Genomic DNA, 57,671 nt, shown 5'->3' with positions numbered 1-57,671 from the left:
TGATCATCCAGCAGTTGCAGCCGATCATCGCGCAATTGCCGTCCGGTTACCGGATTGAACAGGCGGGTGCAATCGAAGAGTCCGGCAAGGCCGGCAAGGCGATCCTGCCGTTGCTGCCGATCATGATCGCCATGACCTTGCTGATCATCATCGTCCAGGTGCGTTCGATCTCGGGGATGATCATGGTCTTCCTCACCTCGCCGTTAGGCTTGATCGGTGTGGTGCCGACGCTGCTGATCTTCAACCAGCCATTCGGCATCAATGCGCTGGTCGGGCTGATTGCGCTGTCAGGGATTCTGATGCGCAACACGCTGATCCTGATCGGGCAGATTCATCACAACGAGCAGGAAGGCCTCGCGCCGTTTCATGCCGTGGTCGAAGCGACAGTGCAACGGGCGCGGCCGGTATTGTTGACCGCGCTGGCGGCGATTCTGGCGTTTATTCCGCTGACCCATTCGGTGTTCTGGGGGACGCTGGCGTACACGCTGATTGGCGGCACGTTTGTCGGCACGATTATCACACTGGTATTTCTGCCGGCAATGTATGCGATCTGGTTCAGGATTCGGCCTGAGAACAAGGGGCATTCGGACACTGTAAAAACTGCCTGAGCAGATGATTCGAGGTCTCTGGGCTGGCCTCTTCGCGGGCAAGCCTGCTGCCGCATAAACCGTTTGGTTACGCAGAAAGGGCGGCCGTCTGAGACAGTGCGGCCGCTTCTCGTCTCACTCGGCCAATTCGATCAGTTCGCCACCGTCCTTTGTCAGCCGCTGCAAAAACGCCTGTGCATCCAGCAACTGATACGGAAAATACAGCCCCGGCTCGACCGGTGGCTGCCCGTCCAGCCCAAGCAGTCGCTCCAGCAGCATGGCCACGCTGAGCCCGGTCAACGCCGCCGCACCTGAGCGATGAACCAGGGCGTGCCGTGTGCGCAAGGGTTGCTCTTCGTGGTCCGTTCCCGCGAGTTCGATGAGTATCTCGGTCGACATCGGCTGGCCCTGGCGCCGGGTCGAGCTGACGCCGCTGGCGAGGTTGAACTCAACGTTCGCAGCGTCCGTGGCAGCGGCGAGGCCGGTGACGTCGATGGAGGAAAAGCCGCTGCCGTGCAGGGTCGTGCCGTCGACGGCGCGGAAACTGACCTTGGCATCGTCGCCTTCACGCCAGATGAACTCGCCGTCGCGACGAGTCAGTGCGGCGGGCAGCATTTTGTTCAGGTGTTCGAAATCGACGGCCACAGTCGGGCCACCGCCGTCCTGTTCGTCAACCAGCGCATGGATGCAGATGTCGTGCACGTGGGCGAACACCTTGGCGATGTGCAGCGTTGCCACGGTGGTCGCACCGACCATCCATTCGTAGCCGAGCACAATCGGCGACGCGTCGGGTGTGTGCATGAAACGGGCGATTTGCGGTGCGATTTCGAACACACCGGAAGAAATGCTCAAGTGTGGCACCTTGCGGTTTTGTGCAAAGCGCAGCCCGGCGAGGGCATGGTCCATGTAGAAGAGGGCGATGGCGCTGACGGGACGATCACCCAGCCCAAGGTCTTTTGCGCGAGGATCGATGACCACACCTTGGGCATTGCCGATTTGCTCGGCGGCTTGCTCTGCCTTGGCGAGGTCGCGTCCGCCGATCAGCAACGGAACGTTCGGGTGCGCCGCGCGCAATGCGCGGGCCGTCTGGTGGCCGATGGCGCCGGAACCGCCCATGAACAGAATGGGATGAAGTGGCATGAATCCTCCTCATTTTTTTCTGGATTGAAGCGTGCGTGGGTCAGATAGCCTAGCACGCACTTTGCTCATCGCCCGTTTCGTCGCTCGCCGTTCCGACGAACGCCGGCAGGCAAATCCGCTCGCTCCACTTCGCTCAGTAGCGCCAGAAAACCGGAGTGATCAGCACCAGAACAGTCAGTATTTCAAGCCGTCCCAACAGCATGCCTACTGTCAGCAGCCACTTTGCGGCGTCGGGTAGCGATGAGAAGTTGCCGGCGGGGCCGATGATCGTGCCCAGGCCGGGCCCGACATTACATACCGCAGTGGCGGCGCCGCTCAATGCGGTGGTCCAGTCCAGCCCGATCAGCGCAAGCCCCAGTGCGATCAAGGCGATGGTGATGGTAAAGAAAAAGGAGAACGTCAGGAGCGAGCGCAGAATGTCTTCGTCGATCGGGTGGCCGTTGTATTTTTTCTGAATGACGGCGCGGGGGTGGATCAGTTGCTTCAAGCTACTGACCAAGAGGGCCGCAGCGACCTGGAAACGGAAAATTTTCAGGCCGCCAGCCGTCGAACCTGAGCATCCGCCAACAAACGTCAGGTAAAAGAACAGCAGAACGGCAAAGCTGCCCCATAGCGTGTAATCGCCCACGGCAACACCCGTCGTCGTGACCACCGAGGTGACATTGACCGCGACAATCCGAAACGCATCCAGCCATGAGTGTTCGCTGTGTACGTATAGCCATGTCCCCACGGCCAGCCAGGTCGCGACCAGAAATCCAATGAAACCCCGCACCTGCTTATCCTTGATCAAGGCAAACCGGTGTCCACGCAAGGTCGCAACGTAAAGAGTAAACGGCAGGCTGCCCAGAATCATGATGACAACGGCCACCCAGTGAATCGCTGGCTGCGTCCAATGCCCGAGTGAGGCATCGGAGGTCGAGAAGCCGCCCGTGGAGATTAGCGACATGGCGTGATTGAGCGCTTCAAACGGCGTCATCCCGGCAGCCCAGAGGGCGATTGCACCGATGCCAGTCAGGCTCAGGTACAGGATGAGAATGTATTTGGCGGCGACGTGGGAGCGTGGCGTGACTTTTTCTGACCAATCCGAGGATTCGGTCTGGAACAGCCGCATGCCCCCCACGCGCAACAGGGGAAGGATGGCCACTGCCATGCCGATGAAGCCGATGCCTCCAAGCCAATGCAACATCGAACGCCAGATCAGCAAACCCGGTGAGGCCGTATCCAGTCCGGACAGGACGGTAGAGCCGGTTGTCGTGATGCCGGACATCGTTTCGAAGAAGGCGTCGGTGTAGCTGATATGGCTGATCAGCACCATGGGCAATGCCGCGAAAGTGCACACAACTACCCAGCTGCCGGTCGTCAGCAGATACATGTCTCTGGGCCGTAACTGAGCGGTCTCGGGTCGGCCCCGAACGACCAGCAGAATGCCGCAGGTGAATGTGACAAGACTGGCCCAAAGGAACGCCGACAGATCGTCACTGCGATCGAAAACGAGCAGCGTGACCATCGGAATGGCCATGCTTACCGCCAGCGTGATCAGGAAAATACCCAGGATAAAGGCGATGAGCCGCAGTGCTGCGAGTGACATGAAAGGTAGCCCGAAAAATCAACGCCGCGCAGTATCGGCCGGCTCGCGGTTATGCCCCGTAAAATTTGCGTAAAAATTACGGGGCATGTAAAGGCGCGGCGGCAGGTTGATTCACAGGTCTGGGCGCCTGGCCCCTGCTGCCACCGCCTGGTTCAGCCCACCAGATGAAGGAACTGCATGTGCCGCTCGTATTGATCGAGGATATCTCCGATCACCTCTTCGCGTGACCAGCCCATGATGTCCTTGTCTTGCCCACCTTCTCGCAAATGCACTTCGGCCCTGAAGTATTTGCGATCCTCATCCTGAGTGTCACCCATGACGAAACTCGGCATTGCGTAGGGGTGTGGGCGCACTTCATAAATGAACTGGGGGTTGTCGGCACTGCCGACGCTGAGTCGGACGCTGCTGTCTTCCAGGTCTTCGACATTGCACACGTAGCCCTGCTTTCGCCATTCCTCAGCCACCGACAGACACGCCGGTTTCGCCGTCTCGGTAATGAAGCGAAGCACATGTGAACGCCGCGGGAACATGGCCATGGTCCGCAGCCTGCGTTGCCAGCTTCCCGGGCTGCGGCTTACCCCGGGCGACATCGACTGATAACGCAGTCCGCGTTTGGTCGCGTCAAGTTTCAAGGCTTTGAGAAGACCTCGCATGCTGAAAAGCAGGGTAATGGTGAACGGCAGGGCGCTGGCGATGGTCGCGGTCTGCAAAGCCTTCAGACCATCTGCCAGGAGCAGAGCAATGGCAACCAGGCCCATGCTCGAAGCCCAGAACACGCGCTGCCATACCGGCGTGTTTGCCGATCCGCCCGAAGCCAGCATGTCGACAACCATCGCGCCGGAGTCTGCCGAGGTGACGAAGAACACCACGACCATCACGACGGCGACGAGCGAGATCACTCCTGAAAACGGGAAATGCTGAAGGAAGGCGAAGAGCGCGAGGGAGGTGTCCTTATCAATGGCTGCGCCCAGGTCGGTGATGCCTTCGGTGAGAATCATGTGAATGGCGGTATTACCGAACACGGTCATCCACAACAGCGTGAAGGCTGCGGGAACAAGCAACACACCCATGACGAATTCGCGGATGGTGCGGCCTCGGGAAATGCGTGCGATGAAGAGCCCGACAAAGGGCGACCAGGCCAGCCACCAACCCCAGTAGAACAATGTCCAACCGCCGATCCAGTCGGTGGGTTGGTAGGCATAAAGGTTCAACGTTCTGCTGACGATTTCGGTGAGATAGCCACCGGTGTTCTGCACGAAGGTTTGCAGGATGAGCACCGTAGGGCCGAGTACGATCACCATCAACAACAGCAGCACAGCCAATCCGAGATTGAGTTCCGAGAGGCGGCGCACTCCTTTGTCCAGACCGGTGACAACCGAAACAGTGGCGAGCCCGGTTGTGACGACGATCAAGATGATCTGCACGGTGGTGTTGATCGGGACGCCGAACAGCGCGTTCAGACCTGTGTTGATTTGCGCAACACCGAAACCCAGGGACGTCGCGACCCCGAGCACCGTGCCGATGATGGCGAAGATGTCGACGGCATGACCTATCGGCCCGTAGATACGATCTCCGATCAATGGATAAAGGGCTGATCTGAGCGTGAGCGGCAGGCCGTGACGATAACTGAAATAGGCCAGAATCATTGCCACGATGGCGTAGATTGCCCAGGCATGCAGGCCCCAATGGAAGAAGGTGATCTTCATTGCTTCGCGTGCAGCCTCGACGGTGTTGCCGTCGCCGACTGGCGGGTTGAGAAAATGCATGACCGGTTCGGCCACGCCAAAGAACATCAGGCCGATCCCCATACCGGCCGAGAACAGCATGGCGAACCAGGTTGTGCTGCTGTAATCGGGGCTGCTGTGGTCGGGGCCGAGTTTTATATCGCCGTATCGGCTGATACCGAGAAACACCACGGTCCCAAGGATGATCGCTACAGCGAGAATGTAGAACCAGCTGACATTGGTGATGATCCAGCTTTGAACTTCGGCAAACACCAACTGAGCGTTGGCCTGGAAAACACTGGCATAGATAACCAGCAATAGCAGGATGATCCCCGATGTATAAAAAACCGGTGGGTTGAGCGTAGGCGTGGTTTTTGGGTCGGCCTTGTCTGTCATATGAATCTCCTCAGGACGATCTCAGCGAATCGTGTTCCTCTGTACGCTTATGCAGGGCGTTGCAGATGACTCTGCACATCAGTGGTCGTTCCGTTCAGAGGTGATATCAAAATAGACGCTCGCAACGCTTTCGTTTCGGATCCTGGATCCAATGATTGACTCACTATATCGCTCGCCGACAAACGGTAGGCTCAGGCTATTGCTAGAAGTGATGGCGCAATGACATATTGCAGCACCTTTCCTCACTTCAAGATGTACCGAAAATGCGCCCCCTCAAGTCACTTGTTGCAGCGTCGATGCTGCTCAGCGGGTGCAATGGAATGCCAGTCGCTTTTGTTCAGGATCCTGTTTTAGACCAAGCCTTTGTCGTTCACTCCGGCGCGCCTTTGCCTTACCTGCTGATGGGTTCGGCTGTGCAATGGAATGAAGATTTCGCGGTGACGGTGAAGCACATTCCTTACTTGTCGGGCACGGTGTTCCAGGGCCAGGCAGACGTGCAGTTCTTCCGCCACAAGGCCAATAGCGTGCCGGCGTGGCGCGGTTACAAGCCGGGCGAAGAGCTGACCTCGGTGGGGTTCAATTCGCTGTACATGTCGGTCAAGGGCACCGGCCAGGCCTTGCCGGCCATGGTTCGCCTCGACGTCAAAGAGGGCAACGTGCTTTACGGCACCCACAATGGCGCGCTGGCCAAAGGCATGTCCGGCGGGCCGGTATTTTCCGCCGATGGCAAAGTGGTTGGCATCAACGTGGCATTCCTCACCCGTGATGACGTCAGTCGGCTCAAACGCCCGGACCTGATCGATCAACCGCGCGTAAGCATTTTCCTGCCGTACGCGGAAATCAATCGCGAATGGTCGCGCTATCAGGCCAGCATCACCCCGGCAGCGCCACCAGCGACCAAGCTGGCCAGCCGTTGATCAGCGTTCGCGCAACGCTTCGCGGGCGCGATTGAGCGGTTTGATCAGGTAGTCGAGCACGGTTTTTTCGCCGGTACGGATGTCCACCGTGGCGATCATCCCGGGCACGATGGCGAAGCGTTTGCCGGCCTTGTTGCGCAGTTCATCCGAAGCGGTGCGGATGAATACGCGGTAATAGAAGATCTCCGGTTTGGCTTCGTCCTGAATCGTGTCCGGCGAGATTGTCACCACTTCGCCGTCGAGGCTGCCGTAGATCGAGTAGTCGTAAGCGGTGATTTTCACTTTCGCTGCCTGGCCAGGATGAATGAAGGCAATGTCGCGCGGCGAGATGCGTGTCTCGATCAGCAGTTGCTCATCCAGCGGCACGATCTGCATGACCTGGCCGTTGGGCGCAATCACGCCGCCAATGGTGCTGACTTCGATGTCCTTGACGATGCCGCGCACCGGCGAGCGCAGGGTCAGGCGTGACAGCGAGTCGGTGCGACCACGGATCACCGCTTCGAGCATCTGCGCCTCGGCGTTGGCTTTGGCCAGATCTTCGCGGGCGCGGACCATGTAATCGGAACGCGCTTCGGTGGCCTTCAATTCAAGCTCCGAGCGCTGGCGGGTCAGACGCAAGACTTCGACCCGGCTGGAGGCGCCGATCTTCGCCAGATTTTCGGTGATCGCCAGTTCGCTGCGCACCAGTTTCAGCGAACTCTGAATGCCGTCGAGGGTTTGCGCCAGACCTTTGCGCCGGGTCTGGTAGAGCTCGGTTTCGGCACGGATCAAATCGGGGAAGTCCTGCAACGAGGGATCAAACGTCAGCGGTTTTTCGCTGACTTCAGCCTGCAAGCGATTGACGCTGGCCAGCGCTGCACGGTACTTGGCCGCGCTTTCGCCGACGTTGGACTGGTTTTTCACCGGGTCCAGTTGGGCCAGAATCTGCCCGCGCTCGACCAACGCACCTTCGCTCACATTGAGCTGCTCGAGGATGCCGCCCTCCATCGACTGGATCACTTGTTCGCGAGAGCTCGGCACGACCTTGCCGGTGCCGGTCGATACCTCGACGATTTCAAACCACGCCGCCCACGCGATGAAACAGGCGAGCATCAACGCGCACCCCCAGATCACTTTCGCGCCGCCGGCGAGCGCGCGCTCATCGTGGCCGTCGAGATAGGACATCGGGTCTGGCACATCGGTCAGCATCGGTTTCATACCGCCACTCCTTTGCCGGGAGCGCGCAACCGCGCGAGCGCTGCGTCGCGGTGGTCGTCAATGACGATGCGGCCGTAGTCGAGGACGATGATCCGCTCGACCAGTTGCAACACACTGACCCGGTGCGTGGCGACCACCAGCGTTCGGCCCTGGGTCCAGGTCGCGAGTTTTTCCAGCAGCAGACGTTCGGTGACGTCGTCGAGTGCAGCCGTCGGTTCGTCAAGCAACAGCACTTGTGGCTGACGCAACAACAAGCGCGACAGCAACAAGCTCTGGCGCTGACCGCCGGACAGGCCGAGGCCGCCTTCAAGCACCAGATGATCCATGCCTTTGGGCAACTGACGAACGAAATCCAGTGCGCCGGTAACGTTCAACGCCGCGATGATTTCCTGGTCACTGGCCTGACCGGCGCCGAGGGTGATGTTGTCGCGCAGGGTGCCGTGAAACAGCCGTGCCTGTTGCGACAGCAGGCCGACGTCGCGGCGCAGGTCGGCCGGATCCAGATGCGCCAGGGCGATGCCGTCCAGCGTGGTTTCGCCGCTGCTCAGATCCATTGCACCGCCCAAGGCCTGGAGCAACGTTGATTTGCCGGCGCCGTTGCGGCCGAGCAGGGCGATGCGCTCGCCGGGGCGGATGGTCAGATCGATGCTGTTGAGCGCCGGGGCCGATTCTTCGCTGTAGCGGAAACTCGCCTGGCGCATCCGGTAGTCGCCGCGAATCGCCGGCAGGTGCACGCGCTGGCTGCCTTCGGGATGATCCACCGGCATCTGCATGATCCGGTTCAAGCCTTCGAGCGCGACTTTGGCCTGCTGCCAACGGGTGAGCACGTGGGTCAGTTGTGCCATCGGCCCCATCATCCGTGACGACAGAATCGACGCCGCGACGAGGCTGCCGGTGGTCAGGTCGCCGGCAATCACCATCGGCGCGCCGAACACGATCACCACCGCAAACACGCCGCCCTGCACATTCTGCGTCCAGGCCACGAGGCTGTTGGTCAGGGAGCGCAAACGCAAGCTGCTGTCCGCCGAGGCGGCGTTGTACTGATTCCACTGTTGCTGGAAACGCTGCTCGGCCTGCAATGCCTTGATGTCGTCGAGGCCCTGAATACTTTCCACCAGCATGGCGTTGCGCAGCGCCGCTTCACGCATCGACGCATTGGCCAGTTTGGCCAGACGCGGTTGCGCGATGATTCCGGGCAACAGCATGAACACCAGCGCCACCAATGGAATCAGCACCAGCGGACCGCCGATCAAATAGAACACCAGCAGGAACAGCAAAAAAAACGGCATGTCCGCCAGCGCCGTGGCGGTGCTTGAAGTGATCAGATCGCGGATCTGCTCCAGCTCGCGCAGTTGCGAAATGAACGAGCCGGTGGACTTGGGCCGGGCGGAATTACGCAAGCGCAGCGCATGACCGAAGACCAGATCGGACACCCGCAAGTCAGCGCGCTTACCCAGCACATCGGTAATGCGCAGACGCAGAATGCGCATGACGAAATCGAACAGCAGCGCCAGCATCACCCCGCCGAACAGCACGTACAGGGTCGGCAGCGATTCGGCCGGAATCACCCGGTCATACACCTGCATGGAAAACAGCACCCCGGCCATGCCCAGCAGGTTGGCCACCAGTGAGGCGATCATCACTTGGCTGTAAGGGCGCAGATCGGTGAGGACGATGCGCCGGAACCAGTGTTCGTCGTAGGGCTTGATGTAGTCGTTGGTGCGCACGTCGGCCACCGGTTGCGTCGGGCGCAGAATCACCGTGCGCAGCGCCTGCTCGGCGAGCGCGCCAGCCTCCATGCGACTCTGCAAACCTTGATCGCCACTGAAGCCGATGCCCAGTTCGCCGTTTTCGCCGATGCTTTCCAGCACGCCGACCTGACCGTCGCGCAGTTGCACCACCAGCGGCGTGCGCCAGCGGCTCAGGCTCTTGTTGTCGAATACCGCGAATTTCACGCTCAAACCGGCCTGACGCGCCATGTGCCGAACCACTTCTTCGACGCGGCCTTCGCTGTGCACCGAGGCCAGACGCACGCTTTCCGGCGAGACGTCGAGGCGATAGTGACGGGCGACCTTGAGCACCGCTTCCAGCCACGGTGAATAATCCTCGCGAGCTTCGGCAGCGGCGGGTTCGGGAACAGTGATGCTGGCATCGGTCATGGCAGGATCTCGACATTCTGGATGGCGCTGTGGTCGATGCCGAAGACCCGGCGAATCGCACCGCTGTTGTAGAAGCAGTCGATCTGCAGGCGTTGCAGATCGGCTTGGGTGTTGACCAGATCGAAGCGCGACTGATGGATTTCCTGCTCGGCGTTGAGCAGGTCGAGCAGCGGCCGCGTGCCCAGCTCCAGGTACTGGCGGCCATACAACATGCGCGCCTCGGTGATGCTGGTCTGGCGAAATTCCAGCGAGCGCAGCCGACGGTTCAAGCCCGAGGTTTGCGCCTGGGCTTCAGCCAGACCCTGGCGCGCTTGCAGGCGGGCGAAGTCTTCGGCCGAATCCGCTGCGGTCAGCGCATGCCCAGCGGCGCGGCTGCGCGCACTGATCGCACCGCCCTGATAGATCGGCACTTCGAGATTGAGGAAGATCCCGACCTGGGTGCGATCGGCGCGCGAGTTTTGCTCGTCGTAGTTGTTATCAAGGTATTGGTTGACCGAGGGTTGCAGCGACAGCGTCGGGTAGGCCTCGGCTTTGGCCTGGGCCAGCTCGGCTTGGGCCTGGGTGCGCTGCGCGGCAGCTTGCAGGACGGCGGGCAGGGTGTCGGAGATTTGCGAGGCGTCACAGGCCTGAGTCAGCGTCGGCGCGGCGGCGTCGCTGACTGCTGGCGGCGTGCGTCGTCCGAGCAGACTGGTCAGGGTCGCTTGCCAGCGTGCATATTGCGCCTTGAATTCCTGCAACGTGGCCGTCGCGCCTTCGGCCCGCGACTGCGCCTGAACCATATCGGAGCGGGTGCTGGCGCCCATGTCGCTGCGTTGCTTGGCCAGGTCGACGATGCCGCCGATGCCCTGAATCTGTTCGCGCGCAACCTTAAGCAGACGCTGATAACGCTGCACTTCGATGTAGGCCCTGGCGGTGTCGCGGGCGATGTCGTCGATCGCCAGCAGAATTCCGGCCTGACTGCGCGCCACCCGCGCCCGGGCGGCGTCGACTGAACTGGAAACCTTGCCAAAGTCATACAGCATCTGCTTGAGGGAAATGTTCACCGACTGGCTGCCAGCATCGCTGCCGTAACCGCTGGTGTAACCACCCTTGATGCCGCCGGTGACCTGCGGGTAATAGCCGGATTCGGCGACATTGACCCCTTCGCCTTGCTGGAACAGGGTGCCGATGGCTTCGCCGATGCGTGGGTGCCAGTCCACGGCCAGCCTGACCGCTTGTTCCAGCCCCAACGCATCGGCAGACGCTTTGGAAGCAAGGGCAGGGCGCTGACGATAGTCCTTGCCTGCCGGTTGTTGCAGTTGCGACGGGCTGATGCTCCGCAAGCTGCTGTCGAGATTGTCGTCGGCGCGAACGCCGACGGTGAAAGCGGGGTAGAGGCCGATGGTCAACAGGACCACCGGCCATTTCTGGCGAAAAACTGACTCCACAGACTTCCCTTACTGTTGAGAGACTGACGTTTGATGTCTTGTTTCAAACCACTTGAATGCCGTTCTGCACCCACAAGTGGTGGCTCGGATCCTCCTGCGCCGTGTATTGAACATAATCGATGCCGTCGGCCTGCTGCGTGCCATCGGCTGACCAGCCATCGGTCATGTGCACGCTGTCCTTCTCGTCACCCTTGATCAGCAGGGTGTTGTTGTCAGACGAAGTGATCGCCAGCAAATCGTTGAGGTTCAGGGTTAGCGCAACCGCACTGGAATGGTTGAGGTCGAGGATTTCGACGTTGTGAATCCTGCTCTGCAGATCGCCAAGGTTGATCGATACGTCGCCACCGGCCCAGAGCAGGGTGTCGGTGCCGCTACCGCCATCTACCGACGTGAATTGCTGATCGGCGATGATCAGCGTGTCGTCGCCACCGCCACCTTGCAGCGTGACAGCGCCACCGTGCGAGCCGTCCAGCGTGTCGTTGCCCTCAGTGCCCTGAATCAACTCACCGCCAGTGGCATGGGCGAGACCGAGGTCATCGCTGGCCAGCGCCGAGAACGCGGTGCTGGCGAATGCGCCGGCGTTGTTCAGGTCGATGGTCAGCGTCGCGGTATCGACCGTGCCGTTCGGGTGGGTGAGTTGATAGGTGAAGGTGTCTTCCTGGCCGATCACCGCATCGGTCAGCCCGGCCTTGAGCGTGTAGGTGTAATTGCCGTTGGCCTGGACCAAAAGCGTGCCGTAGTTGCCGACCAGCGAGACGCCGTTGTAACCCGGCGCCACGTAACTGCCGGCGACCAGCACGCTGAGCAGGGTGTAGACCGAGCCGAGCACATCGGCGCCGCCGCCCGCGGTGTCGGTGAGCAGGTTGCCGGAGACGGGCGTGTAGCTGCCGACCACGAACTGGTTGGTGTAGGTCGCCGCGTTGATCAGGCTGGTGTTGACGCTGGTGAGCAGACCGAGGCCGCCCACCGCCACCCGCACCTGATAGCTACCGGCGGTCTGGTCGTCGAACTTGATCCCGTAATTGCCGCCGCCGAGATTGAGCAGGGCATTGCCACCGTAGCTCTTGACCAGTACGTACTGGTTGGTGGCGGTGTTGAGTTTGTACAGGCCCACCGTCATCGAGCCGAGCAGCGCCAGCAGGTTGCTGGAGTTGACCACCACGGTCAGGTCACTGACGGTATCGGCCGCGACCACCGTGTTGTAGTTACCGCTGCCGCCGCCCAGTAGCACGTTGAACGTGCCGAGGGCGGAGTTGGTGGTGACTTCGCGGTTGATCAGGGTGACGTCGGTCGAGGCAATGTCCGGCGTGGCATCGACCACCAGCGCCGGGCTGCCGAGATTGGCGTCGTTCCACACTTCGGTGGCTTGCGGACTGTCAATGCGCACGTAGAGATTGGCGGTGTCGCTCAAGCCGTTCGGGTGCACCAATTGATAGTTGAAGACATCAACCTTGCCAACGCTGCCCACACTGCCGTTGGGCTTGTAACTGTAGGTGCCGTTGGCGTCGATGGTCAGCGTGCCGTACAGCCCTTGCACCGTGGTGCCGGCCCCGGCGCTGACCCAGGCGCCGTTCTTGAAGATCTGCAATTGCGCGCCGTTGTCCGGACCGGTCTGATCGACCGTGCCATCGACGCCGACATTGGTGATGACGTTGCCGGTCACCGCGGGTCCGGCAATGCCGTTGAACTGCGTCAGGCTGCTGACGTCCAGTTGCAGTTGCGTGTTGACCGTGGTCAGCACGCCGATGCCGGTGCTCGATACCGTCAGGCGATAATCGCCTGAAAGCAGATTACCGATGTCGACCCGCACGCCCTGGCCGGTCAAGGCAATCAGATCGAGCAGGCCGCCACTGCCGTTGACATCCAGAGTCACCCAGGTGCCGCTCGCATTTTTTACCTGCAGGGTATAGACCACGCCATCGAGCAGGGAAATCAGGCTGTTGGTGGTCAACGTCAGGGTCGGATCAAGCTGCGTGCCGCCGGCCACGGTGAAGGTGAAGGTTTTCGAGAATCCGGCCAGCAGTGTGGTGAACGAGTCGTTGAACGTCTGAGACGCGGTGACCGGGGCCAGGGTGACGGTGCCTACGACGAGGTTATCGCTGGCGATCACCGGCGCATTGACGTCGACATCCGGCGCGGTGACGTTGGCGGCGATCGATACGTTGCCGCGTGCGTCGCTGAGGTTGATGGTGAGCTTTTCGCCGTTGATCTGTGCGCTGCTCAGAGCGACGGTGAACACACCGAGGTTGTTTACCGTGCCAGTGCCCAGAACGGCGCCGGTGGCCGACTTGATGGTCACCGTTGCGCCAGCCTCACCGGTACCGGTGACGGTCAGACCATCGGCGCCGACCAGTAGCGCCGTGGCGGCCGCGGGTGGCGTGAGGTCTGGCGCCGTCGCGCTCGCCGCAGCAGATACGTTGCCGCTCGGATCGGCCTGGGTGACGCTGAGCACTTGGCTGTTGATCTGCGCCGAGGCCAGCACCACGGAGAAACTGCCATTGGCGGCGACGGTGGCGGTGCCGAGCACGACACCGCCGACGCCACGCACGCTGATGGTCGAACCGGGCACACCAACGCCGGTGAGCAAGGTGCCGCTGCCATTGACGCTGACACCAGTCGGCGCACCGGGTGCGGTGATATCCGGCGCCGTCACGCTGGCATTGGGCGACAGGTTGCCGGCCGGGTCGACCAGGCGCACGGTCAACAACTGGCCGTCCAGTTGCGCGGTGTTCAAATTGAAGCTGAAGGTGCCGCCGCTGCCCACCGTGGTGCTGCCGAGCAGCCCGCCGCCCGGGCCGTAGACGTTGACCGTTGCACCGGCTTCACCCGTACCGCTCAAGGTCAGACCATTGGCTGCAAGCGTCAGACCGCTGGCCGCGATCGGCGCCTGCACGTCGGCTGCCGTCAGATTGAAGACCTGCGACAGATTGCCCGTCGGGTCGGCCTGTTGGACGTTGAGCTGTTGGCCGTTCAGTTGCGCGCTGGACAGTTGCACGGTGAAGGTGCCGCCAGCATTGACCACAGCAGTGCCGAGCACGGTGCCCGCCACGTTGGTCACGCTGACCGTGGCGCCGGCTTCACCCGTGCCGCTGACCGCCAGGCCGGTGCCGTTCAGGCTGACATTGCTCAGCGGCGCCGGCGCTGTGGTATCTGCAACGCTGAGGTTGGTAACCGGCGAAACGTTGCCCGTCGCATCACTCTGCGTGACGTTCAGTTGCTGGCCGTTGAGTTGCGCCGATGACAAGGTCACCGAGAAGGTTCCATTGCCCGCCACCGTCGCGGTGCCCAACACCGCGCCGCCAACACCGCGCACGGTAACAAGGGCGCCGGCTTCACCGAGCCCACCGAGCACCAGCCCGGCGCCGCTGAGCACCAGCGCCGTCGGAGCCGCCGGAGGGGTGATGTCTGGCGCGGTTACGTTAAGCCCGGAAGAGGTGTTATTGGACGCATCGGTCTGTGTCGCATTGAGCACCTGACCATTGACCTGCGGCGTATTGAGCTGCGCGCTGAAGGCGCCATTGGCGCCGACCGTCGCATTGCCCAACACCACGCCGCCCGCGCCGGTGATGGTCACCGACGCGCCGACTTCGCCGCGCCCGGTGACCAGTGTGCCGCTGGCATTGACTGCCAGATCGCTGAGTGGCGCGGGCGCCGAGGTGTCACCGGCTGTGATTTCAGTCGGCAGCGAAGCGCCGCCCAACGCAGTGTTGGCAGTGACTTCCAGGCTTTGGCCGTTGGTTTGCGCAGGCGTCAGCACCACGCTGAACGTGCCATCCGGGCCGGTGACGCCGGTGCCGATCAGGCTGTTGTCCGCAGCGAAGACATTGATGGTGGTGCCGATGGCAGCCGTGCCGGTCAGCGTCACACCGTCGCTGGACAGAACCAGATCGTCCGGTGCGTCCGGGGCTGGAACTGCCGGAACAGTCAGGCTGGCGTCTGCGGACACATTGGTGGCGAGGTCCTTCTGCGTCACGGTCAGCACCTGGCCGGCAGTGATGCCCGGCGCCAGATTGACCAGGAACGTACCGTTGGCCGCGACCGTACCAGTGCCGACCACATTGTTCAGCGCATCGGTCACCTCGACACTTGCACCGGCCTCGCCACGACCGGCGAGTTGAGTCAGATCGCCGTTGATGGTCAGACCAGTGACCGCATCGGGAGCGGTGGTATCAGGTGCCGGGAAGACAAATGTCGGCGATGAGTTTTGCGCTTCGTCTGTCGCGATCACTGACAACAATTGGCCATTGGCCTGAGGTGGATCAAGCTCGACGGTGTAGGTGCCATTGCCCAGCGTCACCGCTGTGCCCAGCACGGTCCCGTCAGCCGACAATACCGTGACGGTGCTGCCCGCTTCGGCGGTACCGGCGAGAACGGTGCCGGCGCCGGTCAACGATGTAACCGTCGGCGCGAGCGGTGCAGTGCTGTCCGGCGCGTCGACCAGGGCGGGCTCGGAAGGATTGTTTTTCGCGTCGGCCTGAACCACTGAGAGCGTACGGCCATCGAGTTGCGCAGCGGACAACGTGACGCTGAAGGTGCCATCGACGGCCACCGTCGCCGTGCCGAGTACCGCCGCACCGTCGCGCACGGTGACGATCGCGCCGGACTCGCCGGTGCCGGTCACGATCAGTCCGTCCTGGCTGACGTTGAGATCGGCGACTGCCAGCGGATCGGTGGTGTCGCCTGCAAGCACGGGCGCTGTCGGCGATGTGTTTGACGCCAGATCCGTCTGGTTGACGCTCAACGATTCACCGTTCACTTGCGGCGGATCGAGGGTCACGCTGAATGATCCATTGGCGGCCACGATTGCCGAGCCCAGTACCGTGCCAGTCGCGCTGAGCACACGTACGGTGGCGCCGGCTTCACCGGTACCGGTCAGCGTCACGCCATCGGGCGTGAGAGCAAGGCCGGCAGGCGGGGCAGGCACGGTGGTGTCCGGTGCAGTAACGGGCACGATAGGCGACGGATTGCCCGCCGCATCACGCTGGATCGCTGACAAGGCTTCGCCATTGAGCAGCGGCTGATCCAGAGTGACAGTGAAACTGCCATCGGCCTGCACGGTGCCGGTGCCGACGATGGTGCCCACCGCGTTGGTGACGACCACTTGCGAGCCAGCCGCACCGGAACCGGTGATCAGGCTGCCGCTGGCATCGATGTCGACATCGGTCAGCGCGGCGGGAGGCGTGCTGTCAGGCGCCGTCAGGGTGCCGGCAGGCGAGGCATTGCCGACCGCATCCGCCAACACCACGAAAAGCGCTTGGCCATCGGTCTGCGCCGGGCTCACGGTAACCTGGAAGCGACCGTCGCTGCCCACTGTGCCGGTGCCCAGCTCGGTGCCGTCCGCCGACGTCACGCGGACAATGGCACCGACTTCGCCGGTGCCGGTGAGCTCGTCGCCATTGGCATTCAACTGCAAATCGGCCGGTGTCGCCGGCGGGGTGAGATCCGGTGCGACGACCGTCACCGGCGCGCTGACGTTACCCGGTGGGTCGGCCTGCTGGACGCTGAGGATCTGTTCATTGATCTGCGGCGGATTGAGGGTAACGCTGAAGGTGCCGTCGCCGAGTACCACGCTGGTGCCGAGCAGGGTGCCGTTGGCATCGCGCACGGTCACGGTTGCGCCAGGTTCGCCGGTGCCGATGACGAGGGCCCCCGAAGGGTTGATGTCGACATTGTCCAGCGGGTCGGGCGGGGTGAAGTCCGGTGTGGTCAGGTTCACTGCCGGCGAGTCGTTGCCCGCCGCGTCGGCCTGGACCACGGTGATCACTTCAGCGTTGGTCAACGCTGGCGACAGCGTCAGGGTGAAGGTGCCGGTCGGGCTGACCACAGCAATGCCGAGCACATTGCCGTCGCTGTCGATGACCCGGACCTGCGCGCCCGGTTCGCCGCGCCCGGTCAAGCTTGCGCCGTCGCCATCAATGTTCAGTTGCGAGACAGCTGTAGGCGGTGTGCTGTCGACTGAAGTGAACGGAGTGGCGGCTGAGGTGTTGCCCGCCGCATCCGTCAGCGACACGGTGAGCGCCTGGCCGTTGGCTTGCGGCGTGGTCAGAGTGATCGCAAACGTGCCATCGATGCTTACGGTGCCGGTGCCGACCAGCGTACCGGCGGCGTTGTAAACGTTGACCGTGGTGCCAGCCTCACCGGTACCCGACAGCACAGTGCCGTCCGAACTTGCCGCCAGCGCCGCCGGCGCATTGGGCGCGAGCAGGTCCGGGGCGGTCAGATTGACGCTGTTGGATTCGTTGCCGGCAGCGTCGGCCTGGCTCAGGCTCAGGGTCTGGCCCGAGGTCTGTGCCGGGCTGAGGGTGACGCTGAACGTGCCGTTGGCCGCCACCACGGCGCTGCCGAGGACGGCTCCGCCGGTGCCGAGCACGGTGACGGTGGCACCGGCTTCACCACGCCCTGTCAGGGCCGTGCCGTTCGGTGCCAGGCTCAGTTCGCTGAGCGGCGTTGGCGCAGCGATATCGGCGGCGGTGTAGTCAGTTGGGGACGAATTGATGCCGGTGCTCGACGTCGCCACGGCAGTCAGCTGTTCGCCGTTGAGTTGCGCGGCATTGAGCGTGACGCTGAAGCTGCCATTGGCCGCCACCAGCGCGCTGCCGAGCAACACGCCGGACGCATTGCGAATGCTCACGATGCTGCCGGCGGTGGCCGACCCGGTCAGGGTCAGACCGTCAGCGCTGAGGGCCAGACTGGTCGGTGCGCTTTCCGCCAGATCGCCCGGCGCGGTCACCGGGCTGGCCGGCCCGGTATTGCCGGCAGCATCGATCTGCACAACGGAAAGATTCGCTCCCGCCACCGCAGCCGGGGACAGCGTGACGCTGAAGTTGCCGTTGCTGCCAACGGTCGCGGTACCCAGCAAGACACCGCCGGCATCGCGAACTTCCACGCTGGCGCCAGCCTCACCGATACCGGTGAGCGTTGCGCCATTGGCGCTGACCGCCAGATCGCTGGTTGCCAGCGGCGCCGTGGAGTCGGCGGCATTGACGAGCGCAGGAGCGGACGGATTGCCGGCCGCGTCGGTGGCTATCACGTTCAGCGCCTGGCCATTGCTTTGCGGGCTGTTCAGCGTCACCTGGAATGTGCCGTTTGCCGCTGCCGTGGTGGTGCCAAGAAGATTGCCCTGGCTGTCGCGCACGGTCACCGTGCTGCCGGCCTCGGCGTTACCGGCCAGTTGCACGCCTGCCGCGTTGAGGGTCAATGCGCTCGGGATCGCCGGCGCAGTCAAATCCACCGAAATGACTTCAACCGCCGTGGACACGTTGCCCGGCGGATCTTCCTGAGTAACGGTCAACACTTCGGCATTCAGCTGTGCTGCATTCAGGGTGACCGTGAATGCGCCGCCAGTGCCGACCTGCGCGCTGCCGAGCAAAGTGCCGTCGGCGCTGCGCACCGAAACGGTGGCGCCCGGTTCGCCGTGGCCGGTGAGGGTGACGCCGTCGGCATTCACCGCCACTTGGGTGAGTGCGGCGGGTGGGCTGATGTCGGGTGCATTGACGCTGGTCGACGGTGAAGCATTGCCGGCCGCATCGATTTGACTGATCGCCAACGCCTCGCCATTGGTCGGCGCGGGCGCCAGGGTCACGCTGAACGAGCCATCCGCGCCGACCACGACGCTGCCCAGCACAGTGCCGTTGGCGGTGGTGACATTCACTGTTGCGCCAGCCTCGCCCGTGCCGCTGAGGGTGCTGCCATCGGCGCTGATCAGTGGATTCTGCACAGCGGCCGGCGCGGTGCCGTCGAGGGTGACCACGCCGGTAGAAGTCGAGGTATTGCCATTGGCGTCGGTCAGGCTGACCTGCAGGGTTTCGCCGGTGTTTTGCGCGTTGGGCAGAGTGACCTGGAAGTTGCCGCTCTGATCGACCACACCGGTCGCCAGAACATTACCGGCGGCGTCGCGAACCGTCACGGTACTGCCGACTTCGCCCTGGCCTTTGACCACGGTGCCGACGTCATTGATGCTGACGCCCGTTGCGGCGGCGGGCGGTTGCAAATCGGTGGCGATGATGCCGGCGGGTTGCGACAGGTTGCCGGCGGCGTCGCCTTGGATCGCGGTAAGCGCCTGGCCATTGAGCTGCGCCGGCGTCAGCGTCAGGCTGAACGTGCCGTTGCTGGCGACCAGCGCCGTGCCGAGCACGGTGCCTGCGTTGTCGGTGACGGTCACGGTCGCACCGGCCTCGCCTCGACCGGTCAGCGCCGTGCCGTTGGCATTCAGCGCCAAATTGGTCACGGCGTCCGGCGCCGTGCCATCGATCGCCGTCACGGTGCCCGGTATTGATACGTCGCCGTCGGGACTGGTGGCCGTCACCTGCAGCACTTGCGCATTGATCTGCTTGGCACTGAGCAGCAGGGTGAACCGGCCGAAGCTGTTGATCAGTCCCGAACCCAGTACAGCGCCGCTGCTGCTGGTTACCGTCACGGTGCAACCGGGCGTTCCGGCGCCGGTGAGGGTGAAACCGTCGGCACTCAAGGCCAGATCGGTCGGGGTCGCGACTTCGGTACCGTCCAGACCTGCCAGCGGAACAACGGGCGAATCATTGCCACCACCGTCAGTGCTGAACACTTCCAGATCACCGCCAGGTTCGGCCGGTGGACTCAGGGTCACGACGAAGCGGCCATCCGCACCCGCCTTTACGGTGCCTAGCACAAGACCACCGCCGGCGATGCTGACGGTAACGGTCGCGCCCGGTTCGGCAAGGCCGGATACCTGCGTGCCGGCCGGATTGAGCGCGAGATCGCTGACCGGACCCGGCGGGGTACTGTCCGGCGCGGTGACGCTGCCGGGAAGCGAACTGTTGGTGCCGTCCGACACCACGACTTGCAAGGCTTCGCCATTGGTCTGAGCAGTATCGAGACTGACCGTGAATGCGCCCGTGCCGTCAGCGGTAGCGGTGCCGATGACGTTGCCGTCGGCATCCAGCACCTCAACGCTGTTATTGGGCTGCGTGGTGCCGGTGACCGTGGCACCCGCCGGATCGATGAGCAGACCGGCCGGGGCTGGCGGGGCGGTGATGTCCGGTGCGGTGACTGGAGTGGCCGGCGAGGGCAGGGCGCTCGCATCGGTCTGAATCACGCTCAATACCTGGCCGTCGAGCTGAGCCGGACTCAGGTTGACGCTGAAACTGCCGTCGCTGGCGACCACCGTAGTGCCGAGCACCGTGCCGTCGGGCGCGCTGACGGTTACGGTGCTGCCCGCTTGCCCGGTGCCGGTCAAGGTCACGCCGTTACTGGCGAGCACGACATTGTCCGGCGCCAGCGGCGCGGTGGTGTCCGTCGCCGTCAATGGTGTGCTGGGGGAAACGTTCACGCCATCCGATTGGCTGACTTGCAGTTGCTGGCCTTCGATCTGCGGGCTGTTCAGCGGCACTGTAAAGGCGCCTGTGGCGTCGACGATCGCGGTGCCCAACACATTGCCGGCCGAATCCTTGACTGACACCGTGGCACCGGGTTCGCCGGTGCCACTCAGTTCAGTGCCACCTGCATTCAGCGTCAGATCCGAAGGGGCAGTGGGAGCCTGGATATCCGGCGCTTCAACTGGAACTGCCGGCGAGCCTGAAGGCGAGCCATCGCTCTGCACGACGCTGAGGTTCTGGTCATTGGTTTGTGGCGAGGACAAGGTGACTTCGAACCGGCCGTTGCTGCCGACGACAGCTGTTCCCAGCACGGTCCCATTGGTGTCAGTGACAGTAACGGTGGCACCGATCTGACCCGCGCCGGAGACCACGGCGCCATTGGCGGAAATGCTTACATCGGTCACGGCAACCGGTGTAGTCAGATCGGGTGCGATCACGTTGACCGGCGCCGAAGGATTGCCGTCCGCGTCGGTCTGGATCACTTGCAGTTGTTGCGCATCGGTCTGTGGTGTGGAAAGTGGAACGGTAAAACTCCCGTCGGCGCCCACCGTGCCGGTGCCGATGATATTGCCGGCCGGATCGCGCACGGTGACTGACGCACCCAACTCACCCTTACCGGTGAGCGTCTGCCCCTGAGCGTCGAGCGCGAGATCGGAGACGGCCGTCGGCCCTTGGGTGTCAGGTGTGACGTAGCTCAGCGGCGCGGAGGTGTTGCCAGCGGCGTCGCTGGCACTGATCTGCAGCGTTTCGCCATTGTTCTGTGGACTGCTCAGTTGCAGGCTGAACGTGCCATCCGCTGCTACGACGGCCGAACCGAGCACATTGCCGTTGGCGTCGCGCACCGTCACGGTCGAACCGACCTGGCCGCGCCCACTCAACTGGGTGCCATCGACGCTCACCGCGATGTCGCTCGGTTGAGTCACGCCATCGAGGTCGACGGCGATAACGGTGGCTGCTGGCGAAGGGTTGCCGGCGGCGTCGGTGACCTGCACGCTGAGCGCTTGACCATCGATTTGCGCGGCGTTGAGTTGCACGGTGAACGAGCCATCGGCAGCGACTAACGCCGTGCCGAGCAACGTGCCTTGGGCATTGGTGATGCTGACTGTGCCGCCGGGCTCGCCACGGCCGGTGACCGAAAGGCCATCGCTGCTCACGGCCAGATCCGTTGCAGCGCCGGGACCGGTAATGTCAGGTGCATTGAAGGTCACGGTCGGCGATTGCGCACCGGCGCTGTTGACCGCGACGATGCTGACGATTTCGCCGTTGGCCTGCGCGCGGATCAGCGTCAGCAGGAAACTGCCGTCAGCAGCCACCGCCGCGCGCCCGAGCAATTCGCCATTGGCGGCGCGCACTTCAATCGTCGTCCCGGCCCGTGCGGTGCCGCTCAGTTGGCTGCCGTCGCTGCTCAAACCGAGGTTGGTTGGCGTCTGCGGTTCAATGATTTGCGGCGCACTGACTGTTTCGCCGGTGGATGTGTTGCCCGCCGCGTCGGTGGCGCTCACGGTCAGCGGCTGGCCGCCGGTTTGCGCGGGGCTGAGCGTGACACTGAACGTGCCATCAGCCGCCACAACGGCGCTGCCGAGCAGGGTGCCATCGGCCGCGCGCACCTGAATGGTCGCGCCGGCTTCACCGGTACCACCAAGCTGCGTGCCATCGGCGCTCACGCTGAGATTGCCCGGCGCGGCGGGCGCGGTGGTATCCGGCGCGGTAATCGAGCCCGGCGTCGATACATTGCCCGCAGGGTCAGTGAGCGTGACGTCGAGCGGCTGGCCATTGTTTTGCGGCGTACCCAGGTCGACCTGGAAACTGCCATCGGCGCCGACCGTTCCGGAGCCTAAAAGATTGCCCACCGCATCGCGCACCTGAACGACACTGCCAACTTCGCCAAAACCGCTTAGTACGCGGCCATCGGCCGACAAGGTCAAACCGGTCGCAGGAGCAGGGGGCGTCGCGTCACCACCGCTGCCACCACCACCACCTCCGCCGCCACCTCCGCCCGTAGCGGCCGCCGCACCACCCGCGCCCAACAAGCCCAGCCCGGCAATCGCCCAGGCCGGTGTCGCGCCGTCAACCACGCCAACGCCGGCGATCAGTTCATCCAGCGAATTGATTTCTTCAAAGGTAAAGCCATTGAATGGCTCGGCGTTATAGCGGGCCTGCCACAGTGTCGCGTCGTCACCCTGAAACACAATGTCGTTGGGCACACCGTCGGCGCTGGTGACAAAAAAATTGGAGATTTTGATTTGCTCGCCAGACTTCAGATTGACGATCAAATCCTGACCGCTGCGACTGGTTGACACCAATTGGTCGGGACGGACCGGCATTTGTACAACTGACGGCTGATTGAGCTGAACATTGCCCCAGTTCTGGGCAGTGAGCTGAGAATTGGCTTTGTCGGCAATGACGATGTTGTCCATTACTACTCCCTGTAATTGGCTGGGCGGACGTCCACGGATGGTTTTAAAAACCATAGATAGGGAGTAGGAAAAGAGGCTGCCTGATTTTTGGCGAGTGCCCGTTATGGCATTTTGACTACGATTAAGTCTATGAAATACAACGATTCTGAATAGGTTACCGTTTGTCGGAACGTTGGATCCAACGCGTGACTGGATGAAACAAAATGTGTCGTTTTAAACATTGGCGAAAGCGATTGGCGAAAAAGGGCAATTTGAGTCTTGATCGATAATGGCAAACTAATATTCCCACTCGGAATGGCCCGCGATGCATAGCGCTGTCGCCTATCTGCGAAGGTATTAATCAACAAGCGCAACAGGGGCGAAAGGTTTTGTATAAGAAATCCGGGTTTTTCGTTTCAGCAGATTTCTTCGATACCAAGGCATTTCATGCGCTAGCTATCGATCGCCGAAGTGATCGAGATCGAACTGATCGTTGGTGATTACTTGGTCCGGGTTCAAACGTGGACCGACAGAAGGGCACCGCTAATTCTTTCAAACTCTCACAAGCGCCCAAGGTCAATCCATTACCGGTCTCGATCATTCACATCAGAGGTGAAGGAATGGATAACTACCACATCAGTAAAAACGAGCAGCGCTGGGAACTGGTCAAAGAGGGCGCGCAGCGTGCGTCGAAAACGGCTGCGACCAAAGCCGAGATTACGCAGATCGCCAGCGATTATCTGAAGGGCAAAACCGCTTCTCTGAAAATCCATAAAGAAGACGGGACGATTCAGGAAGAACGTACCTTTCCGCGCGCCGCCGATCCGCGAAAAACCAAAGGTTGAGGCGCCTGTTCTGCTCTGTGATCAACGTCTCTTCAGAAGGGTTTGAGTATGGTCATTGCATGTCTGGGATGGGGCTCGCTGATCTGGAAGCCGGACGGTTTGCCGCTGGCGAGCGAATGGTTTGCAGACGGGCCGCGGGTACCGATCGACTTCGTACGCGTCAGTGATAGCGGCGAGCTGACTACGGCAATCAGCGCGAACGCTCCGCCATGCAAAGTGCTGTGGTCGGTACTGGACGTGACCGACCTCGATCAGGCCCGTGAACTCCTGCGTATTCGAGAGGGCATCCCTGAGAGCAGGGAGGATGGCGTCGGCAGCTTCACCGTCGGGACCTCGCCGACGGGCCTGCTCGCCGAATGGGCAATGCCTCGGCAACTGGACGCGGTGATCTGGACAGCGCTGCCCGGCAGATTCAAAAACATAGAAGGGCTGGTGCCCAATGTCGACGACGCGGTTTCTTATCTGGCCGGGTTGAGCGGCGCAGCCCACGAACAAGCGCGCGATTATATCGAGCAGGTGCCGGCGCAGATCGACACGCCGTATCGCCGTGAAATCATTGCCAGGCTCGGGTGGAAATAATGAGCACCCGCAGCCAGGCGCAGATTGTCGCGATCTTCGATCAGCTGTTGGCACTGCGAGAAAGTGTGGACATTCTCCAGCACGTGGAGAGCGCTAGCGTCGAGTCGCTGCGTGGCCATCAGACCGTCGACGCCCCCGAGTCGCTGGATCTGGTGTTTCAAAAGCTGCATGAAGACATCGCCAGCATCGAGGAAACGTTGGCGACGATTGCCGAGGCGACCGGGGACGTGCCGAAGTTGTGAGAGGCGCGCGGGGCTGGCATGCAGGGATGATGTGGCGGGTCTGGCGCCATCGCGAGCAGGGAGGCTGGCGGCGGCTGGGATAGTAAGGTGGAAGCCACCGAACGGTTCGCACCAGTCTTGCAGCACTCTGACCAAACGCCCTTCAGCCAGATGCGCACCGAACTCGTCCTCAGGCAGGTCCGCAATCCCTAAACCGTTCACAGCCGCGTCGGCGATGTGCCCAGCGTTTTCAACTTCAGGCAGCGACGTGGGGGAAACGATAAGTTGCGCACGCTAAGCCGGCGAGACAGCCACTTCCGAAGGAGGCGGCACAGGTTGATTGCCGCCTGTGCTGCCATGCTCATCTTGAGCGCTGCCGCCGACTCGCGCCCGGCGAGCTTCCCGTCATGCGCTTGAACGCACGACTGAACGCCGCTTGGGAGGTGTAGCCCAAACGTTGCGCCACTTCTTCAATCGGCAGTCTTTCCAGCGTCAGCCATTGACTGGCCAGGCGCATCCGCAGTTCGGTGGCGTAGCGCAGCGGCGGGGTGCCGAGGGTGGTCTGGAAGCGTTCGGCGAACACCGAACGTGAGGTGTTGCACAGCGTTGCGAGTTCGGCGACGCTCCAGTCGCGGCCCGGTTGTTCGTGCAGGGCAAGCAAGGCCTTTGCCAAACGCGGGTCACGCAGGGCGGCGACGAGACCTGAGGCATTGCCGCAAGCACATTCGACCCAGCCCCGAACAATCATTGCAGCCACCACATCGGCAAGGCGTGCGAGGATCCCGGCGAAGCCGATGCGCGCCGCGCTGACTTCGCGCTCCATGGTCGCCAGGATTGGCATAAGTCCCGGATAGCGCTGGCCACCGGCGTCGATCAACATGAGCCCAGGCATCAGCCGACCGAGGCCGTGCAGGCTGCCGAGTTCGAATTCCATACAGCCGCTGAAGAGCAGAGCACTATCGGGCGAATCGCTGCTTTGCCCGACCTGCAGCGCACAGACTGTGTCGCCGAGTGGCGCGGCGACGGCGCTGTCAATGTCCTGCACTTCGGCGCCTGGGTGTGAGAGCAACTGGTGCGAGGCCCCATGGGCAATGAATACCGCATTGCCCGTCGACAATTCGTACAGGCTGCCATCCTTTAGCCGCAAGACAGTTGAACCCGCGGCAACGAAGTGGAAATACGCATGGCCGGATTTTTCACTGAAACCCAGGCCATACGGCGGACCGGCGTGGATCCGCCGATATTGCACGCCACGCAGACGCATGCTGCGCAGCAACTCAGTGATGAGGTCTGAGGACACAGAAAAAGGATCAGTGCTGCTCATGTTCGGGGTTTCGATCAAAAGTTCAAGACTGTGCATCATAGATCATCCGGTTTGCCGTCAATAGACTGCCCTCACGAAATGTCCGAGGGAGTTTTGAAATGAATGAATATGTCTGTGATGGGCGAGCTGAAGAAGAGCCGACAGTGCCTGCGTGGATGGCGGTTTTCTCACTGGCGATGGGAGTGTTCGGATTACTCACCGCCGAATATCTGCCGGCCAGCCTGCTGACCCCGATGGCGCTGGATCTTGGCGTCAGCGAAGCGCTGGCCGGGCAAGCCGTGACGGTGACAGCGGTGGTCGCGTTGTTTGCCGGATTGTTGGTGCCGGGGTTGACGCGTAGCCTGGATCGGCGGCGGGTGTTGCTCGGGTTTTCGGCACTGATGATTGCCTCGAATCTACTGGTCGCGTTGTCGTCCAGCCTAGCGGTGCTGCTGATCATGCGAATCCTCCTGGGCATCGCCCTGGGCGGTTTCTGGAGCATGGCGGCGGCGGTGGCGATGCGCCTGGTGCCGGCGGCGCTGCTGCCGCGCGCGCTGTCGATCATCTTCAGCGGGATCGCCGTGGGTACGGTGGTGGCGGTGCCGCTGGGCAGTTATCTCGGCGGCCAGTTTGGCTGGCGCAGTGCGTTTTTCGCGGCGGCAGCGGTGGGCGTGGTGACGCTGGTCTTTCAAATGTTCACGCTACCCAGTCTGGCGCCGCATCGTCCGTCACGCCTGCGTACGGTACTCGAGGTGTTGCTGCGACCGGGCATTGCCATCGGCATGTTCGGCTGCGTACTGGTGCACACGGGGCACTTCGCGTTGTTCACGTACATCCGGCCGTTTCTGGAAAGCACTACCGGCGTCGGCGCGCAGACCTTGGCCTTGATGCTCCTTGGTTTCGGCGTGGCAAACTTTGCCGGCACGTTGTTCGCCGGTTGGCTGTTGCAGCGCAATCCACGGGCAACGCTGGTGCTTATGCCGGTGTTGGTCGGCGTTGCCGCTCTGGCGCTGGTCGCGTTCGAGGCTTCGGTCCCCGGGCAGGCGTTGCTCCTGGCGCTGTGGGGGATGGCCTTCGGTGGCGTGCCGGTGGCATGGTCGAATTGGGTGGCGCGTTCAGTACCCGATCAGGCCGAAAGCGCGGGCGGCATGGTCGTCGCGTCGGTGCAGTCTGCTATTGCCGCCGGTGCTGCCGCTGGCGGTTCAGTGTTCAGTTTCAGCGGCATCAACGGTGTATTTGTCGGGGCCGGAATGCTGATGTTGCTGGCTGCGTTACTGATCGCATTGAAGGTCAATGTCGATGTGCCGGAGCCAGGCTCGCCGGCAGCGGCGCCCGTGCATTTGTGATTTGATCAAGGTGTTGCACGAGTGGCGGCGATGTCCCAGGTTCGCATGATCTGCGTGATGGCAGCATCGATGTTTTCCAGTGCGGTGTTGTCTCTGGCGAGGATGGATATGCCTTGCAGGAAACTGTCGAATACCGTCGCCATCACTGCTGCACTTGTGCCGCTCGCCAGCTCACCGGCATTCACAGCACGCTCGACGCAGGCTTGAATACCGGCGCGGGTGCGCTGCCGTGAGCGGGTCAGGGCTTGCGCCACATGGGCGTTTTCCGGACTCGGCGCGCTCATGATACCGAGGGTCACCATGCAGCCCTTGGGGTGCGCGTCGTCGCATTGCATGCGTGCCGACTGGCGCAATGCGGTCTCGATCGCCTGGCGCGGTGGCAGACTTTCGTCCCACAGGCATTCGGTGACTTGCGCGTAGGTGGCCATATAACGTTGCACGCATTCCTCGAACAATGCCTCCTTGGAACCAAACGCGGCGTAGAAGCTCGGCGCCGAGATACCGCCACCCAGGCCCGCCTTCAACTGGGCCAGCGATGTCGCGTCGTAGCCGTGTTGCCAGAACAATTGCAAGGCCTGATCGACAGCCTCGGCGCGATCAAACTGACGGGGGCGACCGGTTCTCGCCATGAGCAAACTCCTCGTTGATTTCAAATACAGACTAGTCGATACAGAAATTGTTGACAACGCTGCACATGCGCCTTCAGGATTTAGATCGATCGGTATTTAAATCTGAGTCGGTTTTTTCGAGGAGCTTCCCGTGACACCTTCAATAACGTTAACGGCTACGCCAAAAGGCTTGCCCGTCGGTGCTTTGCTGGCGTTGGCCATGACTGGCTTCATCTGCATCGTCACTGAAACCCTGCCGGCGGGCTTGCTGCCGCTGATCAGCGAAGGCCTGGCAATTTCGCCCTCCATGGCCGGGCAAATGGTCACCGCGTATGCATTGGGTTCGGTGTTGGCGGTGATCCCGATGACCATCGCCACCCGTGGCTGGCGGCGCCGCAACGTGTTACTGCTAACGATTGTCGGTTTCCTGCTGTTCAATTCAATTACCGCGCTGTCGTCGCACTACGGCGTGACGCTGGTCGCACGGTTTTTCGCCGGGGTAGCGGCGGGTCTGGCGTGGAGTCTGTTGGCCGGCTACGCGCGACGCATGGTCGAGCCTGAGCAGCAGGGCAAGGCGTTGGCTCTGGCGATGGTTGGCACACCGATCGCGCTGTCGCTGGGCGTGCCTCTGGGTACCTGGCTCGGCGGGCTGGTCGGTTGGCGCACCACGTTCGGCCTTATGTCGGCGCTGACCCTGGTATTGATCGTCTGGGTACTGGTGAAAGTGCCCGACTATTCGCCGCAACCGGCCGATCAACGCCTGTCGCTGGGCAAAGTCCTGACTACCCCGGGCGTTCGTCCTGTGCTGGCCGTCGTGATCAGCTGGATGCTCGCGCACAACATTCTCTACACCTACATCGCCCCGTTTGTGGCGCCGGCGGGCATGGCCGAGCGCGTGGATGCGGTATTGTTGATCTTTGGCGTCGCCGCGCTGGTCGGGATATGGCTGACGGCGAAACTGGTCGAGCCGCTGCTGCGCTCGACGGTGTTGCTGAGCCTGGCAACCTTTGCCGCTGTCTGCGTAGCGCTGGGTTTTGGCGCAGGGATTGCAGAGGTGATCTATTTCGGCGTGGCGGTATGGGGATTGACCTTTGGCGGCGCGGCGACGCTGTTGCAAACGGCCCTGGCTGACGCAGCGGGTGCTGGCGCCGATGTGGCCTTGTCGCTGAACGTGGTGGCGTGGAACAGCGCAATTGCCGGGAGCGGTGTGGTCGGCGGAGTGTTGCTGGATCACTGGGGAGTGGCCTCTTTTCCATGGGCCATGCTGGTGTTGGTCGCTATCGGCTTTGCCATTGCTTGGGGGGCTCGAGCCCACGGTTTCAGACCGGGACCGCGATCGACCGGAGCAGCGGCAGTGGCGGGGCACTGAGCCCCGCCGATTTCATCTTGTTAATTGCGCTTGGGCAGTTTCCAGTTCGGCCGGATGAAGTGGCAGGTGTAGCCGTTCGGAATCCGCTCCAGGTAATCCTGATGCTCGGGTTCCGCTTCCCAGAACGGACCCGCCGGTTCGATTTCCGTTACCACGCGGCCGGGCCATAGCTTCGAAGCGTCGACGTCGGCGGCGGTGTCTTCGGCGACGGCGCGCTGCTCGTCGTTGAGGTAGTAGATCGCCGAACGATAACTCGGGCCAAGGTCGTTGCCCTGACGGTCGGGCGTGCTCGGGTCATGGATCTGGAAGAAGAATTCGAGGATCTGCCGGTAGCTGATCACTGCCGGATCAAACTTGATCTCGATGGCTTCGGCGTGGTTGCCGTGGTTGCGATAGGTCGCATTCGGCACATCGCCGCCGGTGTAGCCGACTCGGGTATTGAGCACGCCCGGGTAGCGACGCAACAGATCCTGCATGCCCCAGAAGCAGCCGCCGGCGAGAATGGCAGTTTCGGTTTGAGTGGTCATGGTGTGTCCTTCCTCTCGGAGACGATGGGGATATGCCTTGTTATGAGGGCGTGTTTGCCGATTCCAAGGTCATTGCCGAATGCGATCTGGATCAATGGGCGGGATTACTTGCAGTTTTCGTCAGAAATTCGCTGATCAGCGCAGTTACCTGTTGCTGTATCACCGCACGTGGCCGCGCATTGTCACCATCGCGACAAATGATGCCGTCACCCGGACTGTCTTCTTCGAGCAAAGCCTCCGCAGCCGGTTTGCACGGTGACATGAAAGTGAAATGACTGGCGTCGGCGATTTCGATATATCCGGTCGATGCCTGAGGCAGGCGCTTGGCCAGATCAGCTGACTCCAGTGCTGCCGGCAGATCCTGTGACGGCGCACCAGCGGCGATAACCAGCGTTGGCACCGGCAATGTCTCCAGGCTTTGGCTGGTCATGCCGCGCGAGAGGCCCAAGTCCAGCGAAATCACAGCGGTGACGCGCTTGTCGCGCAGGTCACCAGCCAGTGCAGTCTTCGATTCCGGTGTGTTTACCGGATTCATCTGTTGATAGACCTTGCAACTGGAGAGCTGCGGATGGATTTTGCAATCGCCCGCAAACAGGTCCGGATCGAACCGTGATCCGGCGATTTCCAGCGCAGTCCAGCCGCCGAGGGAGTGGCCGACCACCGCAATGCGACCCTTGTCGACGGCGCCGAATTTATCCGGTTGGGAGGTGACTGAGTCAATGGCGCGGCTCAGGTCGACGGGGCGCTGCCACAACTGTGCCGCCGCCTGCGCGCTACGGTCATGAGTGGTGGTGCCGGGATGGTTGACGGCTGCGACGATATAACCCTGATGGGCCAGCGCACTCGCCAGCCAGGCCTGATTACTCCAGTTGCCTCGGTAACCGTGGGATAGCACGACCAATGGATGCTCACTCGCAACGGGTGGCGCATCACGAACGGCTGAGACACCAACAAAGACTGCGTCATCGGCGATCAATTGGGCGGTGGTTGTCGTCGTGCCTGGGTACCAGACGGCCATTTCCAGCGGACGATTGTGTTGCGGGTCGGGCAGGGTGGTGGTCTGGAAACCGATGGCGCTGATGTCAGCCAGTGCGCTGGTGGAAAGGACGATGACAAGCGAGGCCGTCAGTGCGGCTTTCAATGGATTGATCATCACGCTCTACCAAACCCGAAGAACGAACGCAGCTTGCCCGGTGACTTGCGTTCGTAGAACGGTTTGGTCTCCCTGAGGAAGTAATCACTCAGCCCGGCTTGTCCCGTCAGCACGCGGCAAAAATCAACCGGCCCGCCATCAGGGGCTGTGTCTCCAGCGACATTGCCGGCTTCGCGCATGACCTGTTCGATATCGCCATCCGCTTCGATGCCGACGATCAGGTGCGGTTTTTCATCAACCGAGGCGTCGTGCATCAGCGCCAGGAACGCGCGTTTCACATTGGAGTGTTTGGCCAGCAGTTGCGAGAGCGAATGGACCATCGTCGATGGGTAGTCCGAAGGCTGTCCAAGCAAGACGTTGGTTTCTTTTTCAACGGTGCGCTGCGTGGCGGGCCGGCCGATTTCGCCTGAGAGCAGGCGTTGCACTTCCTCCGGAAGGAATTCCTTGCCGTACGGCGACTTCGGATTCAGAAAGAGCAGCGCGCCCAGCGTGATTTCGAACAATGATCGGGCCGGTATCTCTACATAGCTCTGCTCGCTGTCGATGGATTGTTGCAGCGTTTGCAGCGAGGAGAAGAACGGAATGACCGGCGTGCCATCGGGCTTCTGCCAATGGGCGATGCTGATGTTGCTGCCGGCTTCGAGATTGACATGGCCTTGCGCCGCACCGGCGGTGCCGAGGATGTAGACGGTCGAGTCCAGGAGGGTTCGATAGAACTCAGGGCGATGCGCGGGTTCGTCCGCGGCCAGCCGGAGTGATGTTTCCAATGGGTTTTCTTGGGAAGTATCCATGAGACTAATCCGTTATTTTCTATGGAAAACGATGATTACCTGGCCGGTTCGAAGATGCCTTCATTCACCAGCATTTCATCCAGCCTCTCGGGCCATATCTGATCATCGGTGCCACGTAGTAATTCAGCGGACCACCAACGATGATCGACCATGACCTCGGTTTCTTGCAGAGTCCAGCCGGTTCTGGAAAGCCGTTCGCTGGGTGCGTGCACGACGAAATATTGTTCGACTGCGAGTACAGTCTCGCCGCTGGGTAATAGCATGGGAAAATCCCGGTGTGCTACAGGCCCCTCAACGGCACTGGCCTTTATGCCGGTTTCCTCAAGCAGCTCACGTATCGCAGCGTCATGGAACGTTTCGCCGCTTTCAAGGCCGCCTCCTGGGGTTGCCCAGTAATTTCTGCCGGCCAAGGCGCCGTTTTCATGGATGAATCTGAAAAGCAGAACTTCTTGCGAAGGACTTATGACCAGTAATCGTGCTGCGTTGCGTTCGCGCATCTACATCTTCCTTGAAGGGCTTGCCACTGCTTGTTGCGTTTCGGATTCGTATTGCAAGAGGACGTCGGGCTGGCAAGAGCTCCTTATTGCACAGCCATTAAAGACCACCCAACCCGCTAAACCACGGAAAAACCACTCCAGCTTCGTGGCCTTTATACGCTGACCTCGCCCGCAATTGTCTGCTACAACGAAGCCAGCTGATGATCGCCGGTATCGCCAATAGCGTCAGAAACCACTGGAAAGCATTGCTGGACTGAAGCGCGAGGGCCAGAAGCACATTGATCAGCAATGCCCCAAGAATCGCGACGTTGTACTTGATGTGCCGACGTTTGATCGCAACAAATTCTTCCCAGTCGTAAATCAACCAATCGTGGGAAAACTCTCCGCACTCAGGGCATTTATGCGTGGGCGGAAGGTTATCGGTGGTGAACCCACAATCAGGGCAGCAGACTGTCATTGAGCGAACCTTCCGCAAGCTGTCTCATATCGCTAGCCAGCGTAGTGCAGATTGGCTGGAGTTGTCCGTCTACAGCCAACAGGCCTCACAACAAACTCCACGAAACCCCAACATAAACCCCCATCCCTTCACCCGGAGTCGACCGCGCAGCATCCAGACCTTTGTCGTCATACCCCGGCGTGACCGTTGCCGCATAACGCTTGCCGGTCAGGTTGCGCATGTCCACCCAGCCTTGCCAGTCACCCTTCGGGGCGTTGTAGCCCAGCGTTGCGCCGAACAGCGCGTACGGGTCGGCGTAGTAGCTGTTGGCGTAGTCCACTGCAGTTTTGGAGACCAGTTGCGTGTTCACGGCGGCGAAGAAACCCTGCGGCCAGTCGTAACGCAGTTCGCCCTGGTAATAATGCATCGGCAGGCCCGGCAGGCGGTTGTCGCCGAAGCGCTCATCGTCGCGGTAGTGAAAGTCGCTGAAAGTGTAGGCCTGGCGCAAGCTCAGCTGGCGGCCGTCGGCGGCGGTCCAGAGTTTGCTGTTGAGGCTGGCCTCGATCCCTTGGTGTACGGTCGGGCTGGCGTTGAGTTCGTAGGGCGTGACGGCGCTGGCATCCGGCAGCACCGAGAGCAGTTCGTGACGAACTTGCGCGTAATACCACGCCAGACTCCATTCGCCCAGGTTGCTGTCGCCACGGCCGCCGAGTTCCAGGGTCGTCGCAGTCTGGTTTTGCAGTTCGATCGGGTCGCGCTGGGTGCCGGTCGCAGCACCGTTGCCGGCAGGGAAGCGTACGTTGGAGCTGTAGATCAGTGACCACGGATGCGGCGCTTCGACGGAGCGGCTGAGATTGCCGAACACTTGCACGTCCGTGGTGATCTGGTAGCGCAGGCCGATCCGTGGTGCGTAGTCCCAGTCGTTGAGGCTGGTTTTGCCGCCGCCTTGCGGATAGGTCACGGCGCTTTCGCGGCGGGTGTAGATGGCGGCAAGGCCGGTAGTCAGCCAGAGGTCGTCAGCGATTTCCAGGTCGTTACCGAAATGCAGCACGGTATCCGAGCCCTGATAAGTGAAGTTGCGCATCCGTGTGCCGGGCGCATGGTTGGCGGTATTGACACTCGGGATGCGCACGAACTCGCTGGCGCCATCGTTGGGCAGATGCTTGGTCACGCGCAGGCCGGCATTGCTGCGGCTTTCCATGCCGAACAGGGTGTCGCGACGCTTGTAGTCGAAGGTGCCGCTGACATCGGTGTAAGCGACTTTCAGCCGGTTCGGGCCTTCGCGCAAATCCATCGGGTAGTCGTGGTAGACAAGGCCGGTCTGAATGCTCGAGTCGTCGTCGAGGTAGAAGGTGGTCTTGTTGCCGATGAAGGTACTACCGGGTTGTTTGCGGCTGTCATCGCGGGTGACATACGCCGGGTTGGCTGCCCGAGGCCTGTGTTCGATGGAATGTTTGGTCACGCGGCCGGCGAGGTCGTTGTCGGTTTCCCGGTAGCGAAAGTAGAAGCGAGTCTCCAGGTTCGGGTTGAAGCGATAGCCGAAGTTGGCGATCAGGCCTTTGCTCTCGCTGGCAGTGTGATCCTGATAGCCGTCGGCGTTGGCATCGGTCATGGACACGTAGTAATCGAAATCCCCCAGCACTTGCCCGGAGCTGATCTGGCGCTGCTGATAGCCATGGCTACCGGTGGCGTAGCGCACTTGCAGCTTCGGCGCGGTGTAACCGGTGTGGCTGACGTAATCGACAGCGCCACCCAGCGCCAGCGAGCCGCGATCAAAACCGTTGGCACCCCGCAGGACTTCGACATGGTCGACCCACAGCGGCTCGAGCAATTCATACGGTGTGCCGCCGGGACCGGTCAGCGGCAGGCCGTCGAGCATCGTATACAACCCGGATGCATGGGCGCCCGGTGCGCGGTTGATGCCTGAACCACGGATGGAAATCTTCACACCTTCGTTGCCTGCCGACTGCGCATACACCCCCGGTTGATAGGCCAGCACATCCTGATTGCTGGCAACGCGGCCCTGCAACGGCTGGCGCATGTCGACCACGTTGGTACCCCCCGGCACCTGTTCAAGGCGTGCCCTGGCCTCTTCGACCGTTGCATCGGTGCCACTGCGCTGTTCCGCCGAAATCAGCACTTGCCCCAGTTCCAGATCTTGGGTCTCGGCCATCGCCGGGCAGGCCAGGGCCAGACCGAGCAGGGCTGTGGGCAATGATTTGGGCGACGGCATCGAAAAACTCCAGCAAACAGGGGATCGGGCAATGAACAGTGCGACGTCGGAACAAACGCAGGAAACACATGGCGGCCCGGCTTTTTTGCCCCACGATGGCAAACAGCCGGGCGTGGGCTAACCTCACGGCTCAGGCCCTTCGGGTCAATAAACAATTTCACCGGGCTGTTGAAGCGCGAGGACGTATTCATGGCGAAAAACTACAAGAAACCTGCAAAGGCCCTCGAACGCCCGAGCTTGAAAAACAAGGACTATCTTGCGCAACTGCGCAAACTCCATATTGAACTGGTCAAGCTGCAGGAGTGGGTCATCGCCAAAGGTGTCAAGGTTTGTATTGTGTTCGAAGGCCGCGACGGTGCGGGGAAGGGTGGGGTGATCAAGGCGATCACTGAGCGCGTCAGCCCACGGGTGTTCCGCGTGGTGGCATTACCGGCGCCGACCGATCGCGAAAAGAGCCAGATGCATGTGCAGCGTTACCTGCCGCATCTGCCGGCAGGCGGCGAAGTGGTGATCTTCGACCGCAGTTGGTACAACCGCGCCGGTGTCGAGCGTGTCATGGGTTTTTGCACGGAGGAACAGGCCGACAAATTTCTCAAGTCGATTCCGTGGGTGGAAAACGCCATCGTCGATTCGGGAGTAATCCTGCTCAAGTACTGGCTCGAAGTCAGTCCAGAGGAACAGACCCGCCGGCTCGAAGCGCGCATCAATGACGGACGCAAGATATGGAAACTGACGCCGATGGATCTCAAATCCTACAGCCGCTGGTACGACTACTCACGGGCGCGGGACGAGATGTTCAAATACACCGATACCGATCGAGCGCCGTGGATGGTTGCTGACTCAAATGACAAACGTCGCGCACGCCTGAACATCATTACTGATCTGCTGAGTCGCATCCCTTATGAAGAGGTGAAGCGCGATAAGGTCCAATTGCCGAAGCGGCAGAAACCGGGCAAGTACCGGGAGCCGGATTATCCGTACAAGCGCGTTGCAGAAAAATTCTGACGAAGCGTTCCAGACCTCACCTTGTTGCCGCGCAGTGATTGTTCACCGGGTCCGCAGGGACTGTTCGATCACCTCCACAAAGGCCTTCACCAGCGGGCTGCGCTCGCGTTTGCGCGTTAAAACCAATAAAGGCGCCGTGGCACTGGGTTCTGCGAGGGGCCGATAGGTCACGCCGTGCTTGACCAGGGCTTGTGTGCATTGCGGCACAACCGCAACGCCCTGGCCAGCGGCAACCAGCGCAATGATAGAGGTTATCTGCTTGCCGCTCGGCCCGGGGCGTGGCGTCAGGTCGTTGCGCCGGTACAGCGCGGCGATGATGTCGTTCAGGGCTGAGCCGTAGTCGCTCGGGAATGCGATCAGTGGAAATGCACTCAATTCGGTGAGCGTCACGTGGCTTTGCCCAGCGAGGGCGCTGTCACTGGGAACGGCCGCCATCAATGGTTCGTTATCCAGGCAAATGACTTGAATGTCCGGGTTCGCGTCGGCCGGTCGCATTCGGCTCATGCCGATGTCCAGGCGTCCTTCAACGATCTGCGCGCATTGCATGCTTGAAGCGCCTTCTTCCACGGTCAGTTGCACGTCGGGATACGACGAGCAAAAGGTCTGGATGGTCTGGCTGAAAACGTCCGAAAGGGCGATCGAACTGGCATAGCCGACAGCCAGATGCCCAGCCGAGCCGGCCGCCAGTTTGCTGGTAATGGCCGCTGTCAGGTCGACTTGCTCCAGCACGGCCCTTGCGTAGGGCAGAAAATGTCGGCCCTCCGAGGTCAGCGTGACGCTGCGCGTGCTGCGGTCGAACAAGCGAAAACCCAATTCCGTTTCCAGCGCCGAAATCTGCCGGGTCAGCGGCGGCTGGGCGATATGCAGACGCATCGCAGCGCGGCCGAAATGCAATTCGTCGCTCACGACGAGAAAGTAACGCAGACGGCGCAGATCGATCATGTTCATCCCTGGTATCAATCGGTCGGAAATCGGTATTGGATCCTGAAACCTGTCCATCTTATAAAAGTGTTTGAAAATATTACGAGCATTTCTTGTGAGCCTCCGCATGTTTTGTCCGCGGATCGCCTTGTTTCTGGCGGGATGCGCGGCGTTTATCAACCTGTATGCGACGCAGGGGCTGCTTAATGAGCTGGCCACAGCGTTCGATGTTTCCGCCCGACAGGCCAGCTGGAGCATCACCGTCACCACGCTGGCGGTGGCGGTGGCGGCCTTGTTCGTTGGCCGGCTCACCGCGCGGGCCGAGCAGCACCGGGTAATTGCCGTGGCGGCGATCCTGCTGGCGCTGCCTGCGCTGCTGACAGCCTGGTCAGGCAGCTTCGCTGAGTTTCTGCTGTGGCGAGCGGTTCAGGGGCTGTTGATACCGCTGGTGTTTGCCACCAGCATTGCCTACATCGGTGTGCGTTGGAGAGACGGCGCGGTGACCGAAGCGACCAGCGTCTACGTTGCCGGCACCGTGCTCGGCGGATTCTGCGGACGATTTCTTACCGGGTGGGTCACCGAATTTGCTGATTGGCGCCTCGCTCTGGCGCTGCTGGCGGGTCTGGGCCTGATCCTCGGTCTGGCCATTGCCTGGTTTCTGCCGCCCAATTCACGCACCTCTGTTCTGCCACCGGCGTACCGCCCTGGCGGGCGTGCCGAACGTTTCAGCAAGCCCTTGCTGGCCGCCTATGCCGTGGGCTTTTGCGTGCTTTTTGCGCAAATTGCCACCTTTACCTACGTTGGCCTGCACCTGAGTCGCGCGCCGTTTTCCCTGAGCACCGGCGCATTGGGGGCGATCTATTCGGTGTTCCTGCTGGCGCTGGTGGTGGTACCGATCGCCGGACGCCTGGGCAAGGCCCGGCCGCGTAGCGAGTTGATCACCGCCGCCGCATGCCTTGGAATCGCCGGCTCACTGCTGACACTGACTTCTTCGCTGTGGCTGACCATCGCCGGGCTGGCGCTCAGTTCTACCGGCGTGTTCCTCGCCCAAGCCGCTGCCAATGCATTTATCACTGCCCATGCCCGAGTCGACAAGGCCGGGGCCGTGGGCCTGTACCTGACCAGTTACTACCTGGGCGGCAGTTTCGGTGCGTTCGTGCCGGGCACGCTATGGGAGCTGGGCGGCTGGCCGGCGTGCGTCGCCCTGATCATGGTGTTCCAGATTCTCCCGCTGCTGGCGATTCGTCGCGGCTGGAAGGTTCCCGCACTGCCGGTCATGCCCGGCGCTTCTGCGTCAAAGCGCTTGATTCATCATCCAACAAGGAAAATGTCAGATGACCGTGAGTAACCTGCTGCCGCTGCAAAGCGCTTTATTGTCCGTGATAGAGCCCGTGCTCGACGACATGCCTGCCGGTGTTCTGCAGCACGCATTGGTCGAGGCGTTTCGCAGTCAAGTGGCAGAGCTGGTCGACATCGAGCGTTCTTTCAAGACGCTGACTGCGCGCCATCATAGCGCCGCCTCCCTGCGCACCTTCTTCGGCAGTTGGTCGAAAACCCGCCGTCGATGGGTTTGTCGAGGCGATGGGCGTAGCGGTCGTGCAGTCCGCTGCGCAGGACATCTTCATCGAGTACCTCCAGCGCAAGGCTGAAGTAATGCGCACTAGCGCTCACCCCCGTGTCCGGATGACATCAAACAGCGCTGACTGCCGTCGCTGGACGGGATGGTCATGCCTTGAAAAAAGTGGATCGCCATGAACAAGCTGATTGAAAGCCTTATTCCGATTCCGGTGGCCGCCCTTGGCGCCTGGCTCGGTTACCTCACCGGGTTTGCGCTCGGCGACCTGATCGGCGCCATCTGCGCAGTGACCGCGCTGAGCAAACTGGGGGTGCGAATGCGCATGCCGTATCCCTTCGTGGCCACCGTGCAACTGCTGCTGGGGATCAGTGTCGGCTCAATTGTCACCGGGGCAATGATGCGTGAGTTGACTGACTTCAGCATTTTGCTCGGCCTGTTGATTTGCATGACCACGCAGATCTTCGTCGGCTATAACTGGCTGCGCCGCATGGAGAAGTGGGGGCACATCGAAAGTCTGCTGGGCTCGATTCCCGGCGCGATGGCAGCCGTGATGACGGTATCGGGCGAGCAGGGACCGGCCTCAGGGCGCATCGCTTTTGTGCACATTGTGCGCCTGCTCGCACTGCTGGCTGTGGTCACCCTCATTGCCGGCGGTCATTCCGACAGCATTGCACCGACGCTGGGCACGCTGGATAACTGGCTGAGCGTGGTACCGCCGGCCATTGCAGCGGTGCTGGCCGGCTACCTGCTGGAGCGATTCGACGTGCCGGCGCCGTACATGCTGACTGGCCTGCTGTGCACCGCAGCCGTAAATGTTGGCTTCCCGGAGGCCGATCTGCATGTGCCCGATCCGTTTGCAGTGGTTGCGCTGATCCTGCTGGGCGGGCTGATCGGCATTCGACTCAAGGACATCACCTTCAAGGATGTCGTGCGTTATATCCGTGCCGGCCTGGTGGTCACGGCACTGACGTTCTGCACCACGTTGCTGGTCGCGTTTGTGATGAGCAAATTGACTGGCAAGCCGTTTCTGACCCTGTTCATGTCCTGGGTGCCGGGCGGCGTCGAGGTCATGACCGCAGCCGCGTTGCTGCTCAAGCTGGACCCGGCGTTCGTGATGCTCAACCACGTCGTGAGGATGTCGATCATCCATATTTCCCCGGTGTTCCTGCCCAAGCGCCTGTTCCAGGAACAGCCCGCGCCTTTGCCACAACCTCAGACCGAGCCGTAATCGCTGCCACCCTTCGAATAAACAAGGATTTGATCTCGATGCCACGGGTTTCGCCCGCGATGCACACCGGCTTGATTCGACTTTGCTGACGTCGCTGATCGGCAGTGGTGTGGCGACCCCTCATCCAATGGGCGGCATCTGCGTGGACCGCGCGTTGCCGGCGACGGCAATTGCTTGAGTCGAGTCGCCGGGCCACTAGATGACTCCATCCGTCGTCTGCTCTGAACCTCTGTCGCACTGATTTTTCTACCGGGTAAGTCCCTCAGGAAATACCCGTATGTTCGATCAGCAAAAAAAGGCATCACTGGCGGCATGGCGCAGGATGGCGGAGCAGACCGAGGCTGTTGTGGATCCGGAGCAGCAATATGACGACCTGCTCAAGGCTGCCGACGAGATGGAGGAGCAGGGCCTGATCACTGGCGCTGAGTGGCGCCAGTTGGTGCGCGACGCCGGTAACGTGTTTACCCATAACGAAGAAGAGACGCACGGCTGACAACTGCCATTGGAGGACATGCCATGCTCAGTTATCTGTTTATCGGCGCCAACGATGTCGAGCGTTCGGCGGCTTTTTACCAAGCGATCCTGACGCCGCTCGGCTACCGGCATGATCGCGAAGAACACTATTGTTTTTACCTGCCCAATTGCATCGACAAGTCCAACGGCCCCGGCAGTGTGCACATTTCGCAACCGTTCAATGGCGAGCCGGCAACGCCGGGCAACGGCATGATGCCGGCGTTTCGCGCCGACTCCCGGCAAAAGGTCGACCAAGTGCACAAGGCCGGGCTCGACGCTGGCGGCAGCGATGAAGGCCCGCCGGGCACCCGCGAGGCCTACACGCCGGACTTTTATGTGGCCTATCTTCGCGATCCCGAAGGCAACAAGCTTGCTGTGTTCTACAGCGGCTGATGGATGGAGCCTGTCGATTCGGCCCTGATGGCGGCCCGCGCCCAGTTCGCGATCACGATCAGCTTCCACATCGTGCTGGCGGCTTTCAGCATCGGTCTGGCGAATTTTCTCATGGTGCTGGAGGCGTTGTGGTTGAAGAGCGGGCGCCAGGTTTATCTGGACGTTTATCGCTACTGGCTCAAGGTGTTTGCGCTCAACGTCGCGGTGGGCACGGCGTCGGGATTGATTCTGGAGTATCAGTTTGGCCTTAACTGGTCGCGGTTGTCGGTGCAGGCCGGCGATGTCCTCGGGCCGCTGATGTTCTATGAAGTGATGGCGGCGTTTTTCATCGAAGCGGGGTTTCTCGGCATCATGTTGTTCGGCCTGAAGAAGGTCGGCCCCCGTCTGCACTTTTTCGCCACTTGCGCGGTGGCGGTGGGCTCAGTCATCAGCGCGTTCTGGATACTGTCCGCCAACTCATGGATGCAAACCCCCGCCGGTTATTCGATTGGCGCGGATGGACGTTATCTGGCCGAGGATTGGTGGGCAATCATCTTCAACCCCTCGTTTCCCTATCGTCTGGCGCACATGCTGCTTGCCGTGTTTATCGGCAGTGCGACGCTGGTTGCCGGGATCAGCGCCTGGCAGTTGCGCAAGGCTTCGGAAAACCCGCGCGCTCGCCTGCAATTTTCCATGGCGCTGTGGGTGATTGCGGTGCTGATGCCGGTGCAGATTGTCGTCGGCGATCTGCATGGCCGACACACCCTGCAGGCCCAGCCGCAGAAGGTGGCGGCAATCGAAGCTTCATGGACGCGCCCCGCGCAAGGGGCCGGGGAGCCACTGCGGCTGTTCGCCTGGCCGGATAGGCAAGAGCGGCGCAATCATTGGGAAGTCGCCATTCCCCGGGTCGGTTCGCTGTATTTGCAGCATGACCTGACCAGCACCATCGCCGCGCTTGATGAATTCCCGCCTGAAGACATCCCGCCAGTGGCACCGGTATTTTTCGCGTTCCGGCTGATGGTCGGGCTGGGGCTGCTGATGCTGGGGCAGGGCGTGGTCAGCCTCTTCCTGCGTCGGCGCAATCGCCTGTTCACGGCGCGCGGGTGGCTGGGCGCTTGCGTGCTGCTGGCGCCGGCCGGATTTGTCGCGATGCTCAGCGGCTGGGTGGTCACCGAAGTGGGACGGCAGCCGTTTACGGTCTACGGACTGATGCGCACGGCGGACAGTCTGTCGTCGGTGTCCAGGGCTCAAGTCATCGCCTCGACGTGGCTGATTCTGTTGTTCTATCTGCTGATCTTCGGCATCGGCCTGTGGGTGCTGCTGCGCCTGTTGCGTGAGCCGCCGCAGCAGGACCAACCGGGGCCGCAGCCCACGCTTGCCGACGAAACCGGGCACTGAGGAATCACAGACATGGACACGGACTGGCTGACGCTGTTGTGCGCCGCCGCATTGGCGTTTTCGGTGATGAATTACGTATTGCTCGACGGCACCGATCTGGGCGTCGGCATGCTCATGGGCCTGACCGGCTGCAGCCAGCAGCGCAGGGCGATGGCGGTGACGATTCTGCCGGTGTGGGATGCCAACGAAACCTGGCTGGTGCTCGGCGGCGGTGGGCTGCTGGCGCTGTTTCCGTTGGCTTATGCGATCTTGCTGCCGGCGCTGTATGTGCCTTTTATCGTGATGTTCCTCGCATTGATTGCGCGGGCCATGGCGTTGGAGTTTCGCGACTACGCAGCGAACGGACAATGCAAAAGAATCGTCGACGGCGTGTTTGCGCTGGCTTCGTTGCTGACCGGTGTTGTTCAGGGCATGGTGCTCGGCACCCTGGTGCAAGGCGTTGCGCATCAGGGCGGTCAGTACATTGGCGATGGCCTCGATTGGTTGAATCCGTTCCCGGTTTTCTGTGGCCTGGTGCTGGTGTTGGGGTACCTATGGCTGGGGACTTGCTGGTTGTACTGGCGCACCCTGGATGAACTGCAGCGGCACTCGGCACGCCAGGCCCGCCTCTTGGCCGTGGTTGTCACGGTGTTATTGCTGGTGTTGATCGCATGGACGGCTACGTTGCAGCCGCAATACGCTCGGCGGCTTGCCGATATTCGCCTGTGGTTGCCAGCAGGATTGATCCTCGGCGCTTTATCGATGATGTTCACCAAAGGCTTTCGCAGCCGCTTTGACTTCATCCCGCTGTTCGCCGCCTTGGGCGTTTTCGTGCTGGCCTTCGCGGTGATGCTGGCCGCGCTCTATCCCTTCATCATTCCGCCGGATCTGACCTTGAGCGCAGCCGCTTCCAGCCCGAACAGTCAGATCTTCATGCTGGTCGGCTTCGCCGTGCTCATACCGATCACTCTGGCTTACAACACCTTCGGCTTTCGCGTGTTCAGCGGCAAGGTGCGCGTTGCGGTCAACGGCTGAACTTCATGTCACCCGACCTTTTTTGCCCATCGGCGACAGCCTCGAAGCCCGCAACAAGTCAGCAAAAGCCGCCTTGTCGATCGGCCGGCTCATGAAGTAGCCCTGCACCTCATTGCATTGGTCCTTGCCGAGAATCGCCAGTTGTTCCTCGGTCTCGACGCCTTCGGCAGTCACCGTTAAACCCATGGCTTTGCCCAGACCGATGATCGCCTGCACCACGGCACGGTCATTGGTGCCGCTGCTGATCGAGGCAATAAAGCGCTTGTCGATCTTGATACCGTCGAATGGATAAGCACGCAGGTATCCAAGCGACGAATAGCCGGTGCCGAAGTCGTCCATGTTCAGGCGTACGCCGAGTTCTTTGAGCTGGTTCATGGTGGTCAGCGCGCCATCGGTGTCGTTGAGCATCACGTTCTCGGTGATCTCCAGCTCCAGACGACTGGCCGGGAAACGCGTATCGACCAGTACTTGGCGAACGTCCTCGACCACATCGCTCAAAGCAAATTGTGCAGGCGACAGGTTGACCGACAGCAGAATGTCAGGCGGCCAGTCCAGCGCGGTTTCGCAGGCTTCGCGCAATACCCAGCGGCCCAGCGGCACGATCAGATCGGTCTGCTCGGCGAGCGGAATGAACACGTCCGGCCCGAGCAATCCTTGGGTCGGATGCTGCCAGCGCACCAGCGCTTCGACTGAAACGATGTGCTTGCCGTCGACCTTGTAGCGCGGCTGATAGTGCAGGACGAATTCGTTGTGCTTGAGCGCGTGGCGCAAGTCATCTTCCATCTGCCGGCGCGTCTGGATCTGGTCGCTCATGTGCGCTTCAAAGTAGCACCACGTATTTTTTCCGTCGGACTTGGCCTGATACAACGCAATGTCGGCATAGCGGATCAGATCGCTGGCGACGAAGCCGTGACGACGGCTGAGGGCGATGCCGATACTGGCGCCGATATGCAAGGGATGGTGCTCGTAATTGATCGGTTGATGGAGGCTGCCGATCAAGCGTGTGCAGAATTTGTCGATCTCGTGATGGCTGTCCATGCCGTTGAGCACCACCACGAACTCGTCACCGCCCAGGCGCGCAACGATGTCGTGCTCGCGGGTGCATTCGCGCAGACGCGTGGCGACTTCCTGGAGCACCGCGTCACCGGCCGGATGGCCGAGGGAATCGTTGATCGGTTTGAAGTTGTCCAGATCGATCATCAGCAGCGACAGCGGCGGTGCGTGTTCCTTCAAAAGCAGAACTTCATCCAGATAACGCGCCAGCTTGTTGCGGTTGGGCAGACCGGTCAGGGCGTCATGCATCGACAGATGCTGGATCTGCGCATGGGCGGCAACTTCGTCAGTGATGTCGCTGGCGGTGCCCCGATATCCGCCGACGCTGTTCTTGTCGAAAATCGGCCGCGCAGAGAGACGACAATGACGCGGCTGCCCGGACTCGTCACGGTAGGTGCAGCGTAAGTCGCCGGCACTGTTTTCATCGCTCAGTTTGCGCAGCCACAACGCCAGCGGCGTGGTATCGCAGGTCAGCAACTCCCCGATGTTCTGCCCAAGCCAAAAGGCCTGCGGATAGCCGGTGACTTCGCTGAAACGCGCTGACAGGTAGGTTAGCGACAGCTGACCATCCACTTCCCAGATCCAGTCCGACGCTGCTTCGGCCACGGCGCGAAAGCGTTCTTCACTGGCTTCGAGCGCATGATTGGCCGCTTCGAGCGCCTGATTCGAGGCCTGCATCGCTTCAATGCTGTTGTCGACGTATTGCGACGAGCGCAAGGCGTGGCGGAAGAAGTACGCGGTCAGCAACATCAGCACCAGAAACGTCGCGCCGAGCGGTGGCACCAGCGTCCACAACAATTGCTGACCGGGCCGTTGCAGGTCGGCGACCAGGCTGTACCCGGTGCTGTCGAGCGGCACGCTTGGATGGCCTTTTTCAATGGTGTCGTCCGGGACCAGGGTCAGGTTCGTCAGGCCATAACCGGCGCCGATCTTGCGCAGTTTGGTCGGAGTCAGCTTGTCGACGAACACCAGCACGGAAGTGTTGCGCAGTTCGTCCAGCGGTCGTTCATCGTTGGGAATGATCGCCGCAGCGGTAATCAGCGCGGGCCAGCCTTCGAACAGCGAATAGCTGCTGACCGGCTTGGTCAGATCAGGCTGGCTCAGCACCTGCTCGACCAGCGCCGGGGCGGGCGCTTGCAGCACCGTGGAGACGTCGGTTTCGACCATCTGCCCGCGAATCACCGCGTACTTGGTGCGATTGCGGTCGAGGACAAATACGCCGTCGTAGCCGTCGGTAGTGAACATGGTTTTGCCCATGTTCTGCTCGGTGTAGGCCCAGTTGACGTCGATCGGCCCGCTCAAGGCCTCATAGGCTCGCGTCCAGTAGGCGTAGCTGGTGATGTAGTTTTTCGAAGTGGTGATGCGGTTTTCCACGGCGCGCACGGAATAGAACTGGTTCTGTTCCAGGTCTTTGGCATCGAGGGACTTGGCGATGCCCAGCAAGGTGCTGATGGCGGCAATCACGCCGGCGACGAACAACGCGCCCACGGCGATTGCCAAACGACGGGTCACAGCGCGTTGTGGGGTGGGGATTGGCGGCGTAGCGTGAGTTACGGCCATGTGCTCGTCCTTGATCCGGTGTCTTCTGAATCTAGAACAATGGCGCGGGCACAATGTTCAGATTGATGTTATTGGCATCGCCGGGATTTGTTCAAAGTGTAGCGAATCTTGCGAGATTTCCAGCAGCGCCGGTCAGCGGCGAATCCCGAAAGGGCGAGACTTCGCGCACAAAAACCGGATAATGGCCGCCATTCGTTTAGCCGTATTCTGGTAATCCCGCATGGAAATCAAGGTCAACTTTCTCGACAACCTTCGACTTGAAGCCAAGTTCGACGACTTCACGGTGATCGCCGATCAGCCCATCCGCTACAAGGGCGACGGCTCGGCACCGGGGCCGTTCGACTACTTCCTGGCGTCGTCGGCCTTGTGCGCGGCTTACTTCGTCAAGCTGTACTGCGACACCCGCAACATCCCGACAGAGAACATTCGCCTGTCGCAGAACAACATCGTCGACCCGGAAAACCGCTACAACCAGATCTTCAAGATCCAGGTCGAATTGCCCGCCGATATTTCCGACAAGGATCGCCAGGGCATCCTGCGCTCCATCGATCGCTGCACCGTCAAGAAAGTGGTCCAGACGGGCCCCGAGTTCATCATCGAAGAAGTCGACAACCTCGACGCCGATGCCCAGGCCTTGTTGATGCCGCAGTCCGATTCCCAGGCAGGCACCTACATCGCCGGCAAAGACCTGCCGCTGGAACAGACCATCGCCAACATGTCGAAGATCCTTGCCGACCTTGGCATGAAGATCGAGATCGCCTCGTGGCGCAACATCGTGCCGAACGTCTGGTCGCTGCATATCCGCGATGCGCATTCGCCGATGTGCTTCACCAACGGCAAGGGCGCGACCAAGGAAGGCGCGCTGGCTTCGGCGCTGGGCGAGTTCATCGAGCGCCTCAATTGCAATTTCTTCTATAACGACCAGTTCTGGGGCGAAGAAATCGCCAACGCCGAATTCGTGCATTACCCGGATGAGCAGTGGTTCAAGCCGGGGCCGAAGGATGAATTGCCAGGCGAGATTCTCGACGACTACACCCTCGGCATTTACAACCGCGACGGCGAGCTGCGCGGCTCGCACCTGTACGACACCAATTCCGGCAACACCCAGCGCGGCATCTGCTCATTGCCGTTCGTGCGCCAATCGGACGGTCAAGTGGTGTACTTCCCCTCCAACCTGATCGAAAACCTCTACCTGAGCAACGGCATGAGCGCCGGCAACACGCTGGCCGAAGCGCAGGTGCAGTGTCTTTCGGAAATCTTCGAGCGCGCGGTCAAACGCGAAATTCTCGAAGGCGAAATGGCCCTGCCGGACGTCCCCCAGCAGGTGCTGGAGAAATACCCGAGCATCCTCGCCGGCATCAAGGGCCTGGAAGAACAGGGCTTCCCGGTGCTGGTCAAGGATGCCTCGCTGGGCGGTGAATTCCCGGTGATGTGCGTGACCCTGATGAACCCGCGCACCGGTGGCGTTTTCGCCTCGTTTGGCGCGCATCCGAGCCTGGAAGTCGCGCTGGAACGCAGCCTGACCGAACTGCTGCAGGGCCGCAGCTTTGAAGGCCTCAACGACTTGCCGCAGCCTACGTTCTCCGGGCAGGCGGTGACCGAGCCGAACAACTTCGTCGAGCACTTCATCGATTCCAGCGGCGTGGTGTCATGGCGCTTCTTCAGCGCCAAACCAGACTTCGAATTCGTCGAGTGGGACTTCTCCGGCGAAGGTGAAAACTCCAACGGCGAAGAAGCCGCGACCCTGTTCGGCATCCTCGAAGACATGGGCAAGGAAGTCTACATGGCGGTCTACGAGCACATCGGTGCCAAGGCGTGCCGCATCCTCGTGCCGGACTACTCGGAGATCTACCCGATCGAAGACCTGATCTGGGACAACACCAACAAAGCCCTGCAATTTCGCGCCGACATCCTCAACCTGCACAACCTCAGCAAGGTCGGCCTGCGCAACCTGGTTCAGGGCCTGGAACGCAGCGAACAGGATGACTACACCGACATCACCACGCTGATCGGCATTGAGTTCGACGACAACACGCCGTGGGGCAAGCTGACGATCCTGGAACTGCGCTTGCTGATCTATCTCGCGTTGCAGAAGTTTGACGAGGCCAAGGATCTGGTTGAGGCGTTCCTGCAGTACAACGACAACACCGTTGAGCGCGGCTTGTTTTATCAGGCTGTGAATGTGGTGCTGGAGATGCAGCTGGATGACGACCTGGAGCTGGAGGATTACGAAGCCAACTTCCGCCGGATGTTTGGCGACGAGCGCATGGACGCGGCGATCGGTTCGGTGAATGGCAGTGTGCGGTTTTACGGCTTGACGCCGACGAGCATGAAGCTGGAAGGGCTGGATCGGCATTTGCGCTTGATCGAGAGCTATAAAAAGCTGCATGCGGCGCGGGCGAATGCGACAACCTTGTCGCGTTGAGAGCAGGCGATCCAAATGTAGGAGCTGCCGAAGGCTGCGATCTTTTGACTTTGATTTTTTTTGACCAAAGCAAGATCAAAAGATCGCAGCCTTCGGCAGCTCCTACAGATCGAGCCAAGCTCAGCGGCAATGCGCTGCATCCGCCAACTGCCCCGTATCCACCCGCACGAAGACCGAATCGCCCACTGCCGTCAGCACCTCCCCCGCATACACCTCGCAAATCACCCGGGTCTTGCGCCCGACTTCACCTTCAACCCGCGCGCGCAATAGCAGCGGTACGCCCATCGGTGTCGGTTTGATGAACTTGATCCCGAGGTTGCCGGTGACGCAGTCGATGCGTGGCAGGCTGCCGGCTTCGCGGTTTTGCGCGCGATAGTGCCAGGCCATGGCGGTCCAGTTGGAGTGACAGTCGACCAGCATGGCGATCAGCCCGCCGTAAACCAGATCCGGCCAGCCGCAATAATGGGCTTCGGGCAAGTGTTCGGCGACCACATGGCTGCCGTCTTCGTCCCAGCGGCTTTTGACGTGCAGGCCGTGCGGGTTGCGCCCGCCGCAGCCGTAACAAACGCCTTCGGGGGCGGCGAGATCTTGCAGCGGGGTGTCGTGGCTGGTCATGGTTGAGTTCATCCTGGAGTGGCGAGGCCGGACAGGCGCACGCGGTTGCGTCCGCCGCGTTTGGACTCGTAGAGCGCGGCATCGCCAAGTTCGATCAGCGCATCCAGACTGGCTAGTGGTTTGTCGAACAGGGTGGCGCCGATGCTCAAGGTCACCGCAGCGGACGTGGGATAGCTGTGCGACGCCAAGGCCAGAAACTGTTCGCGCAAGGCATTGCCCAGTTCAAGGATAGCCTCGGCCGACGCGTTGTTGAGCAGCATCAAAAACTCATCGCCGCCCAAGCGCGCAGTCAGCGCATTGGCCGGCAGCTGGGCGCGGATCATCTCGCTCAAGGCAATCAGCAAGCGGTCGCCGGCGATGTGCCCGTACTGATCGTTGACCAGTTTGAAGTTGTCGATATCGATCAACAGCAGCGCACCCGGTCTTTGCGCGGATACACCGGCCAACAGGCGTGGCGTGCGTTTTTCCAGGGCGCGGCGGTTGTAAAGGGCGGTGAGCGGATCGCGCTCGGCGAGGCGGGCGATCTGCTTTTCCCGGCGATATCGCTCGGTGCCGGTCATCGACAGAGCAATCAACATGATCGCCATCGCGCCTTCGACCAGTGAGATCTGAATGATCTCGCCGCGAAACGCCGCCAGATCGATCAGCGTACCGGGGATCACTACGGTCAAAGCCTTGGCCACATAAAAGAGGCCGTGGCCGAGCAGCACATAGCGCAGTTGCACCGCGCCGACGCTCAATGACTTGCCGTGCGGACGCAGCAGCGAACTGGCCTTCAGCGTGGGAATGGCTACCAGCAGCGAGTTGGCCACCAGCATGGCTTTCGACCACAACGGCCCCTCCGGCAAGAGCAACATGATCAGCCACGTCGCGAAAATCAGGTACCACGCCGGCGACAGTCGGGTCTGGGTGAAGCGCGCCACACCCAGCAGGAAAAAGAAATGCGCGGTCACCAACAGGCCGTTGGCGAACCAGATGCCCAGCAGCATAAAACCGCTGCTGCGCAGCAAGGCGAGGGTAGAACCGAGGGTGATGGTGGCGAAACCGGCGCTCCAGAACAGGAGCGAAGGCTCACGGATGCTGCGCCATTCGACCGCCAGGTACAGCGCGGCAGCGGCTGCGAGGGCGATTGTGATGGTCAGCATCGTTGGCGGGTCGAGCGGCATTTCCGGGCAGGCCTGTCTGTATGGCAATAGGCCTGCGATTGTAAGCGTTTGGTCAGGTTTTTCGCAGGGGGCGCGTTGTCCGGCAGACCACTGGCGTTGCAGCTGTCACTCTTGCACGGTCAGCCAAGTGTCTACAACGCGGCGATCGAGCTCCTCCCAATAGGCCATGCCCAGCACTCGCGTGGTGTTAAGCCCGCGCAGGTAACCGCGCAATTGCTGGCCAGTGTCGCGAACCAATTGCGCATCGCGAATGTTTTTGTCCAGCAGGACGGTTTCGTACTGGATCAGGTATTCCGCCACGCGCTCGCGATATTCGGGCAGCACGGCATCACGGATCAGATCAAACGTTCTCAAGGCGAGACCCTCATCATATTTTCCAGGCAGGTCGAGTGTGCATCAGTCAGCTCGTCAAGCAACTATTGCTAGAAGTAATAGTGACCATCAAGAAACGCAAGTTCTGCTTTGTCGGCGTTGGGCGGAAAATCGCCTCCATCGAAGACGCAGCTCAAGGAAATTGCGCGATGAAAACTCTGACTCGACTGGCAATGATCGCCCTGCTGATGGGCGGGGTGATGGTTGCACCGGCTTACGCGGACGACGCCCGGTCGTGTCACCTGCAACCTATCGCCGCCAGCGCCTCAGCCCTGCAGCACACACAGACTGTAGGTGTGTTGTTGAGCGAAAACACTTTGCAGAACCTGCAATACCTGGAGCGCTACCACGACATGGCGCTGAACGGCGCAAAAGACGCACTGGATTCGCGAATCCGCGACGCCTTTATCGGCAGCTCCGACCCGCAACTGGCGCTGGACTGGCTGGTGAGTTCACTGCAGCAGCAGTTCGTCTCGGTCATCGTTTACGACAACCTGGATGACCTGCTTCAGGCTCACCCGGACGTGGTAGTCAAGCTCGACACCTTCAATCGCTTGCTGACCCAGCGCAATAGTCTGGTCGAGGCGCGCTTTTCGGCACGGTTCTACGACGCCGATCTGCAGTACATCGGCAAGGCCGAGGGGGCGATCGAGCGAGAGTTGCCTTCGGTCTGGGTGCATAACCAGGCGGCGCCGCATATTGCCGCGCAGATCAATCAGCAGCGTGACCTGCAGCTCAATGCGCTGAAGCAATTCGATGTGTCGCTCAAGGCCCTGGTGGCGTCGAGCTGACTCTTAAAACGTAAATGGCAACGGCGGCGCCGTGAAGTCGAACCGTTGCCGGTTGAACCGAACCTTTATTTTCAGGATTACCCCGATGCGTCCTTTATTCGTGCCTGCCATGGCTTTTGTTTCCCTGTTGCTTGCCGGTTGCGCTTCGGCGCCGAACGATCCGACCCTGACTTTGCAGACCAGCAAGACACCAGCGCAGTTCGCCGAATGCGTAGTGCCGAAGCTGCAGGGCAGTGCGTTGAATCCGACGGTTTCGCAGAGTCAGCGCAGTTATCGGATTGTGGTGCCGAGCAAGGTCGCGGCGGATAACGTGCTGGAGGCGTACAAGGCGGGGAAGGGCGGCAAGGTGTTCATTTATGAGCGGCATTTGCTGGCGTCGAATTTGTTGCCGTCGAGTTTTGAGCGGGCCGCTCAGGAGTGCATTTGATCTGAGCGCCCGGATGGTTTCTTGACAGAGCTCCTTTGGTTGGCCGCAACCAACCAATTTTTTCGCCCCACACTGGTTTCGGTTGTGGGGCTTTTTTTTGGTCTTGGCGGCCTGGGCCGACCATGCTTTGGGGGTTTTGGGTGAATAGCCGTTTTTTTGGGTGTTGCGGCTGGCGGTTTCGCCCTTACGGCGAGTCCCTTTTGGCAAACGCCGGAATGCCGGCCCAGCCCAAAGGAACCAAAAGGTCTTCGCCCTGACGTTCGGCCCGCTCGCTGGAGCTCGGGGTTCCTTCGCTCCGGGATCGATCCGGGCGCAGCGGCTACGGTTTGCTTCGCTGCACCTCCTTCCGCTGTGTTCGACTTCGTCGAACGGTCGCTGCGCTCCCACCCCCGGATCAATCCCTCCACTCAGCCTGCCGACGGGCTCCAGGATCAAAAGCTTTACTCGAGCTAACGCTCATCGTGTTGGGTGGCGGGACGGCCTGCTTGGTTTGCTTTTGCTTTTCTGTGGGAGCGAGCCTGCTCGCGAAGGCGGTATGTGCCGCGATCACGAACAGCGTTCCAGAACCGGTTCACCCCGTCACACACCCAACTGGCACTTTCCCCGCAAACGTATCAACCAGACTCGCCACCACCATTTCCCCCATCCGCGTGCGGGTCTGCAAGGTGGCGCTGGCCCGATGCGGTTGCAGCACCACTTGTTCATTAGCAAACAACGCTTCAGGCACAGTCGGTTCATCGACAAACACATCCAGCCCAGCCCCGGCAATCGCTCCCGCTGAAAGCGCGGCCACCAGATCCGTCTCATTCACCAGTTTGCCCCGGGCGACATTGATCAGATAACCGTCCTTGCCCAACGCTTGCAGCACTTGCGCGTCGATGATCGCTTCGCCCTTGTCCGCCGCCGCAGCGAGGATCAGGGCGTCGCTGTCGCGGGCCAGTTGTTTGAGGTCGGCGACGAAGGTGTGCGGGACGTCGTTCATCGGTTGCAGGTCGGTGTAGCTGATCGGGCAGCCGAAGGCGGCGGCGCGGGTGGCGATGGCGCGGCCGACGCGGCCCATGCCGACGATGCCGATGCGCATGCCGGACACTTGCCGCGCCAGCGGCAGGGGCGCGAGAGGGGCTGGGCTTTGCGGCCATTGGCCGGAGCGTACGTAGCGGTCGCTGGTGCACAGGCCGCGACACACCGAGATGAGCAGGCCGATGGCGAGATCGGCGACGTCTTCGGTGAGTGCGCCAATGGTGGCGGTGACGCGGATGCCGCGGTCGCGGGCGTAGGCGAGGTCAACGGCGTCGGTACCAACGCCGTTGACCGCGACCACTTCCAGGTTCGGCAGTTGCGCCATCAGCGCCTGGCTGATGCCGGTGTGGCCGCCGGTGATCACGCCGCGAATGGTGGCGCCGTGTTCCTTTATATAGGCGGGTTTGTCCGTCTGCTGGAAGTAGCGGCGCACGGTAAACAGTTCTTCCAGGCGCGCGTTGATTTCCGGGATCAGGATCGGGCTCAGTTGCAGGATTTCTGGCTTCATGGCTACCTCGTTACGCAATAAAAAGGCCGGCTCAACCGCGGCCGGCAAACGGCATGGCACTGGCCATGACGGTCATGTTCAAAACGTTGGCCGACAGCGGCAGCCCGGCGATATAGCGCACCGCGTCGGCGACGTGTTTGACGTCGACCATTGGCTCGACGGCGATGCTGCCGTTGGCCTGGCGTACGCCTTTGGTCATGCGCACCGACATTTCCGTCAGGGCATTGCCGATGTCGATCTGGCTGCAGGCGATGTTGAATTCGCGGCCGTCCAGCGCCAGCGATTTGGTCAGGCCGAGCACGGCGTGTTTGCTCGCGGTGTAGGCGCTGCTGAACGGGCGCGGGGTGTGTGCGGAAATCGAACCGTTGTTGATGATCCGTCCGCCCTGCGGCTGTTGTTTGCGCATCAGCCCGAACGCGCCGCGGGCGCAGAGGAAGACGCCGTTGAGGTTGGTATCGATCACGTTGCGCCACTGCTCGAAGGTCAGTTCATCCAGCGGCACGGCGGGGGCGTTGACGCCGGCGTTGTTGAAAACCACGTCGAGGCGCCCGTAGACCTCGGCAATGGTCGCGAACAGCACATCGACACTGGCCGGATCACGCACGTCGGTGGGCACGGCCAAGGCTTGATGACCCTGGCTCTGCGCCAGTTCGACCAGCGCTTGCAAGGGCTCGGGCCGGCGTCCGGCGAGCACGAGGATGAAACCGTCCGCCATCAGGCCCAGCGCCACGGCGCGGCCGATGCCACTGCCGGCGCCGGTGACCAGCGCAACTTTCAAAGAGGTCGTCATAGTGTTGTTCTCCTTTTTTCTCAATCCGCTGGAATCAGGGCCGTGGGCCGACGCGCATTTCCAGGTGGCCGATGCCGTCTATGCCGGCGCTGATCACGTCGCCCGGTTGCAGGCCATCCACACCGGCGGGGCTGCCGGTCATGATCAGGTCGCCAGCGCGCAGGGCCACCGATTGCGAAATGCGCGCGATCACTTCACTGACCGACCAGATCTGGCTGTCGAGGTTGTCGCGCTGACGTTCTTCGCCGTTGACGTTCAGCCACAATTCGCCCTCGGGATGGCCGCTGCGGCTCACCGGGACGACGGCAGTCATCGGCGCGGCACCGTCGAACACCTTGGCGCCTTCCCACGGCAAGCCGTTGCTCTTGGCTGCGCGTTGCACATCGCGGCGGGTCAGGTCGAGGCCGGCGGCGTAGCCCCACACGTAGGCCAGAGCCTGATCTTCAGGGATATTCGCGCCGCCTTCACCGATGGCGACGACCAGTTCGATTTCGTGGACGAAGTCCTCGCACACTGAGGGGAAGGCGACGTCGCCGACGGCATCGACCACGCAGCTTGCCGGTTTCATGAAAAACACTGGCGGCTGGCGCGACTGGCCTTGAGAGTCCGGCCATGGGTAGTTGCGGCCGACACAGAACACCCGGCCAACGGGGAAGCGCTGCTCGGTGCCGAGCACCGGCAAGGTCACGGGCAGATCCGGGGTAAAGACGTATTCGGTCATGTTCATCCTGCGGGTCATCCTGTTTGAAAGGGCAGCGTACGGCGGCTGGCATCGGCGAAGTTGGACGAAAGCCGCCTGCGTTTGGACAAATCCGGGTTATTGCGCTCAGCGCGCCTTCAGCTCAATGCGGTACAGGCGCCCGAGCAGCAACGAGTAGGAGAGGGTGCCGATCAGCGCCACGCCGCCAATGAACCAGAACGCATAGGCGAAGGTGCCGGTGGCGTGAACGATGGCGCCGATCACGATCGGCGTGACGATGCCGCCAATGTTCGCGGCCAGGCTGGTGATCCCGCCGGTGAGGCCGATCAGCTCTTTCGGCGCCACTTCCGACACCGCCGCCCACGAGGAGGATGCGATGCCTTGGGCGAAGAAGGCGATGGTCAGCACGGCGATGCAGATCAGGTTGGAATCAGTGAAATTCACCAGCACGATCGACATGCCCAGCATCGAACCGACCACCAGTGGCAACTTGCGCGCAAACGACATCGAGTAGCCGCGACGGATCAGCAGGTCGGAAACGATGCCGGCCAGCAGAATCCCCACCGTGGCACCGACGAAGGGCAGCACGGCGAAGATCCCGGCCTTGATCATGGTCAGTTTGCGTTCTTCGATCAGGTAGGTCGGGAACCAGGTGAGGAAGAAGTACAGCGCCGAGGTGCTGGCGAACTTGCCGATGCAGATTGCCCAGATCTGCCGATAGCTGAACAACTCGGCAATCTGCCGCCAGTTGAAACGGGTGCGCTCCTGACTGCTCTTGACCAGACCACCGCCTGTTTCGATGTACTTCAATTCTTCCTGGCTGACTTTTTTGCAGTTCAGCGGATCGCGATACAGGTACAGCCACAACACACCAAAGACGATGCCAAGCGCGCCGGTGCTATAGAACACGTGGCGCCAATCAAAGGTGGTCGCCAGCCACAACAGCGCGCCGGTGAACAGCGCCGTGCCGAGGTACTGGCCGCACACATAAATACTGCTGGCCATTCCGCGTTCCCGCGCCGGGAACCACACCGTCACGGCACGACTGTTGGCCGGGAAGGCCGGGGCTTCCATGGCGCCGACCGCCAGGCGCAGGCCGAACAGCGAGGCAAATCCCGTCGCGAACCCCTGGCAAACGGTGACGGTCGACCAGCTGATCAGCGATACGCCGTAGGTAAAGCGCGAGCCAAACCGATCGGCAATAAATCCGGCGGGCACCAGCGCCAGCGCATAAGTCCAGGCGAATGCAGAGAAGATCAGGCCCATCTCGATCTTGTCCAGGCCAAGATCCTTGGCCATGAATGGCGCGGCGATCGAGATGTTCACCCGGTCGATGTAATTGATGATCGTCGCGATCAGCAGCAACGACAGCATGAACCAGCGCCGCCGCGTTGGCAGGCGCTGCGCCGTAACCGCATCGCGTGCGCCGGCTATCACCGGCGGGACAGTGGCACTTGAGGAATGGGAGTTGGACATGCGGAGACCTCGTTATTGTTAGAAGAGTCGAGATTTTTCGAGCAGCCGATGCCGTTGCCCGCAACGTGTGGAGCAAGGCAATCGAACGGGTTGCAGCGCGGGTTTCAGACGTTCAGGAACGACTTTCTGCGATTGGCTCGAAGGGAAGGTCGGGCGGGGCGGCGAGGGGAAATAGCAGGATCATGACGTGCGCACCTTTGATTGTTTTTGAAAGAGGTTGGGCTGCGTTGGTCATTACAGTGGTCGTACAACGGTTCTAAATCAACCGATGGGTTAGAACGTTTTTTCTTCAAAAAAGCGGGTTGGGCGAACCTGTCCAAAAAAATAAATACGATTTGTCTTGATAATCAACATCTGAATTAGTCAGTAAGCATCTGAATATGAACGGATTGGTGGTTTTTCAGAGCGATTCTGTTTTTGGACAGGCGAATCGCGAGCGCTCTTTCAAAAAATAAGCCTGGCGCCACCGTCATCGTATGACTCATTGCTGCTTAGCGCTCGACCCTGCAAGATGACAAGCGCCACCTCACTGCCCGGAGGACTTCCCGCCCATGTCTTCACCCAGCCGTATTCCGACCTACGTCATGCAGCAACGCAGCGAATTGACCGATTTCTACATTCGCGACAAGAAGGGCCGGCGCGCCGAAACCGCTCCTCACCGGCACGAGTATTTCCAGATCCAGATCAACCTCGGTGGTGACACGGTGCAGCACATCGGCGGGGTGCAGCGGCCGTTCCCGCACAACACTCTGGCGTTCATTCTGCCGCACCGGGTGCATGTGATTCCGCATCCCGAGGACAGCAGCTTCATCGTCATCAATTTTTCCCAGACGTTCCTCTTGCCGCACCTGCAATGCGACCCGATGGACCTGGAAGAGGTGTCGATCCTGCTCGCGCCGGAGCTGTCGCCGTTCCGCTTTCAGGAACACCTGGATTTCATTCTGGGCGATGAGGATTTCGCTCAGGTCTGTGGTTTGATCGAGCAGATGCGCAGTCTTGATGAGAACCGTCAGTTCGGTACGCGCGAAATGCTCAAGGGCTTGTTGCTGCAAATGATTGGCAGCGTGTGTTTTCTTTACGCCGAGCCGCTCAAGCGCCTGGCAGAAGAGAATGCGGCCGAGAACAGCCGTCGCGACGCCTTGAGCCGAATGTTCGAGTATTTGCGGAAGAACATCGCCGATCCTGATCTCAATCTGATCAAGGTTGCAGCTGCGACTTATCTGTCACCGACTTACCTGACGCACTGGCTGCGCAAGGAAATCGGCAAGACCTTCACCGAGCTGGTGCTGGAGCGGCGCATGCACGCGGCGCGCAATTTCCTCCTCAACAGTACGCGCTCGGTGGGCGAAGTGGCGCGGCTGTGCGGGTTTGCCGATGAAGCGTATTTCTCCCGGCGTTTTCGCCAGATTCATGGCCAGCCACCGGGTCAGTTTCGCCGTCGCCAGCTCAACCCCGACACGCCGCAGACGCCACTGAACACTTAGAGCGGCGCTCAGACCCACTTGAAGCGGGCAGGGAAGCGCGCGACAAAGCAGGTGCCTGCTTCGCTGTCGGAAGTCACGCTCAAGGTGCCGTTGTGCGCATTGGCAATCTGCCCGGCGATGTACAAGCCCAGTCCCAGCCCTTCGTTGCGTTGACCCGCTTCGGAACGCGAGAACGGTTCGAACAGCAGCGGCATCAGCGCGGGCGGGATCGGCGTGCCCTGGTTGGTCAGCGAAATAACGATCTCGTCGCCCTCGGCACAGGCCTTGAGCACGATCGGTTCGGCGGTGGAACCGTGGGTCACGGCGTTGCCCAGCAGATTCGACAACAACTGGCTGATGCGCAGCGGGTCGCAATAGACCCCGGCCGGCACCTCAAGCGAATCAATAAACTTCGCCTGCGGGTACGCCACCTGGATTTCTTCAAGGGTCTGGCGCAGCGTTTGCTGCAAATCGTCGACCAGTTTGCGC

The 57,671-nt window shown here is 61.3% G+C and carries 44 protein-coding genes and 1 pseudogene (2 of these 45 only partly in view); 19 read left to right on the top strand and 26 right to left on the bottom strand.

Features of this window, described 5'->3' with window-relative positions; all coding sequences use genetic code 11:
- Positions 1-608, top strand: partial view of an efflux RND transporter permease subunit gene (locus ACIGDJ_RS02610; RefSeq protein ID WP_101162389.1) — the 3' end only. It extends 2,482 nt beyond the left edge of the window; the window shows 608 of its 3,090 coding nt (coding positions 2,483-3,090); the start codon falls outside the window, past its left edge; its stop codon occupies positions 606-608.
- Between the two features lie 114 nt (positions 609-722).
- Here ACIGDJ_RS02610 and ACIGDJ_RS02605 read toward each other — a convergent pair whose 3' ends face one another.
- The 3 genes from ACIGDJ_RS02605 to ACIGDJ_RS02595 all read right to left on the bottom strand — a co-directional run bounded on the left by ACIGDJ_RS02605 (position 723) and on the right by ACIGDJ_RS02595 (position 5,435).
- Positions 723-1,727, bottom strand: a complete 1,005-nt coding sequence (locus ACIGDJ_RS02605) for a saccharopine dehydrogenase (protein ID WP_101162387.1) — start codon at positions 1,725-1,727, stop codon at positions 723-725.
- Positions 1,728-1,860: 133 nt separating this feature from the next.
- Positions 1,861-3,315: a TrkH family potassium uptake protein gene (locus ACIGDJ_RS02600; protein WP_101162385.1), complete on the bottom strand. Its 1,455-nt coding sequence runs from the start codon at positions 3,313-3,315 to the stop codon at positions 1,861-1,863.
- Positions 3,316-3,467: 152 nt separating this feature from the next.
- Complete coding sequence (locus ACIGDJ_RS02595) at positions 3,468-5,435, bottom strand: BCCT family transporter (RefSeq protein WP_397478260.1); 1,968 nt, start codon at positions 5,433-5,435, stop codon at positions 3,468-3,470.
- 296 nt (positions 5,436-5,731) lie between these two features.
- Here ACIGDJ_RS02595 and ACIGDJ_RS02590 point away from each other — a divergent pair, with 296 nt between their 5' ends.
- Positions 5,732-6,352 carry a trypsin-like peptidase domain-containing protein gene (locus ACIGDJ_RS02590; RefSeq protein WP_397504513.1) on the top strand — a complete coding sequence of 207 codons (621 nt, stop codon included), beginning with the start codon at positions 5,732-5,734 and terminating at the stop codon, positions 6,350-6,352.
- Here ACIGDJ_RS02590 and ACIGDJ_RS02585 read toward each other — a convergent pair whose 3' ends face one another.
- The 4 genes from ACIGDJ_RS02585 to ACIGDJ_RS02570 are packed head-to-tail and all read right to left on the bottom strand — an operon-like array spanning position 6,353 to position 22,902.
- Complete coding sequence (locus tag ACIGDJ_RS02585) at positions 6,353-7,540, bottom strand: HlyD family type I secretion periplasmic adaptor subunit (protein ID WP_397478370.1); 1,188 nt, start codon at positions 7,538-7,540, stop codon at positions 6,353-6,355.
- 5 nt (positions 7,541-7,545) lie between these two features.
- Positions 7,546-9,708: a type I secretion system permease/ATPase gene (locus ACIGDJ_RS02580; RefSeq protein WP_397478258.1), complete on the bottom strand. Its 2,163-nt coding sequence runs from the start codon at positions 9,706-9,708 to the stop codon at positions 7,546-7,548.
- Positions 9,705-11,135, bottom strand: coding sequence for a TolC family outer membrane protein (locus ACIGDJ_RS02575; RefSeq protein WP_397478257.1), 1,431 nt, complete (start codon positions 11,133-11,135; stop codon positions 9,705-9,707). The genes ACIGDJ_RS02580 and ACIGDJ_RS02575 overlap by 4 nt, the downstream gene beginning before the upstream one ends.
- Positions 11,136-11,178: 43 nt before the next feature.
- Positions 11,179-22,902 carry a BapA/Bap/LapF family large adhesin gene (locus ACIGDJ_RS02570; RefSeq protein WP_397478256.1) on the bottom strand — a complete coding sequence of 3,908 codons (11,724 nt, stop codon included), beginning with the start codon at positions 22,900-22,902 and terminating at the stop codon, positions 11,179-11,181.
- 599 nt (positions 22,903-23,501) lie between these two features.
- Between ACIGDJ_RS02570 and ACIGDJ_RS02565 the strand changes: the two genes are divergently transcribed.
- The 3 genes from ACIGDJ_RS02565 to ACIGDJ_RS02555 are packed head-to-tail and all read left to right on the top strand — an operon-like array spanning position 23,502 to position 24,547.
- Positions 23,502-23,726 carry a DUF2188 domain-containing protein gene (locus tag ACIGDJ_RS02565; RefSeq protein ID WP_397478369.1) on the top strand — a complete coding sequence of 75 codons (225 nt, stop codon included), beginning with the start codon at positions 23,502-23,504 and terminating at the stop codon, positions 23,724-23,726.
- 48 nt (positions 23,727-23,774) lie between these two features.
- On the top strand, positions 23,775-24,305 hold the full coding sequence (locus tag ACIGDJ_RS02560) for a hypothetical protein (protein ID WP_397478255.1): 531 nt from the start codon (positions 23,775-23,777) through the stop codon (positions 24,303-24,305).
- Complete coding sequence (locus ACIGDJ_RS02555; protein ID WP_312998760.1) at positions 24,305-24,547, top strand: hypothetical protein; 243 nt, start codon at positions 24,305-24,307, stop codon at positions 24,545-24,547. The genes ACIGDJ_RS02560 and ACIGDJ_RS02555 overlap by 1 nt, the downstream gene beginning before the upstream one ends.
- A 61-nt stretch (positions 24,548-24,608) precedes the next feature.
- Here the strand turns inward: ACIGDJ_RS02555 and ACIGDJ_RS02550 are convergent.
- Both ACIGDJ_RS02550 and ACIGDJ_RS02545 read right to left on the bottom strand, forming a co-directional pair.
- Positions 24,609-24,766, bottom strand: a pseudogene (locus ACIGDJ_RS02550) (LysR family transcriptional regulator); the annotation flags it as partial.
- A gap of 121 nt (positions 24,767-24,887) precedes the next feature.
- Positions 24,888-25,886 carry a cupin domain-containing protein gene (locus ACIGDJ_RS02545; RefSeq protein ID WP_397478254.1) on the bottom strand — a complete coding sequence of 333 codons (999 nt, stop codon included), beginning with the start codon at positions 25,884-25,886 and terminating at the stop codon, positions 24,888-24,890.
- A 62-nt stretch (positions 25,887-25,948) separates the two neighbouring features.
- Between ACIGDJ_RS02545 and ACIGDJ_RS02540 the strand changes: the two genes are divergently transcribed.
- Complete coding sequence (locus tag ACIGDJ_RS02540) at positions 25,949-27,175, top strand: MFS transporter (RefSeq protein WP_157830933.1); 1,227 nt, start codon at positions 25,949-25,951, stop codon at positions 27,173-27,175.
- 5 nt (positions 27,176-27,180) lie between these two features.
- Here the strand turns inward: ACIGDJ_RS02540 and ACIGDJ_RS02535 are convergent, their stop codons facing one another.
- Positions 27,181-27,804, bottom strand: a complete 624-nt coding sequence (locus ACIGDJ_RS02535; RefSeq protein WP_101162367.1) for a TetR/AcrR family transcriptional regulator — start codon at positions 27,802-27,804, stop codon at positions 27,181-27,183.
- A 130-nt stretch (positions 27,805-27,934) separates the two neighbouring features.
- On the opposite strand from ACIGDJ_RS02535, the gene ACIGDJ_RS02530 reads away from it, so the two are divergent.
- Positions 27,935-29,152 (top strand): MFS transporter, encoded by a 1,218-nt coding sequence (locus tag ACIGDJ_RS02530; RefSeq protein ID WP_101162365.1) that lies wholly within the window; start codon positions 27,935-27,937, stop codon positions 29,150-29,152.
- A gap of 20 nt (positions 29,153-29,172) precedes the next feature.
- Here ACIGDJ_RS02530 and msrA read toward each other — a convergent pair whose 3' ends face one another.
- The 6 genes from msrA to ACIGDJ_RS02500 all read right to left on the bottom strand — a co-directional run bounded on the left by msrA (position 29,173) and on the right by ACIGDJ_RS02500 (position 34,789).
- Positions 29,173-29,679, bottom strand: a complete 507-nt coding sequence (msrA, locus tag ACIGDJ_RS02525; RefSeq protein WP_101162363.1) for a peptide-methionine (S)-S-oxide reductase MsrA — start codon at positions 29,677-29,679, stop codon at positions 29,173-29,175.
- A 91-nt stretch (positions 29,680-29,770) separates the two neighbouring features.
- Complete coding sequence (locus tag ACIGDJ_RS02520; protein WP_101162694.1) at positions 29,771-30,820, bottom strand: alpha/beta fold hydrolase; 1,050 nt, start codon at positions 30,818-30,820, stop codon at positions 29,771-29,773.
- A gap of 11 nt (positions 30,821-30,831) precedes the next feature.
- Entirely contained in the window at positions 30,832-31,623 is a 792-nt protein-coding gene (sseB, locus tag ACIGDJ_RS02515) for an enhanced serine sensitivity protein SseB (protein WP_101162361.1), read from the bottom strand.
- A gap of 35 nt (positions 31,624-31,658) precedes the next feature.
- Positions 31,659-32,120, bottom strand: coding sequence for an NUDIX hydrolase (locus ACIGDJ_RS02510; RefSeq protein WP_101162349.1), 462 nt, complete (start codon positions 32,118-32,120; stop codon positions 31,659-31,661).
- A gap of 97 nt (positions 32,121-32,217) precedes the next feature.
- A complete protein-coding gene (locus ACIGDJ_RS02505) occupies positions 32,218-32,577 on the bottom strand; it encodes a hypothetical protein (protein ID WP_101162347.1) in 360 nt (119 codons plus the stop codon).
- 85 nt (positions 32,578-32,662) lie between these two features.
- Positions 32,663-34,789, bottom strand: a complete 2,127-nt coding sequence (locus ACIGDJ_RS02500) for a TonB-dependent receptor domain-containing protein (RefSeq protein WP_101162345.1) — start codon at positions 34,787-34,789, stop codon at positions 32,663-32,665.
- Positions 34,790-34,978: 189 nt separating this feature from the next.
- Between ACIGDJ_RS02500 and ppk2 the strand changes: the two genes are divergently transcribed.
- Positions 34,979-35,794 (top strand): polyphosphate kinase 2, encoded by an 816-nt coding sequence (gene ppk2 / locus ACIGDJ_RS02495; RefSeq protein ID WP_101162343.1) that lies wholly within the window; start codon positions 34,979-34,981, stop codon positions 35,792-35,794.
- Between the two features lie 42 nt (positions 35,795-35,836).
- Here ppk2 and ACIGDJ_RS02490 read toward each other — a convergent pair whose 3' ends face one another.
- Positions 35,837-36,736, bottom strand: coding sequence for a LysR family transcriptional regulator (locus ACIGDJ_RS02490; RefSeq protein WP_101162693.1), 900 nt, complete (start codon positions 36,734-36,736; stop codon positions 35,837-35,839).
- A gap of 94 nt (positions 36,737-36,830) precedes the next feature.
- On the opposite strand from ACIGDJ_RS02490, the gene ACIGDJ_RS02485 reads away from it, so the two are divergent.
- The 7 genes from ACIGDJ_RS02485 to cydB all read left to right on the top strand — a co-directional run bounded on the left by ACIGDJ_RS02485 (position 36,831) and on the right by cydB (position 42,816).
- Entirely contained in the window at positions 36,831-38,063 is a 1,233-nt protein-coding gene (locus ACIGDJ_RS02485) for an MFS transporter (RefSeq protein WP_178081241.1), read from the top strand.
- A complete protein-coding gene (locus ACIGDJ_RS02480) occupies positions 38,050-38,364 on the top strand; it encodes a hypothetical protein (RefSeq protein ID WP_157830932.1) in 315 nt (104 codons plus the stop codon). The genes ACIGDJ_RS02485 and ACIGDJ_RS02480 overlap by 14 nt, the downstream gene beginning before the upstream one ends.
- Before the next feature lie 102 nt (positions 38,365-38,466).
- Positions 38,467-39,519, top strand: coding sequence for an AbrB family transcriptional regulator (locus tag ACIGDJ_RS02475; RefSeq protein ID WP_101162337.1), 1,053 nt, complete (start codon positions 38,467-38,469; stop codon positions 39,517-39,519).
- A gap of 277 nt (positions 39,520-39,796) precedes the next feature.
- Positions 39,797-40,012, top strand: a complete 216-nt coding sequence (locus tag ACIGDJ_RS02470) for a hypothetical protein (RefSeq protein ID WP_101162335.1) — start codon at positions 39,797-39,799, stop codon at positions 40,010-40,012.
- 23 nt (positions 40,013-40,035) lie between these two features.
- Positions 40,036-40,425 carry a VOC family protein gene (locus ACIGDJ_RS02465; protein WP_101162333.1) on the top strand — a complete coding sequence of 130 codons (390 nt, stop codon included), beginning with the start codon at positions 40,036-40,038 and terminating at the stop codon, positions 40,423-40,425.
- 3 nt (positions 40,426-40,428) lie between these two features.
- On the top strand, positions 40,429-41,802 hold the full coding sequence (locus tag ACIGDJ_RS02460; protein ID WP_101162331.1) for a cytochrome ubiquinol oxidase subunit I: 1,374 nt from the start codon (positions 40,429-40,431) through the stop codon (positions 41,800-41,802).
- A 12-nt stretch (positions 41,803-41,814) separates the two neighbouring features.
- On the top strand, positions 41,815-42,816 hold the full coding sequence (cydB, locus tag ACIGDJ_RS02455) for a cytochrome d ubiquinol oxidase subunit II (protein WP_397478253.1): 1,002 nt from the start codon (positions 41,815-41,817) through the stop codon (positions 42,814-42,816).
- Between the two features lie 3 nt (positions 42,817-42,819).
- Here cydB and ACIGDJ_RS02450 read toward each other — a convergent pair whose 3' ends face one another.
- Complete coding sequence (locus ACIGDJ_RS02450) at positions 42,820-45,429, bottom strand: EAL domain-containing protein (protein WP_101162327.1); 2,610 nt, start codon at positions 45,427-45,429, stop codon at positions 42,820-42,822.
- A gap of 220 nt (positions 45,430-45,649) precedes the next feature.
- On the opposite strand from ACIGDJ_RS02450, the gene ACIGDJ_RS02445 reads away from it, so the two are divergent.
- Positions 45,650-47,854, top strand: coding sequence for an OsmC domain/YcaO domain-containing protein (locus ACIGDJ_RS02445; protein ID WP_101162325.1), 2,205 nt, complete (start codon positions 45,650-45,652; stop codon positions 47,852-47,854).
- A 120-nt stretch (positions 47,855-47,974) separates the two neighbouring features.
- Here ACIGDJ_RS02445 and ACIGDJ_RS02440 read toward each other — a convergent pair whose 3' ends face one another.
- The 3 genes from ACIGDJ_RS02440 to ACIGDJ_RS02430 all read right to left on the bottom strand — a co-directional run bounded on the left by ACIGDJ_RS02440 (position 47,975) and on the right by ACIGDJ_RS02430 (position 49,989).
- Complete coding sequence (locus ACIGDJ_RS02440) at positions 47,975-48,469, bottom strand: PaaI family thioesterase (protein ID WP_397478252.1); 495 nt, start codon at positions 48,467-48,469, stop codon at positions 47,975-47,977.
- Between the two features lie 8 nt (positions 48,470-48,477).
- Positions 48,478-49,635 (bottom strand): GGDEF domain-containing protein, encoded by a 1,158-nt coding sequence (locus tag ACIGDJ_RS02435; RefSeq protein WP_397478251.1) that lies wholly within the window; start codon positions 49,633-49,635, stop codon positions 48,478-48,480.
- A 105-nt stretch (positions 49,636-49,740) separates the two neighbouring features.
- Positions 49,741-49,989 carry a hypothetical protein gene (locus tag ACIGDJ_RS02430; RefSeq protein WP_101162320.1) on the bottom strand — a complete coding sequence of 83 codons (249 nt, stop codon included), beginning with the start codon at positions 49,987-49,989 and terminating at the stop codon, positions 49,741-49,743.
- A 167-nt stretch (positions 49,990-50,156) separates the two neighbouring features.
- Between ACIGDJ_RS02430 and ACIGDJ_RS02425 the strand changes: the two genes are divergently transcribed.
- Both ACIGDJ_RS02425 and ACIGDJ_RS02420 read left to right on the top strand, forming a co-directional pair.
- The gene (locus ACIGDJ_RS02425) at positions 50,157-50,798 is read left to right on the top strand and encodes an ATPase (RefSeq protein WP_101162318.1); all 642 of its coding nucleotides are present in this window, start codon (positions 50,157-50,159) and stop codon (positions 50,796-50,798) included.
- An 85-nt stretch (positions 50,799-50,883) separates the two neighbouring features.
- Positions 50,884-51,225 (top strand): hypothetical protein, encoded by a 342-nt coding sequence (locus tag ACIGDJ_RS02420; protein WP_101162316.1) that lies wholly within the window; start codon positions 50,884-50,886, stop codon positions 51,223-51,225.
- Positions 51,226-51,796: 571 nt separating this feature from the next.
- On the opposite strand, the gene ACIGDJ_RS02415 is transcribed toward ACIGDJ_RS02420, so the two are convergent.
- From ACIGDJ_RS02415 to ACIGDJ_RS02400, 4 genes are all read right to left on the bottom strand, one after another.
- Complete coding sequence (locus ACIGDJ_RS02415; protein ID WP_397478250.1) at positions 51,797-52,753, bottom strand: 2-hydroxyacid dehydrogenase; 957 nt, start codon at positions 52,751-52,753, stop codon at positions 51,797-51,799.
- Positions 52,754-52,784: 31 nt separating this feature from the next.
- Complete coding sequence (locus ACIGDJ_RS02410; protein ID WP_397478249.1) at positions 52,785-53,543, bottom strand: SDR family oxidoreductase; 759 nt, start codon at positions 53,541-53,543, stop codon at positions 52,785-52,787.
- Between the two features lie 34 nt (positions 53,544-53,577).
- A complete protein-coding gene (locus ACIGDJ_RS02405) occupies positions 53,578-54,270 on the bottom strand; it encodes a fumarylacetoacetate hydrolase family protein (protein WP_397478248.1) in 693 nt (230 codons plus the stop codon).
- Positions 54,271-54,369: 99 nt separating this feature from the next.
- Positions 54,370-55,719, bottom strand: coding sequence for an MFS transporter (locus tag ACIGDJ_RS02400; protein WP_312998854.1), 1,350 nt, complete (start codon positions 55,717-55,719; stop codon positions 54,370-54,372).
- Positions 55,720-56,270: 551 nt separating this feature from the next.
- Here ACIGDJ_RS02400 and ACIGDJ_RS02395 point away from each other — a divergent pair.
- On the top strand, positions 56,271-57,203 hold the full coding sequence (locus tag ACIGDJ_RS02395) for an AraC family transcriptional regulator (RefSeq protein ID WP_397478247.1): 933 nt from the start codon (positions 56,271-56,273) through the stop codon (positions 57,201-57,203).
- A gap of 8 nt (positions 57,204-57,211) precedes the next feature.
- Here the strand turns inward: ACIGDJ_RS02395 and ACIGDJ_RS02390 are convergent, their stop codons facing one another.
- Positions 57,212-57,671, bottom strand: the 3' end of a protein-coding gene (locus ACIGDJ_RS02390) for an ATP-binding protein (RefSeq protein ID WP_397478246.1). The gene runs 734 nt beyond the window's last position; 460 of the gene's 1,194 nt are visible here — the last part of the coding sequence; its start codon lies off the right edge, out of view — the gene reads right to left on this strand; its stop codon occupies positions 57,212-57,214.

It is taken from the genome of Pseudomonas sp. NPDC079367 (assembly GCF_044542195.1).
In the GTDB taxonomy this organism is placed as follows: Bacteria; Pseudomonadota; Gammaproteobacteria; order Pseudomonadales; family Pseudomonadaceae; genus Aquipseudomonas.
Note: the sequence above shows the minus strand (reverse complement) of the source record. Positions and strands in the feature narration are given on the sequence as shown.

What these genes read in the sequence shown, in the direction of transcription:
- ACIGDJ_RS02605 (WP_101162387.1), bottom strand. Translation starts at nt 1,727, where the DNA reads ATGCCACTTCATCCCATTCTGTTCATGGGCGGTTCCGGCGCCATCGGC.
- ACIGDJ_RS02600 (WP_101162385.1), bottom strand. Translation starts at nt 3,315, where the DNA reads ATGTCACTCGCAGCACTGCGGCTCATCGCCTTTATCCTGGGTATTTTC.
- ACIGDJ_RS02595 (WP_397478260.1), bottom strand. Translation starts at nt 5,435, where the DNA reads ATGACAGACAAGGCCGACCCAAAAACCACGCCTACGCTCAACCCACCG.
- ACIGDJ_RS02590 (WP_397504513.1), top strand. Translation starts at nt 5,732, where the DNA reads ATGCTGCTCAGCGGGTGCAATGGAATGCCAGTCGCTTTTGTTCAGGAT.
- ACIGDJ_RS02585 (WP_397478370.1), bottom strand. Translation starts at nt 7,540, where the DNA reads ATGCTGACCGATGTGCCAGACCCGATGTCCTATCTCGACGGCCACGAT.
- ACIGDJ_RS02580 (WP_397478258.1), bottom strand. Translation starts at nt 9,708, where the DNA reads ATGACCGATGCCAGCATCACTGTTCCCGAACCCGCCGCTGCCGAAGCT.
- ACIGDJ_RS02570 (WP_397478256.1), bottom strand. Translation starts at nt 22,902, where the DNA reads ATGGACAACATCGTCATTGCCGACAAAGCCAATTCTCAGCTCACTGCC.
- ACIGDJ_RS02565 (WP_397478369.1), top strand. Translation starts at nt 23,502, where the DNA reads ATGGATAACTACCACATCAGTAAAAACGAGCAGCGCTGGGAACTGGTC.
- ACIGDJ_RS02560 (WP_397478255.1), top strand. Translation starts at nt 23,775, where the DNA reads ATGGTCATTGCATGTCTGGGATGGGGCTCGCTGATCTGGAAGCCGGAC.
- ACIGDJ_RS02555 (WP_312998760.1), top strand. Translation starts at nt 24,305, where the DNA reads ATGAGCACCCGCAGCCAGGCGCAGATTGTCGCGATCTTCGATCAGCTG.
- ACIGDJ_RS02545 (WP_397478254.1), bottom strand. Translation starts at nt 25,886, where the DNA reads ATGCACAGTCTTGAACTTTTGATCGAAACCCCGAACATGAGCAGCACT.
- ACIGDJ_RS02540 (WP_157830933.1), top strand. Translation starts at nt 25,949, where the DNA reads ATGAATGAATATGTCTGTGATGGGCGAGCTGAAGAAGAGCCGACAGTG.
- ACIGDJ_RS02535 (WP_101162367.1), bottom strand. Translation starts at nt 27,804, where the DNA reads ATGGCGAGAACCGGTCGCCCCCGTCAGTTTGATCGCGCCGAGGCTGTC.
- msrA (WP_101162363.1), bottom strand. Translation starts at nt 29,679, where the DNA reads ATGACCACTCAAACCGAAACTGCCATTCTCGCCGGCGGCTGCTTCTGG.
- sseB (WP_101162361.1), bottom strand. Translation starts at nt 31,623, where the DNA reads ATGGATACTTCCCAAGAAAACCCATTGGAAACATCACTCCGGCTGGCC.
- ACIGDJ_RS02510 (WP_101162349.1), bottom strand. Translation starts at nt 32,120, where the DNA reads ATGCGCGAACGCAACGCAGCACGATTACTGGTCATAAGTCCTTCGCAA.
- ACIGDJ_RS02505 (WP_101162347.1), bottom strand. Translation starts at nt 32,577, where the DNA reads ATGACAGTCTGCTGCCCTGATTGTGGGTTCACCACCGATAACCTTCCG.
- ACIGDJ_RS02500 (WP_101162345.1), bottom strand. Translation starts at nt 34,789, where the DNA reads ATGCCGTCGCCCAAATCATTGCCCACAGCCCTGCTCGGTCTGGCCCTG.
- ppk2 (WP_101162343.1), top strand. Translation starts at nt 34,979, where the DNA reads ATGGCGAAAAACTACAAGAAACCTGCAAAGGCCCTCGAACGCCCGAGC.
- ACIGDJ_RS02490 (WP_101162693.1), bottom strand. Translation starts at nt 36,736, where the DNA reads ATGATCGATCTGCGCCGTCTGCGTTACTTTCTCGTCGTGAGCGACGAA.
- ACIGDJ_RS02480 (WP_157830932.1), top strand. Translation starts at nt 38,050, where the DNA reads ATGACCGTGAGTAACCTGCTGCCGCTGCAAAGCGCTTTATTGTCCGTG.
- ACIGDJ_RS02475 (WP_101162337.1), top strand. Translation starts at nt 38,467, where the DNA reads ATGAACAAGCTGATTGAAAGCCTTATTCCGATTCCGGTGGCCGCCCTT.
- ACIGDJ_RS02470 (WP_101162335.1), top strand. Translation starts at nt 39,797, where the DNA reads ATGTTCGATCAGCAAAAAAAGGCATCACTGGCGGCATGGCGCAGGATG.
- ACIGDJ_RS02465 (WP_101162333.1), top strand. Translation starts at nt 40,036, where the DNA reads ATGCTCAGTTATCTGTTTATCGGCGCCAACGATGTCGAGCGTTCGGCG.
- ACIGDJ_RS02460 (WP_101162331.1), top strand. Translation starts at nt 40,429, where the DNA reads ATGGAGCCTGTCGATTCGGCCCTGATGGCGGCCCGCGCCCAGTTCGCG.
- cydB (WP_397478253.1), top strand. Translation starts at nt 41,815, where the DNA reads ATGGACACGGACTGGCTGACGCTGTTGTGCGCCGCCGCATTGGCGTTT.
- ACIGDJ_RS02450 (WP_101162327.1), bottom strand. Translation starts at nt 45,429, where the DNA reads ATGGCCGTAACTCACGCTACGCCGCCAATCCCCACCCCACAACGCGCT.
- ACIGDJ_RS02445 (WP_101162325.1), top strand. Translation starts at nt 45,650, where the DNA reads ATGGAAATCAAGGTCAACTTTCTCGACAACCTTCGACTTGAAGCCAAG.
- ACIGDJ_RS02440 (WP_397478252.1), bottom strand. Translation starts at nt 48,469, where the DNA reads ATGACCAGCCACGACACCCCGCTGCAAGATCTCGCCGCCCCCGAAGGC.
- ACIGDJ_RS02435 (WP_397478251.1), bottom strand. Translation starts at nt 49,635, where the DNA reads ATGCCGCTCGACCCGCCAACGATGCTGACCATCACAATCGCCCTCGCA.
- ACIGDJ_RS02425 (WP_101162318.1), top strand. Translation starts at nt 50,157, where the DNA reads ATGAAAACTCTGACTCGACTGGCAATGATCGCCCTGCTGATGGGCGGG.
- ACIGDJ_RS02420 (WP_101162316.1), top strand. Translation starts at nt 50,884, where the DNA reads ATGCGTCCTTTATTCGTGCCTGCCATGGCTTTTGTTTCCCTGTTGCTT.
- ACIGDJ_RS02415 (WP_397478250.1), bottom strand. Translation starts at nt 52,753, where the DNA reads ATGAAGCCAGAAATCCTGCAACTGAGCCCGATCCTGATCCCGGAAATC.
- ACIGDJ_RS02410 (WP_397478249.1), bottom strand. Translation starts at nt 53,543, where the DNA reads ATGACGACCTCTTTGAAAGTTGCGCTGGTCACCGGCGCCGGCAGTGGC.
- ACIGDJ_RS02405 (WP_397478248.1), bottom strand. Translation starts at nt 54,270, where the DNA reads ATGAACATGACCGAATACGTCTTTACCCCGGATCTGCCCGTGACCTTG.
- ACIGDJ_RS02400 (WP_312998854.1), bottom strand. Translation starts at nt 55,719, where the DNA reads ATGTCCAACTCCCATTCCTCAAGTGCCACTGTCCCGCCGGTGATAGCC.
- ACIGDJ_RS02395 (WP_397478247.1), top strand. Translation starts at nt 56,271, where the DNA reads ATGTCTTCACCCAGCCGTATTCCGACCTACGTCATGCAGCAACGCAGC.